Raw genomic sequence first — 57,671 nt, 5'->3', positions numbered from 1 at the left:
CTGCCAATGTGGCAGCCTCCTCTCTGCACGGGCAAGCCTCCGCAGAAGCGTACCCTGAAAAAATGTTCTTCTGCCCTGCGAATTCTCAGACTTCGTCAGGGCCGGAAGAGGATGATGGTTCCGGCACGGCGGGGCCACCGTATCCGGCCCCACGGCAGAAGCGTCGGCTACCTCTCCTGCCACCCATGCCCCTGCCACCCTGCAGCGTTCCCGTCTGCGCCAGTCCCTCACGCATTTCATCCTTACGTTTTCCCAAACCGCAGGGTCCCAGACCTCTGCCGGGCCGGGATCCCATGCCCGCAGGGCCCTGTCCGTTCATACCTGGCATATGACCTCCTTTTCTGCCCGAAGATTTCTCCTGTCGCTGACACAGAGACAGTCTTTTCGAGCTTGTTATGAGTATATGCCCACAACCCTGCCTTTGCAAGACCTTACGTAAAATTACTGATAACTGTGGTCGGGCCCAGGAAAGCTCCCTTCTCGGACAGCGTCCCCATAAGCGCGGAAACCCTTCAGACTCTCCCCTTTCAGGTCGGCAAACATCCTGGTAAATTTCGGCATATACCCAAGGTTCAGTCCCAACAGATCATGCATGACAAGTATCTGCCCGTCACAATGCACCCCAGCTCCGATTCCGATTGTGGGAATCCCCACTTCTTCCGTAATCCTCCGGGCTATGGGTGCGGGAATTCCTTCCAGAACGATGGAAAAGGCACCGGCTTCAGCCACTTTATGCGCATCATCTACCAGCCGGTTCTCATCTCTCTGTATCCGGTATCCCCCCATGGCATGCACACTCTGGGGCGTGAGACCAATATGGGCCTGTACGGGAATACCCGCATCCACCATGGCCCGTATGGTTTCAGAAACACCAGCTCCTCCCTCAAGCTTCACAGCCGCTGCGCCCGCTTCCTTCAAAAAAAGCCCTGCGTTGCGCACGGCTTCACACACATCCGCCTGATAGGATAAAAAAGGCATGTCTCCCACCACAAGGGATCTTGTAACCCCTCGGGATACCATTTTGGTATGATACAACATTTCTTCCATGGTGACGGGAAGCGTATTTTTCTGCCCCTGAACCACCATACCCAGAGAGTCGCCCACAAGAATCACATCCACACCGGCTTCATCCGCCAACCGGGCAAAGGGGAAATCATAGGCTGTAACCGCAACAATTTTTGTACCCTCAGCCTTCATCTTCACAAGATGCGTGGTGCTTACAGATGCCATGCCCCACTTCCTCCATGGATTACGGTAATGGTCTTTACCTTTCATCAAGGTACCTGATATAGAAAAAACCTTGTCCCTTTGCCTATCTCCGCAGACTTCCCATGTCAAGCCCCGGTTGGAATCCTGCACAAAGCAGCCGTATTTCAAGGAATCCGGTTGACGCTTGAGGGGGCCTGCGATAAGAAAAATAGGTTATGCTTACTTTATGTGATACAAAAACATCCTTTTGGGGATACGGATTGTTCAGGATGGAGTCCCATGATTCAGCTGATTCGAGGTTTTAAAGATATTCTGCAACCGGAAGGCCGTCTGTGGCAACGCATAGAAACAGAAGCCCGCAGGCTTTTTGAAAGCCATGGCTACCATGAAATCCGTTTGCCCATTCTCGAAAAAACAGAACTTTTTGCCCGCAGCATCGGTGAAACCACCGATATTGTTGAAAAAGAAATGTACACTTTCACCGACCGCGGGGGAGAGAGCCTGACGCTGCGACCGGAAGCCACGGCTTCCGTTGTGCGTGCTTACATTCAGCACAAACTGTCGGGGACAGAACCCATCCGGAAACTCTATACCATCGGCCCCATGTTCCGCAGGGAAAGGCCCCAGAAAGGCCGCTACCGCCAGTTTTACCAGATTGACGTGGAGGCATTCGGCATCGCCTCCCCTTACGTGGATGCCCAAATGATACTGATGCTGGCAAGCCTCCTTGAACGACTGGGGGTTACGGGCATTTCTGCCCATGTCAACTCTCTGGGCTGCCCGGATTGCCGTCCTCCTTACAGGGAAAATCTGAAGGCCTTCATTGAAGAGAAAGCCTCCGAACTCTGCGATGACTGCCTGCGCCGCAGGGATAAAAACCCTCTTCGCGTACTGGACTGCAAAAACGAATCCTGCCGAAAGGCCATGGCCCAGGCTCCGGAACTGCTGGATAAACTCTGCAAGCCCTGTGCTGAACACTTTGCCACCGTACGGAAAGAACTGGACAAAAGGGATATTTCCTACAAAGTGGACAAAAGACTGGTCCGTGGCCTGGATTATTATACACGCACCGCCTTTGAACTGCAGACCGATATGCTGGGGGCCCAGAGTTCCGTAGCCGGAGGCGGTCGATATGACGGCCTGGTCAAAACTCTTGGAGGACCGGATATTCCAGCCATAGGCTTTGCCATAGGTTTTGACCGGCTGGTGGAAGTCATCGCCCAGACCCTTCCGCCCGAAGAATGCCCACCCCATGTCTTTTTCATTCCTCTGGGAGAAAAGGCCATGGAAAAAGCCTTTGACCTCTGCATGCAGCTTGCGGAACAGGGTATTCATTCTGAAACGGATTATTCCGGCAGAAGCCTCAAGGCCCTCATGAAGCGCGCCGACCGGCTGGCCGCTTCCCTTGTCGTCATCATGGGAGACAATGAGCTGTCCACAGGTAGCGTGACACTGAAATCCATGGCAACAGGAGAGCAGGAAACCGTTTCCATGGAAGGTCTTATCCAGACCCTGGTTCAGGGTTTCCGGAAAGCCTGATCCGGAAATCAATCTGCTCACGCCGGAGCATACTTCGGCAAAGACCTCTTACATCCCATCTTTTTACGGTTTATTGAAGGAGAACTTTCGTGCCTGATACACTTCAAGATATGCGACGCACCCATCACCTGGGAGCCCTTGGCAGTAAGGATATAGGTTCCTCCGTTGTTCTCATGGGTTGGGTTCAGCGCAGACGGGACCATGGCGGCGTGATTTTTGTGGACCTGCGGGACAGAGAAGGCATAACCCAGGTGGTCTTCAACCCTGAGCGGAACCCGGAAGTCCATGCCGCAGCCCACGGAATCCGATCTGAATTCGTCCTTGCCATCCGTGGCATTGTCATGGCCAGACCCGAAGGGATGGGAAACAACACCCTGAAAACCGGCTCCATTGAAGTTATGGCCGATGAGCTGCGCATTCTCAATACGGCAGTAACGCCACCCTTTCTCATTGAAGAAAATGCGGAAGTATCCGAAACCATCCGCCTGCAGTACCGCCACCTGGATCTCCGCAGACCCAACCTGCAACGGAACATCATCACACGCCACAAAACAGGACAGGCGATCCGCAACTTCCTTAACTCCCAAGGTTTTCTGGACATAGAGACCCCCTTCCTCACCCGCAGTACACCCGAAGGAGCCAGGGACTATCTCGTACCCAGCCGGGTGAACCGGGGATATTTTTATGCCCTGCCCCAAAGCCCCCAGCTCTTCAAGCAGCTGCTCATGATCGCGGGCTTTGACCGCTACTACCAGATTGTCAAGTGCTTCCGGGATGAAGACCTGAGGGCCGACCGCCAGCCTGAATTCAGCCAGATTGACCTGGAAATGAGCTTTGTGGGTGAAAACGATGTGATGGACATTGGCGAAGGCCTTGTATCCGCCGTATTCAAAGAAGTACTGGGCATGGACATTCAAACGCCCTTTGAACGTATGGATTATGAAACGGCTGTGGGCCGCTATGGCCTGGACAAACCGGACCTGCGCTTTGGACTGGAGCTTGTGGATCTCACGGAAATGATGAAAACAGTGGGATTCAAAGTTTTTGCCGATGTGGCATCCAAAGGAGGCATGATTAAAGCCATCAATGCCAAAGGATGCGGCGGCTTTACCCGTAAGGAAATTGATGATTTCACTAACTTTGTGTCCATCTACAAGGCAAAGGGTCTTGCATGGATCAAAGTGAAGGAAGACGGGGAGTGGCAGTCTCCCATTGCCAAGTTTTTTACAGAGGAAGAAAAGGCCGCAGTGGTAAGCCGCCTCGACATGGAAAGCGGAGACATTGTCTTTTTTGTGGCGGACAGATCTTCCGTTGTCAACGAAGCCCTGGGAAACCTCCGAAACCATCTGGGTGAAAAACTGGGGCTTGTGGATGATTCCGTTTTCCGCTTTGTCTGGGTGACCCGTTTTCCCATGTTTGAGTATGACGAAACGGAAAAACGACTGGTCGCCCTTCACCACCCCTTTACGGCACCCCAGGAGGAGGACTACCCAAAACTCGATTCTGCCCCCCTTGCCGCCAAATCCAGGGCCTACGATCTCGTACTCAACGGCAATGAAATCGGAGGCGGCTCCATCCGTATCCATCAACCGGAAATGCAGCAAAAGGTATTTGATGTGCTGGGCCTTTCCCGCGAAGATTATGAAGACAAATTCGGTTTCCTCGTGGATGCCCTGAAATCCGGAGCCCCTCCCCATGGAGGCATGGCCTTCGGCTTTGACCGCCTTGTCATGCTGCTCACCAGACAGGCATCCATACGGGATGTTATCGCCTTCCCCAAAACTCAGAAAGCCGCCTGCCTGCTTACCGGAGCACCCAGCGCAGCGGCACCGGCCCAGCTGCAGGAGCTGGGGGTTCGGGTTGAAACCGAACTGCAGGGATAAAAAATAAGCCCAAGGAGGATTGCATGTACATTGGCCGCATCATGCGCACGGATCTCGTCACTGTCCCGCCGGAAATGCCCCTTGCAGAGGCTCGGGAACTCATTGACCAGAAGGGCATCGAGCATCTGCTTGTAGTCAACAAAGACGGCAGACTGGTGGGAGTGGTCTCGGATCGGGATCTCCGCCAGCACTGGGCTTCATCGGCCACAAGCCTTTCCAGCCATGAGCTGAACTACCTGCTCAGCAAAGTGACCATGGCAATGATTATGCGCAAAAAAATCGTCACCATCACACCGGACACCACCATAGAACGCGCGGCCATGATCATACAGGAAAAACGAATCGGCTCGCTGCCCGTCATGGAAAATGACAGGCTGGTAGGGATTATCACCCGGACTGATGTACTCAAGGTACTGCTGGATGCCATCGGCATTGCCGAAGGCTCCGTTCGCTTTCAGGTTATCATCCGTGACCGTCTGGGAGCTCTGGCAGAGATTGCCCGAATTCTTTCCACCGAAGGGATCAATATCCAGAGTCTCATATCCTGGCCGGTGGAAGAACACCCCGGCGTATTCCAGCTGGTCATGCGCGTGGCAGCCAGGGATCTGGATACTGCCGTCAAAAGCCTTGAGACGGGTGGCTTCGTGGTCCTGACCCGCCATGTAAAAGACTTTACGCCGTACATTCCGGCCCCATGACCGCTTCCGCTTTCTCTGCCTCCCTCTTTTTTAAAGAAGGCGGCAGAGAATCACTCCCTTGTTTCCGGCCAGCACCGCGAACCCTTTACCCGGCAACCCGAACTCCGCAAAGTGTGCCCCAGCAATACCTGCATGCTTCTTTCAAGCCTCCTGAGGTCTATCATGGTATACCTGCAACTGGTCATTGGTCTCAGCCTCCTTATCAAAGGCGCCGACCTTCTTGTGAACGGTGCCGTCAGCATCGCCCGGCGCTTTCAGGTACCCAGCATTGTCATCGGCCTGACCATTGTTGCTCTGGGTACGTCCCTCCCCGAACTCTTTGTCAATATCTATGCAAGCCTTACGGATAATTCCGGTATCGCCGTAGGCAACGTACTGGGAAGCAATATCGCCAATACCCTTCTTGTACTGGGGCTTGCCGGAGCCATTGCCCCCCTTAAGGTTCAGGAAGGTACGGTATGGGCAGAAATCCCCTTAAGCCTTCTCGGCGGCATCATGCTTGCCGTTGCTGTCAATGATGTCTTTTTTGACGGTGCCCTTCACAACCAGCTGACCCGGACGGATGGCCTTGCCTTTCTGGGATTTTTCATGATTTTCTCCTACTACTCCTACAACCTTTCCCAGTCCAAGGGAAACGACCGGCGGCTGGACCCTCCTTCGGAAGCCAGCTTTGGTCCCATCAAGTCATGGGTTTATGTTGTGCTCGGCATGATAGGGCTGGCCCTTGGAGGAGACTGGATTGTGGCTTCTGCCGTAGTAATAGCCCGGGATTTTAACGTTGCCGATGATATCATCGGCCTCACCATTGTGGCCATCGGTACGTCCCTTCCCGAGCTGGCCACTTCTGCCATGGCAGCATGGAGGGGCAATGCAGCCATAGCCGTCGGCAACGTGGTAGGCTCTAATATCTTCAATATTTTCTTTGTTTTGGGCATCAGTGCCACCATCAAGGCCCTGCCCTTTTCCATGCACAACAATGTGGATATCGGACTGGTCATCCTGTCTAACATTCTGCTGTTTATCTTTATGTTCACAGGTAAACGCCGGTCCATTAACCGGGGAGAAGGTCTTTTTATGCTGTTTCTCTATGCCACCTACATTGCAAGTCTCTTCATACGAAACGGCATAGCATCCTGAGCCATAAAACCAAAAGAGAGCCATGCCAGCGAACATTCCGTGCCACCACAAAACCCAGGCTGAATGGCACCCCACTGCCATGACCAAATATTTTTTATCTAAAAATAAAAGACTTACGATCAACTATAAAAAATTTATTTTTTATAGTTGACAGCACGCCAGGAAACCCGTATAAGTTGCCTCGTTCTGCTGCAAGGCAGAAATTGCATGCTCCCCAGTAGCTCAGTCGGCAGAGCAAGTGGCTGTTAACCACTGGGTCCGCGGTTCAAATCCGTGCTGGGGAGCCACAAGATAATCCCTGCACACTTCGGTGTGCAGTTGGTTTTTATACGCCTCCCGTCGGTTCCCGGCGGGAGGTTTTTGTATGCACTTCCGTAAAAAAGCCCCACCAAAAAACCTTGCCCTTCCTCCATAAAAAATCTATTTTATAAATTATTTATTCCCTTTCAAAAACATCGGTATACCGTCGTGCTCTTTTGCAAGTAAACTCTTGCATTCATCCTTTCATGTATGGTCCCGGTCATTTCCATGACCCTTTTCCACATAATTGCGATGCCCCTGAGTCAGGGGTTTTCCCTCACAGACAAATCTCTCTGGGCCAATCGGGGAGAAAAGAGGTTCGTAATGAAACAAGCAAAGGGATTGCAAAACCGCATCATGACGCCCATGCTGGCAGCCCTCGTCCTTGCAGCCATTGTCGGGTATGGGAGCCTCTGGTTTCTTCTCCATACGCTTTCCCAACGCCATATGACCGATCTTATGGAAATACATGCGGAGTCCCTGGATCAATACATTCAAAGCAAAACAGCCCAGTACCAAGGACTTTTTTCCTCCCTTCAAGCACGGGCTCTGGAACAGGCGTCCCTTTTCAGCGCAACGCCAGAGGTCCTCAATGCTTACAAGCTTGCCCATAAGGGCAATCCTCTGGATGAACAGGATCCCTATTGCCGCGAGGCCCGCGCCATACTGAAAAACCATATCAGCGGCTTCCAGAAAGGGCACACCATTCATACAGATTTTGCCCCCCTCCAGATCCACTTCCACATTCCACCGGCCCAAAGTCTTGCCAGAACATGGCGGGAAGGCTGGCAGACTGTGCAAAACGGAATCAGGATGGATATTACCGATGACCTTTCTTCCTTCCGGCAGACGGTGGTTCAGGTTAACCGGGAGGGCAAACCCCTCACAGGTCTTGAGGTAGGCAGGGGAGGTTTTGTCATTCGAGGCGTTGTCCCCATAAAAGATCAAAAAGGCACTATCCTTGGAAGCGTTGAGTCCCTTTCTGCCTACAATCCGCTTCTGACCCTGCTGAAAGACAATGACAATGAAAATTTCAGCCTTTTCATGAATGCCGAGCTGCTGGGCACGGCTGAAAATCTTAGAAACGAAAGAGAGTACCCCCGTCTTCAAGAGGCCTATGTTCTTGCCGCATCCACTCAGGGCAACCAGCTGCCCTTCATGATTCGCAAAGAGGATCTTGACCGCTGCCGCAACACTTCCGTTTCGTTGAACAGGAGCGGATACCGGATTGCCCTCATGCCAGTACATGATTTCTCCGAAAAACAGGTCGGCGTCCTCGCATTCATACTCGACACCACTGCATTCCTTGACAAAATGGCCGAAACCGAAGCCGCATCCCTCCGGTTCACTCACAGGGCAGAAGCCTTCATGGGAGCAGGTATTCTTCTGTTTGCCATCTTTCTGTCTGTCATCATTCGCTTCACCGTCAGCCGCATTGTAACCCGCATCCGAAGCATCTCCAGAGATCTCCAGTCCATGGCCGGTACAGTTTCCGGGATCTCCAGCCACATGTCAGCATCCAGCATGGCCCTTGCTGAAAGGACCAGCGAGCAGGCAGCTTCTCTGGAAGAATCCTCTTCCGCTCTGGAAGAGCTGGCCGCTATGGCACAACGCAATATGGAAAACTCAAAAGAAACCAATACGTCCATGCAGGAGGTCCGCAACCACGTCCGAACCGGTGCCATATCGGCACAGCATATGTCTGCCACAATGATAGAGATCAATGCGTCCAGTGATGAAATACGAAATATCATTCAGACCATCGAAGAGATTGCCTTCCAGACCAATCTGCTGGCACTGAATGCGGCTGTGGAGGCCGCACGGGCCGGTGAGTCAGGCAAAGGGTTTGCCGTTGTGGCCGATGAAGTCCGCAGGCTTGCCCACCGCTCTGCACGGGCAGCCGGTGATACCACCCGGCTCATTGTAACAGCCATAGAAAAAATTGAAGCAGGGACGGAGGCAGCAGCAGAACTTACGAAAAATTTCGACAGTATGCGCAATAGGATGGAAAGCTCCGTTCCCCTTGTAGCACAAATTGCAGAAGCATCCGAAGAACAGGCCCAGGGAATCGGCCAGGTCAATACAGCCGTTGCCCAAATGGACATGATCACCCAGCAGAACGCCGCGGATTCGGAAGAAACCGCCTCCGCAGCCCAGGAACTTCAGGGACAGTCAACTTGCCTTTATCAAGCCATAGCCAGCCTGAATACGGTTATTCTCGGCAGCAGAAAAACAGCTCAACTGGAAAAAGAAGCCTTGCGGAACCCTTAGAAAACACCCCTTCCGAGTCCGCCAGCCAGAGCAGGCTCCGGGGCCGCCGGGGCTGATCGGGCGCAGAGTGCCAACTCTCTCTACCGGCGCTGGTAACAACCTCTTTTTCCGGTTTTTCACCGATCCCAAGTTCATGCTTGTATCTGTGGCGCGATCGGGGTAAGGCTGAGACCGTCATTCCAGACAATTTTCAGCAACCCATGCGGCTAGCCCCGCAGTAACTTTGAGAAAATGGACCTGTCCGATGAAACAGAGCGCAGGAATCATAGGATGCGGCAGAGCAGGCCATCATCTAGCCTTTCAACTCCAAAATAACGGATGGCCCGTTTGCGGCCTATGGGACCTCAGGGAAGAGACGGCAAGGGAGGCTTGCGACACAATGGGCATTCCCATGCTCTCCCCTGAAACAATGGCCGACAAAGCAGATATTCTTTTTCTCGCCTTACCGGACGACAGCATTGCCCATGCCTGCTCAGAACTGGCTTGCAAAGGTGTTTTCCGACCCGGGCAGATCATCTTTCATCTCAGCGGATCCCAGTCTTCAGACCTTCTTACTCCGGCAGCGAAACAAGGAGCTTTCATCGGCTCTTTCCACCCCCTGCAGAGTTTTGCAAAAACTCTCAACCAGACCGACAATCCCTTTCAGAGTATTCTTATAACGGTAGAGGGGATGCCGGAAGCCGTGGCAACAGGACTGACCATGGCAGAACGACTGGGGGCAAGGGGCATAACCATAGCAGCCGAAACAAAGGTTCTGTACCATGCCGCCGCCGTTGTGGCCTCCAATTATCTTGTCACCCTCATGGATACGGCCTTTGAACTTCTGGATGCCTCAGGGATTGATAGCAGCAGGGCCATGTCCTTCCTCAGCCCCCTCGTAAACGGCACTCTCTCCAATCTTCACAGAATGTCCCCGGCGGCGGCCCTCACCGGCCCCCTTGTCAGGGGTGACACCGAAACCCTCACCCGTCACCTGAAAGCCATGAAAGAAAAATGCCCGGAACACTGCCGCCTTTACAGAGAACTGGGCCATGCAACCCTTCACATTGCAGAAAAAGGATCTCATCTCAGCCAAGAAAGGGCAGATGCCATCAGGATGGTTTTAGCGAAAAGAGATGCATGAAGCATCGAAGAGAAGAGGAAAGCAAACATGTTACACACATAAAACCTATGCGGTATCATCACAGCCCCCCCTGCTCCATGTGGATGTGACCCTGAAAAAAAAATTTGCTTACAACTCCCTGCGCAAACATCTCCCTGCTTTGATCGTCATCAGTCTTTCCGATCCTTCACCGAAAAGTCCCAAACCCTATTTACTCAATTCATGAAAAAGCATCCTGGAAAAACGGCCCCTTGCTTTGCTCGCTCCACAACACCGGCGGTGCCCATCATATCCCTGCCCATCCCCCTATACAGCAGCCGACAAACCTCTATATTCATAAAGAGCTGACATGTCTTCGCCTTAAAAAAAGCAATACGAGGGCTTGACGAAGTCATCTTACGTGACCATGTTTCATGGAAGATACACTTATGTCATCCTAACCCTATACACCAAAAGGAGAATTTCATGGCTACCGTCACCCTGAAAGGTAACCCTGTTCAGACCCATGGCAATCTTCCGGAAACAGGCAGTCAGGCTCCGGATTTTACTCTCACAACAACGGATCTCGGTGAAACAGGACTTTCAGAATTCTCCGGGAAAAAACGGGTTCTGAATATTTTTCCAAGCATTGATACGGGGGTCTGCGCCTCATCCGTTCGCCGCTTCAATGAAGAAGCAGAAAAGAGACCGGAAACCGCCGTTCTCTGCATATCCGCAGACCTTCCCTTTGCCCACAGTCGCTTCTGCGGCAGCGAAGGCCTTGCAGCCGTCTCCTCACTTTCTTCCTTCCGGAACCCAGCCTTTGGCGAAGCCTACGGTGTTACTTTGAAAGATGGCCCTCTCAAGGGACTTCTTGCACGGGCTGTGGTGATTATCAATCAGGAGGGTAAGGTCGTTTACACGGAACTGGTACCGGAAATCGGTCAGGACCCGGATTTTGAAGCCGCACTCAAGGCGCTGGATGCCCTTTAATCTCCTGTCCTTAAACTGTTTATTAACTCCCCTCAGACAGACAAACCCGCTGACAGACAAACCCGCTGACAGACAAACCCGCTGACAGAAGCCTTCTTCCGTCAGCGGGTTTGTGTTCCAGGGTAAAAGACTGGACAAAACACGTTTTTTCCCTGAGAACAACACCATCAAACCGGTGCAGCAGGACACATCATAAATGGAAATCTCCCGCAGCCTCGGGCTGATACAGGATGGCTTCCACACGAAGACGTTTTTCTCCGTCCTGTGTGGGCCAGGTCACCACATCCCCTACCCTGAGGCCGATCATGGCAATACCCGCAGGAGCAAGAATGGAAATCCGGTTCTGCGTAATATCTGCCTTACCGGGAAAAACCAGTGTCCATTCCGCCTCTTTTCCCGTAGCCAGGTCTTTAAGGAGCACCTTGGAATTCATTGTGATGGCATCGGCGGGTACCTCTTCAGGACCCACGACCTGACAACGGTCCAGTTCATCCATCAGACGATCGAGATGCTCGCCCAGCTTGCCCCGTTTATCCGTTGCCTCAACCAGACGTTCCACACGTTCAAGATCCACTTCTGTAATATAAATCGTTCTTTCCTGCATGGCGTAAGCCCTCCTCTTCCCCCGGGGGGGGTGAAGACCCCGAAAAAACAAGCGGTGGCTTTCAGCAAAAACAATTCTGAAAAACCACCGCAAAGCGGAGCACACCAACCCCTGGAAATACTCCATTCTCTTTATGTCTTAGGCTTAAGACCCTTTTCTGTCAATGGATTTTACCCCAACCATACGGGGAGAGATCCTTTTTCATCATATAGTCTGAGAAATCAGCGGTGGCACAATATCTTCCCTTGCCAGTATATCCGTACCCGTAATCACCGCCACACCCTGATGCATCCGTTCTTTTACGAAAAGGCGGGAAGCCACATCACACACAGCATCCCGGTTGACCATCAGAAGTCTTTCCTTGAAACGCTTTCTTGCCTCATCCGAAAGGCCCGCAAGATCCCGCATAAAGGCTTTTCTGGCCGCGGCAGATGGGGTATCAGGTTTGTCTATTTCTGAACAGACCTGCAGCAGGGATTCCTTTATATCGGTTTCATCAAAGTTCCCGGAAGCCAGAAAACCGGCTGCTCCCTCAAACACATCCAGCGTTCTCCGGATATGAGGATCCCTGTAAGATGCCATGGAAAAAATACCTTCTTCTGCATTGAAAAGGGCAAACCCACCATAAGCCCCCCCCTTTTCCCGAATCTCCCTGTGCAGATAAGCCGACCGCAGAAGCTTGGCTATTACGGAAAGAACCGGAGCATCCGGATGGTCCAACCGGGGGGTAGACAGGGAGGACGCCACAAAGTTGACAGCGGTTGCCGTTGTCCAGGCCTCACGGATAAATCCCGGCTGATCGGGAAGAGACGATGTCATGACAAAGGCCGCCTCGGCATCTTCACTGCCCAGCTTCTGCTCCAACGCCACCAGGCCGTCCATGGCCGCATTCCGGATTTCCTTCTCCGTAACCAATGCGGAAAGCAGATTTTTCCGGACAAAAATCTGCCCGGCCATGGCCGTAAACTTTTCCTGCAGCTCTTTCAGAACGCCATCGCCCTCCTTCCGGATTCTATCCGTCAGTGTTTTAATACGCCTTAGCTGATGGACACCGCTCCAGTTTTCTGAAAGGGCGGAGCCGGGACTCAGGTTTCGGGACGAAAGGGAGATGGCCAGGCGATGACCGCTCTGCACAACGGCCGATTCCATGGCAGCCCTGTACTCAAAAAGAAGCTTGCGAAGCCGTTCCGTATCCGAAAAATCATATCGGGATGTAAAGGCTTCCAGGAGTTCCAGCATAGGAACAAGATTCCGCTCCAGTGCTTTACCCGAAAGGCTCAGGAAAGGTGAAAGACAGCCATTGTCCAGCCGTGTACGCGCATGGCTGACGGACCCGATACCACCTGTGGTTGCATCCATTTTCCGGGCTGCGGCCACATAATCCATATCTTTTGTGCCCATCCGGGTCAGAATATGGGAGAACACCGGCACAAGGGAAAGCTCCTCCTCCCGAAGCCCGCCCAGACCGAAGGCCAGAGTTGTATACACAATACCGGATGTGGCCGCGTCATAGACAGCCAGACGGCCCTCCTGCCTGAGAGAACGCACCACCTTCACATCAGGATCCATATCCTTCCGCTCGAGGGTGGGCAAAACGGAAAGATCTTCTTCCTTTTCCTGCAGTTTTTTCAGCGTCACCGCCTCTTCACGGATTCTATCCTTTTCTTCTTCGCTTAGGGAAACGGCCAGCTCATCCAGCTCCCTGCGCTCCTGTTCTTCCATGATTCGCTGCTTATCCGTGTCCGGCGCCAGCATGAAGCGCACCCTGTGAGGATTATCCAGAAGATAGTGCCGGATCAGGTTTTCAAAATAGCCATGTTCCAACTCCCTGCGGATGGATTCCAGGTCCTCTTCAAATTGAATTACCTTAAGAGGGTCTCCTCCATGGAACCATGTACCAGCCACAGCCATGATCATTTTCAGGCCGTAGGGATAAGGGGTATTGGAAATTTCTTTTTTCTGAAACTCCAGCAGATGAATGGCCGCCTCTGCCAGCTCTTTTTCAATACCCTTGTCCGCAAGATTTTCAAGGGTTCCAAGAATCAGCTCTTCCAACGGCAGAGCATCGGATTCGGCCATTCCTTTCATGCCACAGCAAAAAGCGGTATCCCTGTTATCACCATCAAAACCCGCGCCATCACAAAGGGCCGTGCCCAGGCCTGAATCCATAAGAGCCTTCCGAAGGGGAGCACCCGCATTCCCCAGAAGAATCTGCTCCAGAAGAACAAAACCCAGCACAGAACGGGTATCCAGAATGTCCGGGGTAAGCCAGGCCAAAGCGACCTGACAATCTTTGCCGGAAATGTCCCCTTCCACCGCCGGGTAAGTTTCACGTACTTCAACCGGTTTCTCCCAGCGGGGTTGGGAAGGAACATCCGTTTCAGGGTCGATACGGCTAAAACGGGACAGCACCTCCCTCTCTATGACGGCAAGATGCTCCTCAAGGGGCAGATCCCCATAGGTAAAAAACCAGGCATTACTGGGGTGGTAATGTCTCCGGTGAAAAGCAAGCAGATCGTCATGGCTTAAATCCGGTATGAAAGCCGGATCCCCACCGGAATTATGTCCATAGGTCACATCGGGGTACAAGGCCTTCAGAAGACCGCGCCCCATGATCTGACTGGGCGAACTCATGGCTCCCTTCATTTCATTGTACACAACCCCCATACGCTGCAACACGCCGTCCTCGTCAAACTCCAGCCTGTGGCCTTCCTGCCGGAAACTCATAAGATCCAGCTTCGGAAAAAAAGCGGCGTCCAGATACACACCCAGAAGGTTATAAAAATCCTTGGGATTCTGGGTAGCAAAGGGATACATGGTCCAGTCTGAAGCCGTAAAGGCATTCATGAAAGTATTCAGACTGCGTTTGATCATAGAAAAAAAAGGATCCCTCACAGGGTAACGTTCCGAACCGCACAGGGCCGTATGTTCCAGAATATGGGCAACCCCCGTCCCATCTGCAGGAACGGTTTTAAACCCAACGGCAAAGGTATTCTCACTATCATCACAGGCGATGTGCACGTGACGGGCACCCGTAATCTCATGTTTCAGTACATGATACGTTCCCCGGATCTCGGGAAGAGAGGCTGTACCAACAACCACATAACCGCCAATACGACTACCTTCAGACAGAATGGACAAACCGTTAACTTTCATTGTATCCATGAAAAAAGGGAATCCTTTCATCATCCATTAAAAACAGACGGCTTACAAACAAAGCCTTACGATTAAACATAACAATGCTTTTTTAAACGAAATACCATCAGAAGCTCCGACTGTCCAGCGAGCTCTTTTTGCAATCCGTTGACAAAGGAAAACATCAGACCCACCCATCCTTCATCCACGGGTGGTGCCAATATATTGTGGAAACCGGACAGGTCAGATTTATCAAACATAAACAGGCGCTGTTTCACCCCCGACCGGGCACCGTATTTTCCGGCGATGATACCGCAATCTGATACGTTCCCCTTCTTTCACGGAGAATTTTACCTGTTTTATACAGACGAAAAACAATGTTTCGCAATTTTTTATCATCATAGCCGGTTTTTTCACGAACATCCTTGAAGTCAATCAGGCCACCGTGCTCACGCATGACAGACAGAACAACATCCGAAGCACTGAGGCCGATCCGTTTGCCCTTCCTGCTGCTGGCCTTTCTGGGTCCGCCAACATGCATACCGGCCGTGAGGTTAATCTGTTTAAGCAGATTTTCCAACTGCGCCATCCTGTCCATTAAAGCCATAATATCTTTACGGGTAGGGATATCATGCTGATCCAGCACCTGTTCAATAAGATCACTTACAGCAGGACGTGCGGCTTTCTTTTTGGCCATGGGAGCACTCCTCGTACCATACGGGTTAACAGTAAAAATAAACAATCAAAAACGGATATAAAAACAAAATACTTTTTCCTGCAAAAAATTCAAGAAAAGAATTCTTGTTCCTGAAAAAATATCTTCAAAAAGAATACCATAAAAAGAAAAAAGTAAAAAATTCTTCCCATCACCTTCTATCAGACAGCCCCTCCCCGTAACTTTTCCACAGATCCTGATCCTGCATGAAACTATCAGGGATCAGGCCTGGCCATAATAATCAAAAAAAACAGGCATGCCTTTCTTTTTTTGAACTGATTCATTTGCCCACCGTACATTTTCATGATAACAATATCCGTTCCTTTCAAAGCGCCGGAACATTTGCTATGTAAATATTTAATTTTATAACAATTTATCCCAACGTCCAATCGGCTTGCCAACACCGGATTACAAAACAACATGCCTGACACCACCGAGCATTCCATGCCCAGACTAAACGGACGGACATCATACAGCCATGATGCACCGACCTTCCGGGTACCATGACGCCAAAACAACGCCTTCTCCATATCTATCGGCAGCTTGAACAGCTCGGAGGCACCAAACCCTTTGTGGCAAGGGGGTTTGCCATCGGTGTCTTTATCTCCATGACACCCACCATCCCCCTGAACACCATCCTCGCGGTAATTCTGGGTTTTCTTCTCAGGGGAAGCATACCCGCCGCCTTCATCGGTACACTGGTTTCCAATCCCGTAACCATTCCCTTTCTTTACTACGCTGCCTACTGGACTGGCGTAACCATTACGGGAGTCCAGGGTGTCAGTTTTAACGAAATACTCACCCTTGCCTATCATTTTAACAGCCCGGGAACTCTGCAGGAAAAAGTCCATGAAGCAGGCCACCTTATTCACGGGAAAGTTCCGGTTCTGTGGGCCACCCTCCTGGGCGGCGTGATCATGGGAATTCCTGTGGCCATTGGAGCCTACTACCTGACCTTGCGCCTGCTCCGGGCATCCACATCCGACAGACTCTTACCCAGCGAGGAAGATCATCATAATGACAGCACCCCAGACCCTTCTTAAAGCCTGGAACATGAAGCCCAAAAAAGATATGGGCCAGAACTTTCTCACAGACCCATCCACTCCGATAATGATTCTGGAACGGGCCGGTATCCATGATGGCTGCGGTCAGACAATCATAGAAGTTGGCCCCGGCCTTGGAGCCATGACCATTCCGGCAGCCCAAAGGGCAGATCATGTTCATGCGGTGGAGCTGGACAGGGAAATCATTCCCCTGCTTGAAACAGAAATACATGTTGCAGGCTTACGCAACATCACCATACATTCCGGCAGTATTCTCAAGGTAGACCTGGAGCCCATGCTGGCAGAAGGCCGGAACACCCTTGTCATCGGCAATCTGCCCTACAATATCTCTTCCCAGATTCTCATCCGGCTGCTGAGCTTCCGCCACCGCATCACGCGGGGAGTTTTCATGTTGCAGACAGAAATGGCTGAACGCATAGTGGCGCCCCCGGGCGGCCGTGATTACGGAAGGCTCTCTGTTATCATGCAATATTGCGGTGCTATTCATCTTCTGGCAACGGTCAAGGCCCACCTGTTTTACCCCAGGCCCAAAGTCGACTCTGCCATTATAGAGGTTCTTTTTCCAGAAAAGCCTTCTTTGCAGGCAAAGAACGAAAAAATATTGTTTGACGTAGTCCGTGCGGCCTTCGGCCAGAGACGTAAAACACTCAGGAACAGTCTTTCTTCAGGGCTCAGAGAACTAAACACAAAAGAGGCGGAAACATTACTGCTGAATGCGGATATCGATCCCATCCGCAGGGCAGAAACCCTCAGCGTAGCCGAGTTCGTCCGCCTGGCCGACCTTTTTTACGACAGTATTCAATAACAACGGGGCCAAAAGGCCCCGTTGTTCCTATCATGCTTCCTGCTAAGCATTTTTACTGCATGGACGCGCCACCCTTTCTGCTATGGCGCATGCCTGTACATGGACAACCTTCTCCCATTCCGGTCAGTCCCCTTTCCCTGGCCTTCAGTGCCATGGCAGCCTTATGACGGGCCATTTCCTGGAACAACGCCTCCACCCTTGCCTGATTCGGATGTTCTTCCGCCATCACGGCAGCCAGTTCTGCACGATTGGTTTCCATGGCCACCCGCAGCTCCGTTGTTTCCTTCATGAAGGAGGCACGATCTTCAGGAGACATATCCATACAGGTTCCCATCCCCTTACCCCGCATGGAGCCACCACCATGCCAGGCAAAAGACTGAACAGCCACTAAACCTATCAGGCCAGCTCCAAGAATTCCAACGATCAACTTTTTCATTTTTTTCTCCTTATGTAGGTGAACAGAGTATTTTCTTCATTATCAACGAACACTGGCGCCCTTCTGCTGCCATAACAATGCAAACACGATGCCAAAAAAACAAAAGCATATAAAAACAAGCACATAAGAAAAAAAACTGCTTTTATTTTTTTATTGTTCCCAAAACAGTATAAAATTAATACAGTGACAGACAAGAAATCGTATAAACATAATACACATCGGAGTCGCCATGTTCCACCCATCCCATTTTTCCAATTTTTCCAACACGGGCTCCCGATGGCTCATTCCATCACTCATCTTCATTTTGGCCCTGGTCATACTCAGCATGGCTCTGACACACAACCAGCGAACCCAAAGAGATATGGTCAGAATTCTGATGGAAAAGGGCCATCTTCTCACCCGTTCTCTGGAAGCGGGTACCCGCACCGGAATGATGGGCAGGCTGGGTGAGGCCGCTCAGCTGAAAACCCTTTTCGAAGAAACCACTACCCTGCCAGATATCTTCTATATCCTGCTCACCGGCCCCAATGGCAGGGTCTATGTCAATGCCGATCCCGACGGCCTTGCCGGTCGGACCCTTTCTTCCGGACTCATCCAGAACCTTCCATCGGAACATCCGGAAGGGTGGACCATTTCCGGCAAAGGTCAAGACAGGCACTTTCTCTTCCACCATACGTTTACCCCCCTTCCCCGAACCATGGGCCACCACACCAGGGCAAGGAGAGCTGCAGAAAGCCCCTGCGGATCTCCCTTCTGCGGTGACCTTTTCCAACCATCCAGCCCACCCATGACCCTTGTGGTAGGAATGGATGTGGATGCTTTTGACGCAGCCCGCAGCAAAGACGTACGCCATACCTTCATCATGGCAGGCACACTCATGCTCCTTGCTGTCTTTGCCGTTCTCGCACTGTTCCGGGCCGAAGCCCTGCGTCAATCAAAACTGCGCCTTCGGGATACCCAGGCCATGTCAACGGAAATCATCCGGTCCTTTCCGGCAGGGCTTCTGGTTCTGGATGCTTCGGGTCGACTCCGTTTTGCCAACCAGACAGCAGAAGAACTACTGGAAAAACCCCTGCAGCGACTCACAGGCCATTCCATTTTTCCCCATCTGCCCCAGACTCTCAGTGACCTCTTCAGGGAAGAGCCGGATCAACTTCCGGAATCGGAAGTACTCCTTCCTTCGGCACGGGGCCTCCTGCCTGTTTCCGTAACCCTCTCCCCCATTCATGGGCAGGATCATCTCCTCGGCAGGGTTCTGGTGCTCCGGGATCTCAGCCAGATCCGGCGGCTGGAAGAGGAGGTCCGTCGTAAGGAAAAACTTGCCGCCGTGGGGCAGCTTGCAGCCGGAGTAGCCCATGAAATCCGCAACCCCTTAAGCTCCATCAAAGGCTTTGCCACTCACTTCCGCCAACTCTTTGCCCAAGACAGCCCCCATCACGAGGCAGCGGATATTTTGATCCGGGAAGTCAACCGAATGGACCGGGTTATCGGTGAATTGCTGGAATTTGCAAGGCCTTCGGATATCCAGCCCGTACCAACCCTGCCAACCCCCCTTATCCACCATGCCCTGCGCCTGATTGAACCGGACACCAGAGCAGCCGCCATCACCCTTCATGCCAAAATTCCGGAGCTTCCGGAAATCCTCATGGACCCGGACCGCATTACCCAGGTACTCCTGAATCTCTGCCTCAACGCCATACAGGCCATGAAAAAGGAAGGGAAACTTACCGTATCGGCCCATGAAGATGGGCAATGGCTTTATATTCAGCTGGAAGACACGGGCTGCGGCATCCCGGAAACGGATCTGACAAAGATTTTTGATCCCTTTTACACAACCAAAAGTAAAGGCACAGGCCTTGGCCTTGCTGTTGTGGAAAAAATTGTCACCGCACACAATGGACGCATAGAGGTAAACAATATGGAACAGGGAGGCACCACCTTCACCCTTTCTTTTCCCCTCTGAACAACCAAGGAAAATCCATATGACAGCTCCAAAGATTCTTGTGGTAGATGATGATGAGAGTCACAGAAAAATGCTCCGCACCCTTCTTTCGGGTTATGGCTATGGAGTGGATGAGGCCGCCAGCGGAGAAGAGGCCCTTGAAAGAGTCCAGAGAGAAGCTGTGGATACTATCCTCATGGATGTACGCATGACCGGTATTTCCGGCATTGAAGCCCTGGAACGGATGCTGGCATGGAATCCGGTACTCCCCATCATCATCATGACCGCCTACTCCTCCGTTGATTCCGCACGAAGAGCCCTCAAGGCCGGAGCCTATGACTATCTCACCAAGCCGCTGGATTTCGATGAACTCCGCATTCTCCTCTCCCGAACTCTGGAGCATAGCCGTCTCAAAGATGAAAACCGGCGTTTGAAAGAACATCTGGCAACCCGACCCGACATTCCCAGAATCATTGGAAAAAGCCATGCCATGAAAAAACTCATGGAAATGGCCTCAACCATGGCCGACAGTGAAGCCACGGTTCTGATCACTGGCCCGTCCGGAACGGGTAAAGAGCTCATTGCAAAGGCCATCCATGCCATGAGTCCGAGAAAAGACCAGCCCTTTGTTCCTTTGAACTGTGCGGCATTAGCGGACACCCTTCTGGAATCCGAACTTTTCGGCCATGAAAGGGGAGCCTTTACCGGAGCGGACCGGAGACGGGAAGGACGCTTTGTTCAGGCCGATGGAGGAACCCTTTTTCTGGATGAAATCGGTGAGACATCTTCGGCCATGCAGGCCAAACTGCTGAGGGCTCTTCAGGAAGGAGAAGTACAGAGGATAGGCAGCGATACAATTGTAAGGGTTGATGTACGCATTCTTGCCGCCACCAATCAGGATCTCTCCCGCTGTGTTGCGGAAAAAATCTTCCGGGAAGACCTTTATTACCGACTTAACGTACTGCGGCTGGAAATGCCCACCTTACGGGATCGAAACGGTGACATCCCCCTGCTGGCCCAGCACTTTCTTCGTCTGTATGCGGAAAAAAACCGCAAGCAGGTCCTTCGTTTTTCATCAAGGGCCATGGATGCCCTCCTTCACCACAGATGGCCCGGAAATGTGCGGGAACTGGAAAATGTCATTGAACGGGCCGTTATTCTCTGCCCTTCAGACACCATCAGAGAAGATCACCTTCCCACAGATCTTGCGAACAACCTGCCTTCCGGAGGAAGTCTCACCACACTGGCAGACCTGGAGCGCAAGGCCATTTTCAGCACACTGGAACAAACGGAGGGGAACAAATCAGAAGCCGCCAGAATTCTGGGGATTACAAGGGCAACCCTGCACAACAAACTGAAACTCTACGGAGGTGCTTAAAAAAACTCTTCGCCCGGGGTATCCCCACCATATCTATTCCATAAAACAGCGGATATGGGGAGAACATCAAAAACAGCCTCACTAACCATATCAATCAAGGTCTGTACCATCCCGGGTCTTTCCATAGTACCGAATATAAAGTGCGTCGATCTCCCCATTGTTACCCATCTCATCGATGGCTGTCATAAATTGTGCGGCAACACAGGATGGAAGCAGCCTCTCGGGCTGATTGGTTTCTGATTCGGGTAATGATGGATCAAAATCCAAATTGACCTCAAACTCTGCAAGGGGCGAGTTTTTCGAAAAACCCAGATACATGGACTCATGGCTCCATGGCCTGCTGTGAATTCGGAATAGCGGGGCTTCAGCAGGATTCCGTTTCAGATAATATGCAAGGGATGATTTTCTGTAAACAAACACATCGCCCCGTTTAGGAGTTGTCTGCAACATTTCCATGGCTTTTTCAACGGACAACCTGGGGAACTCATAGTATAAGGTAAACTCTTTTCCATATTCTCCCCCAAGGGGCACAAGGACAACATAGCCTCGCGCATTGATCTCTTCCCTGTCGGTAATTTCCGGTTCTGCGGCAAGGGTAACGGCTGCATTGGATTCCACAAGACCATTTTTAAAATAAAAAGCCCACTGCGCCCGTGCTGCCGTGTAAGAAAAACCAGGATAAAAATCCAGCTCTCCACTTTCCACCAGATTGAGAATTCTCCTTTTAGGCATTCTTGTTATTTCAAGCCCATAACCAATTTTTTCCGCTGCCGCCAAAAAAACATCCTGATACAGACCTGAATTATCCGGAGCCTCAGAAATAATAGGGATATGCCCTTCAGGCGCATAGCCCATACGAATAACGCTACGGGCGTTCCCGGTTCCGGCCGCCAGAGCAAGCATCAGGGCAACTACCCATATTTTTTGCATTGATCCTCCCTGATAACTGGCCCTAGGCTTTGCAATGGTACGATATCACGCACAGACTCAGGAACTGAGCATACATCTAAAAATACAGCTATTTTAAATTGATATAATGCAGCATAACATTTTTCCCAACCGTTTGCAAAAAAGTAAACCGGACCCGTTCAATCCACACCCTTTGCCCATACCTGCTCACGGAGTATTGGGTAAGTCACGGGGACGCTACCCGTTCATGCTAAAAAAGACCCGCAGATCGTCCGACACCTTCTTCTGCCCATTTCAGAATTCCAACATCAAAACGCCCCACCACTGATATATAGGTCAACTATCTATCCATGCCATCCTCAGGCGAGTTGATGTTGATAAAAGACTTCAGATCTTCATCCGCCTCCCTGAGTAAAATTTCCGGAACAAGGCCCTTCTGCTCCCCTGTAAAAATCCACTGCACCTTGCTTTTGCCTTCAAGGATGTGGCTTGCAAGGACAGGAATGCCGTCCCTGTGATAGACGGCACACAGGGGTTCCAGATGGTTCTTCCCATGGCAGGGGAAAAGGGCCAGGAGAGGAGAATGCATACGGGAAAGTACGAGGCGGATCAGCTCCGGCCGTATAAAGGGCATGTCACAGGCCACCACAAAAACGATATCCGTTTTCGCATGAAAAAGCCCTGCATGGATGCCCGTGGCAGCTCCGGGAACGGGAAGGACATCGGCAACCACAGGAAAGCCAAAATCCCTATAGGTGGCGGTTTCCCGGCTCACGATGAGGATTTTTTTGCCGAAAACTTCCTTCATGGGTCTAAGAACGGCATCCATGAGGCGGCCATCTCCAAAGGGTGACAGTGCCTTGTTCCGCCCTCCGTAGCGGGTGCTGCGCCCGCCCGCAAGAATAACCCCCGTGCAGTTGTTTATCATGATTTGTACCTGTTCAGCACAGATTTCCAAGTACCATATCTGCCAGACAGATGCACAGGCACCCAGGCTATTTCCCCGTGACGCAATCCGGCACCCAAGCCTGAAAAAGCTATATTATTTGCATCAAAGGCTTTGGGTTTATGGCTTGAGTGCCGGACAAAGCTCTGATCCGAAACGATTGCAATGTCGCTTGCCAATAGCCATGGTGCCTTGCTAAAGTACGAAGCGGCTACAGTGACAGCATTAGAATTTAAGAATAAACTGTGCTGAACAATTACCATGGTTTTTTGCCAGTCACTGTTTTCCCTCAAGCCTCCGCCGTCCAGCATCCAGAAAACCGCCTTCCCCGAGGCTTGCCATGTCGGCCCGCGTGATGGGGATATCCGCAAGGAGCCAGGGCAGAAGAAAGTCCATGGCCGTGGGCGCAGAATAGAGAGCCCCCGCGGGAACCCCGAGGACACGGGTGGAAGCGATGCGTCCGGTGAGGGTCATGGCTCCGGGCAGCACAGGAGCCCCATAGACCTCATCCACAAGACCCGCGTCCTGAAGGGCTTTTCGGGTCACATCATCGGGATCTACGGAAAGGCCTCCGGTTACCACCAGCACTTGAGCCCCTCCCTCCACCATCTCCGAGGCGGCTTTTGCGATCTTTTTTGCATCGTCCGGGCATATCCGGCTTTCCGTGACTTTCAGACCATACCCCGCCGCAAGGTCTTCCAGAATGGGCAGAAAACCGTCCCTAACCCGGCCTTCAAACACCTCCGTTCCCGTCACAAGAACTCCCAGCCGTGAAAAAACATAGGGCGCAAGGCAAAAGAGCGGGCCTTCGGCCAAAACCTCCATGGCCCTGTCAAAGGCCCTTTTTTCAAGGAAAAGAGGGATGGCCCGTGTGCCGCCCACCACCATGCCAGAACTTACGGGGCTTACATTCCTGCGGGTGGCGCACATCACCCCCTCGCAGCGGTTAAAACGCATGAGGCGTTCCCGGTTCACACGGAAAATCCCCCCCTGCTTTGCCGTGAAATCAATCTTTCCTTCCTTGGGAAAGGGCAGGTAGCCGATGCCGGAACCTGCCATTTTTTCCGCAAAGGCAAGGGCGGCCTCGTTTTCATGGAGAAGGGCATCGCAGATGTCCCCCACCCCGTTCTCTTCCACATAGACCCTTTCCCGGCCCATGGATTGTAAGAGCAGAACATCCGAATCCCCAAGACTCTGACCCTTCACAATGGCCGCCCCCTTGAAAATGCCCGGCTCAATGCGGGTCATGTCGTGCAGGGCTTTTCGGCCCACGGCCTCTTCCACGAGAATGGCCCCTATCCCGGAATTCTCATTCCGCAAAGGAGAAAAGACCACCCTGCCCATGCAGGCCTCACAAGACCCCGGCTCCGATCCCCTGAAACTTTCGCCGCAATCCGGGCAGGTGAAAATCCGGCCTTTTTTGGAAAAACGCTTCCGGTCTACAAAAATCCGTTCCACCTTGTAAAGCCCGAAACCCGCTTCGATGATTTCACTGAAAAGCCGTTTTTTATCCTGCTCCTTCTTGGGCTTCCGTTTCATGGCCCAGACATGCACTTCCGGCCACTTTTTGAGACGCTCCGGGTCCAGAGCCACCCGCACCCCCTGCCCCGTGTGCTTATCATAAAGGAGAATGGCAAAGCGGCCCGTATTCTCGATGCGCAGCCAGCCGTTTCCGATGGTGCAGGGGGTGAGCACCTGAATGGCATCGGGCAGACAGGCCCTGGTTTCTGCAATGGCATCGTAGAGCCCTCCTTCGGGAAGGCTCTGAAAGGCAAGCTCCACCATGAAGCCCCCGCAGACCATGCCCGGAGCCAGATGTCCATGAAAGGCCCTGATTTTTTCCAGATAGTCTTCGATGGATAATCCCCGAATCTCCATGATCACAGTCCCTTCCCTTCCCCACAGAGCTCAAGCCTGCAAGGTACCAAACGATGAAGGGGCGTTCCGATGGGGTCCCGGTGGGTGTGCATGGTAAGATCATTCACATTAAAGCCCCATTTCACACCGTCATAGATGAGACCAAAACCATGGGGAATCAGCACCATGCCCGGCCGCACGTCCTCTTTCACCTCAAGCTCGCCTACGGCACTGCCCCCTTCCGTGACCACCCGGACGGTGTCTTTATCCTGAAGCCCCAGTTTTGCAGCCTCTTCGGGATGAATGGCGATGGTGCAGCCGCGTTTGCCTTTAATCCATTCCGGGTTTCGCATTTGGGTGTTCATGTTGGTGGAGCGGTGCCGCCCGGCATTAAGAACCAGCGGAAAATCCTCCGGCAGGGTCAGGGCCTTGATCTCTTCTGCTGCAGTGAGGGATGCCGCCTTTTCCGCCAGCTCCTCAATGAAGAGATTAATTTTTCCAGAAATGGTTTTTACTTCATCAAGGTTTTTTTCCCTATCCACCTTCCCAACCCAGAGTCCCTGAGGATGATCCAACAGGGCCTGAAAGATCCGGTCGCCCATGTCAAAGCCCGTTTCAAATCCGGCACGGGCCGCATTTTTCCTGAAAGACTTCGGGGCTGTCATCATCATACCCCAGAGGGCCGCAAGGGCTGCACTGTCCCAGGCTTTGCCCAGGGTTTTTCCCAGAATGAAGAGCATTTTGGAAAGGTGCTCCGGATGGTTTGCAATCCAGCCCATGAGTTCGGCCCCAAAGGTCATGCGGTCTTTGGATGCGGCTTCCATCACCTTTTCCGGAATTTCCGGGATCAGGCCCAGCCTGTCCGCAAGCAGGGTGAAAATCTGCGAGGCTTCAAGGCTTTCCCCATGGGGTTTCACAAGGGGCCTTCGCAGCTGGAAATACACTTCAGGATACGTCCATGGAAAGAAGGTTCCGTCATAGGATTCATAGAAACTGCGGCAGGGCAGCACATAGTGGGCCAGGCGGGCGGTTTCGCTCATGACCATATCACAAACCACCATAAGATCGAGGCTGGAGAAGGCCCTTTCCAGAGCCTTGGTATCCGGCCAGGAGCGTAGGGGATTGCAGGTGCTCACGATGATGGAGCGGATGCGGTCTTTGTGATCGCTAAGGATTTCTTCGGGGAGGATGCTGCAGGGAAAAGATCCGGCTGCGGCGGGGGGCATTCCGGTAACGGCGGATTTCCAGACCTTTTCGCTGCGCTCATCCGCATGAAAGCCTAAGGGCATAACCATGCCGGGGATGATATTACCGCCCCTTTGTCCAAAAATACCGCAAACAGAGCCCAGAACATTGAGAAGATAGGAGTTGAGGGTACTGTGCCTGCCCATGTAGATGCCAAGATCCGGATGAAAGGACCATCGGCGGGTAGCCATAAGGCGGCAGAGTTCATGCACGGTTTCATGGGCAAGGCCGCAGACTTCAAGGGCGGCCCGGCTGTCAAAATTTTCAAACCAGAACCGGATGCGCTCCCAGCCCTCGCAATGGGCTTCAAGGTATTCTTTTTTCTCCCAGCCTTCCTGCACCAGAATGGCGATCATGGCCTTGATGAGGAGGGCATCCGTTCCAGGCCGGAGGGCAAGGTGGATATCCGCCATTTCAGCGGTTTCGCTTTTTCGGGGGTCGACGGCCACGAGAAGGCGTTCCGGGTTTTTACTGATTTCCTTCAGTACCATAGGGGTCTTGGGCATCTGATGGCTCTGCATCCCGTTCCAGCCCCAGGCCACCAGCATCTGGGTTTCATGCTCATCCGGGCCGGTGAGGATATACTGCTTTCCGAACATGCGGCCCTGCACCCACCAGGCTCCGCTAAACTCCTGGCCTGCGGAGGTGTAGAGGTTCTGGGAACCCAAAGCCCGCATGAGGCTTACCCCAAACCCGGCTTCCATGTGCCCCCCCTGGGCGGAAGCTCCCAGATAGGCAAAGGAACGGGGGCCGTGGGCGGCAAGGCCGGTTTTCAGTTTTTCCGCAATTTCCTCCATGGCCTGATCCCAGGAGATGGGAACAAAGGCACCGTCCACTCTTTTCAAAGGATGGGTGAGACGATCTGCCGGATACTGGTGGTAAATCACATTCAGGCCCTTGCGACAGGCATAGCCCTCGCTTCTGGGGTTGTCCTTATCCGGCCTTACTTTCACCATACGGCCTTCCTCCACCAGAATTTCCAACCCGCAGTTCTGGGCGCAGAGCACGCATCCTGTCGTATGCCAGTTTCCCATGAAAACCCCCTTCAGGAAGAATCAATTTTAATACGCATGCAAACTATATCCGCTTTTTATTCCTCGCGCGTATCCATGTCAAGAACTATCTCCCTGACCTTTTTCCGGCATGGCAGGTTCCGTTTTTTCCTGCCTTCCTGCACCCGCTTTCGTTACAGATCTGGACCAGAAGCTTTCTCAAAAACATCACTCACCTCTCCTTGCCGCCCTGAATACCAGAAGGAAGCATCCAGACATAAACAACGCAAACTGTCGTCCTCATACGGAAAAAAAGGCCGCAACAAACCCTTACACAGCGCAAAGCCATTCACCACAAAACAAGCCATGGGTCTGCTTTCCCATAGCAATCCTCTGACCGCCTGCATACAAAGCCCGACTCTTTTCACAACTAACAAAACGGTGCATCGTCTGCATGGAAACCTGCCGGAAGCTCTGAAACTCTCTCCAGAAAAAGATTCATAAAACGGAAAACCGTATCCAGCTCCTCATGGGAAAAGCCCTCATAAATAATGGTATTCAGATGACTGATCATGGGAACGGCCCGGACAGCAATGCCTTCCCCCTCAGGTGTAATGCACAGTCGAAAACCACGGCCATCCTGTTCACAAGGACTTTTAACAATCAGACCATTTTTTTCCATACGACGCACAAGACCGGTAATACCAGAGCTTTTCAGCTGAATTCCCTCCCCCAGATCCTTGAGCAGGCAGCCGCCATGATCCCGGATATAAAAAAGTGCCATCAGCTGGGCACTGGTAATCTGGAGCTTTTCCCAAAGGTACTGATCCACCGCATGGATCAACCTGCCATGTACCCTGTGAATCAGATAAAAAAGTCGCTTATCATCCATTACTGATCTATCTTCCGGCCCAAAGACCTGTAAAAAGCTTCCTGTTCCCTCTTATCCTGCCTTGATACCCATAAGAATACCCGATTCAGTCGGGCCTTTATAAGCAAGCCGCCGGATGGAACCTGCTCCGGCGGCTTGCAACATCATCCTGACTTCTTTTTCTGAATAGGACTGTCCACGATCCGTTGCCACCAGCATATTGATGCTAAAAAGGGCTGCAAAAAGGGGAGAGGTACGATCATCCGTCAAAATAAAATCATGAATAAAAATTCTGCCCCCCGGCTTCAGGGCTTCCAGTGCCTTTACCACCACATTCTGTGCATCCTCCGGACCTTCCCCGTGAAGAATATGAGAAATCCATACGGCATCAAAGCTTTCCGGCTCCGGCAGACTGTCCTCGTGGAAATTAAAATCCCTGAAGCCAATGCGCCCTTCAAGGCCATAGCGGGCAATGGTTTTTTCCGCAAAGGGCCTTGTGGTGGGCAGATCGTACACCTCCGCCTGAAGGTGAAGATGTTCCATGCACAGATGGATAGCAAAGGTGCCGGGACCTCCGCCAAAATCCAGAAGACGGTCACATCCGGAAAGATCCAGGGCCTTGGCAACACCCGGCGCAACGGCCGAAGCAATGTTGAACATACCCATGAGAAAACTTTCCCGTTCCGCTTCTTCCGTAGCACCGCTGAGACTGCTATCCACGGATCTTCCCGTAAGAACGGCCTCTGACATACGATTCCAGGGATCCATGAGAAAATGGTGGTGCAGAATCATATAGCCCACATAACCGGGAGCATCTTTCACAAGAAAATCTTCCGCGCCCCGGGTATTCCCGTAAAGCCCCTCCTTTTTTACAAGAAGGCCCATGGCAGAAAGGGCATCCAGCAGAGCCACCACTCCCCGCAGATCCCCCTTCAGGGCATGACAGAGAGCTTCCGCCCCTTGAGGGCCAGAAGAAAGAAGGGTGAAAACTTCCAGCTTCACCCCCGTATGCAGAGTGCAGACCTCCCAGTAAGAACCGGAAAGACGAAGAAGACGACCGGGATTCCAAGTATTATCCATCCTGCAGACTCCTTTTTCTGTATCCTAATCTGAACCCGGACAACACCTATGGGTTCCAGATAACCAAACGTTTCCCCCAGCCTTAGGAAACGGAAATTACAATTCCTCCGGCAACACGGCCGTGGCATGATCAATATCCGGAGCGTTCGAAAAAAGCATGACCAGACGATCAAAACCCAAAGCATTCCCCGTTGCAGGCGGCATATGGCCCAGGGCCTCCAGAAAAGTGGCGGCCTCAGGATAAGCCCTCTTTCCAAGCCTTGCCCTTTCTGCCGCAGCCTCCCGGAAACGAACGGCCTGCTCCTTTGCATCCACAAGCTCGGTGTAGGCATTGCACAGCTCCACACCACAGATGTAAAGCTCAAATCGCTCTGCAAGGGCTGAATTTTCCGGTTTCATACGGGCAAGGGAGGCTTCGGATGCGGGATAGTCATGGAGAAACACGGGTTTTGTACGACCCAGCTCCGGCTCAATCTCAAGCCCCATGACATCGTTGAAGCAGCCCTTCTCAAGGGCTGCTTCCATGGACAGGCTACCGTGGCGTAAAAAAGCTTCTTCAACGGAAAGCCTTTCAAAGGGTGGTGTCAGATCTACATTTTTCCCTTGCCAGACAAGGATGCCGCCCATGCCTTCGCATTCTGCCATATAACAGATCAGTTTTTCCGTCTCCTCCATCATATAGCGATAATCCTCCTCTTTCACATACCATTCCAGCAAAGTCATTTCCGGAAGATGTTTTACCCCCCGCTCACCTGCACGGAAACAGCGAGCCAGCTGAAAGATTCTGTCAAAACCCGAGGCCAGCAACTCCTTCATGGCAAGCTCCGGAGATGCCTGCAAAAAAGCTCCGGAGGCAGACACACAGTCTATGTGTACCTCCGGTGCAGGGGCTGGAATTCTGATGGGAGTTTCCACCTCCAAAAAATCTCTTTCAGCAAAAAAGCTGCGGACAGCCGCTGCCATCCGCATCCTCATTTCCAGATGGGCCCGAATCCGCATTCTGCGAAAAGCCTTGGCTTCCATGCCCAATGCCACTCCTTACAGTGATTTTTTGTAACTGTTCAGCACAATTTTCCAAGTAGCATACCTGCCAGGCAGATGCACAGGCACCCAGGCTATTTGCCCGTGACGCAAGCTTATTCTTCGAGCTTCTTGCCCTGTGCGGAAGCGGCAAAAACTCCCCGCCACAGGCAGGACAAGCTTTTTGATTACCATAGCAGACTTAAGCACGCTGCCTTTGTGGCGGCTCAGACAGTTTGCCGCTTCTTTCGCACAGGCCTTCGAATCTCTGATCCGAAACGATTGCAACGTCACTTGCAAACAGCCAAGGTGCCTTGCAACAGCACGACGCTGCTGCAATTACTGTATTCGAATTTGAGAATAAACTGTGCTGATCCATTACTATTTTTTCAGGTAAAGATCCCGACTGCGATCCTGCAGATAGGCCTTGTCCGCACCGGACGCATTTTCGTACCATTCTTCTCCCTGAGCCTTGCAGGCAGGGCAGGCATTCAAAGGTATATGCACGCCTATGATGCGCCAGTCCCGGTCCGACTTGCTTTCAATGCGAAAAGACCCGGCGCAGTCCGAGCAGGACCGGAGAATTTCCTTTTGCCCCTCATAGATGCCGTCCGTATCATACATAATGGAGCGGGATCTTTCATGGAATTCCTTTTTCCCGAATACCTTCTGCGAAAGTTCCGGACCTCTGCGGCTCCACTGATCCATCACCCGGTCACAGAGCTTATGGATATACTGCAGGGTATCCTTCGATTCCTTCAGAACAGCGGGATTATAATCCGGCTCCAGCACATGGCTGTAATCAAGGCCCGCCATGGCAAGGATAATGCCAGCATTCACATAGGGAAGGGCCGCCTCAATGGAATACCCCCCTTCCAGCACGGCAATGTGGGGATTTAAAATCTCCGTCAGTTTTGCATAGCCCTGGGCTGTGAAATTCATGTTGGTGATGGGGTCTGTATAATGATTATCCTGACCTGCTGAGTTAATGATGAGGTCCGGCTTGAAATCATCGAGTATGGGCATCACCGCATTTTCAACTGTGTAAAGATAGCCCTCCTCCGAGGTGTGGGGCGGCAGGGGAATATTCACCGTATAGCCTGCGGCATTGGGTCCACCCAGCTCCTCCATGAACCCCGAACCCGGATACAGGGTACGGCCATCCTGATGCAGGGAAATGAAGAGCACATCCGGATCATGCCAGTAAATATCCTGAGTGCCGTCTCCGTGGTGACAGTCCGTATCCACAATGGCAATGCGCTTAACACCCCACTGGCTGCGCAGATATTCCACCATGATGGCTTCGATGTTGATGTTGCAGAATCCCCTACCCCCGTGCACCACCCGCATGGCATGATGACCCGGCGGACGAACGAGGGCAAAACCCTTTTCTATATGGCCTTCCATCAGCTCCCTTGCCATGGTTTTGGCCCCGCCTGCGGATACATAGTGACTGCTGGTGGTGACCGTTGACTCATCGGGCACGCAGAAATGGGCTCTCTGTATATCCTGATCCGTCACCAGATCCGGCTTGAATTCCTGAATACCCTCAATGTCCATGAGGCCTTCTTCAAAAATCTGATCCTGGGTATAAAGAAGACGCTCTTCCCGCTCCGGATGGCTGGGATCGATGGCCCAGTCAAAGGCCGGAAAAAAGACCAGTCCTATCCTGCTTTTTGCCTTCAGCATCATATTACCCCCCCATTTCGGATCAGCCCCGGCTTCACCTGAGCCCGAACCCTTATGTTTCTACCAGCACGGCGGTAACCCCGCATCATGGAAAACTCCTGAGCCTCCAGCACTTCCACCTCAAGTCCTTTTGCATCCGCCCCCAGACGCAAGGCCTTTTCCCGGACCAGTTTTTTGGCAAGGGCGATGGCATCATCCATATTAAAAGCAATGGGCGCTTCAGCAGAATACCCTTCTTCCGGTGCCCGCACAAAACCCCGCTGGGTATCCGCCAGCACAGTCACGGCACAGGTGGTACGGGCAAGGGCCGCACCAATGGCATTGGCCACCCCCCAGTCCGGAACGGCACGGGATTCAAGACCGCAGGCCTCACCCAGACCGGGAGCCAGCACCGCAGCCGGACCACCCATAACAAGCAGGGCTTCGGGCTTTACAACATAACCTTCCAGCATTTCATGGAGGGTGTAAACGGGTCTCGCATTGATACCCTCGACCATGGCAAAGGCCGCATCCCGGATTTTCTCACAAAGGCTTTTCAGCACAAAGCGGGAAACCGCCTCCGTTTCCATGCCAAGGTCCCTGCCAAGGGTTTCCATGCCCTTAAAAGCCGCTGCCCTGTCACCACCTTCAAAAAGACCGAGAACGGCCATGGCATCCGTGGGTGTGGGAACGGGTCCGCCAAGGCAGAGGGCAGGACCTTTTCTGTCCGGCCCGATGAGAAGCTCTTTTCCTTTACGCGTAAGCTCTGAGTCTCCGCCCAGGCCGATGCTCACACTTTTTAAAGCCCTGAAAAGGGTTTTCACGCCGCCCACTTCCGCACCCAGGGGCTCCAGCACAGGAACCTTATCTATAAGAACGGCCATATCCGTGGTGGTGCCACCAATGTCCAGCACCAGTACATCTTTAGCGGAAGGGGAGTGGGGAATGGCTCCCATCACACTGGCCGAAGGCCCGGAAAGTACCGTTTCTCCGGGACATTCCAATGCCGCATCCAGAGAAAAGGTGCCACCATCCGCCTTAAGCACATGCACAGGCGCTATGATCCCCCTTGCCCGAAAAGCCTCCTTCACAGCCTGGCTAAAGGAAAAAAAAGCATCATGAACCCCTGCATTCAGCCAGCAGGAAGCAATACGGCGGGGGAAATTCAGCACCCCGGAAAGCCTGTGACCGCAGAAAACCGTATCAAAAAGCCCCTTGGCCGCCTTTTCCATGGCCTCTTCATGGGAAGGATTGCGAACGGAAAACTTGGTTACAAGACCAATAGCCCTGATACCCTTTTCCCTGATAAGGGCAAAAGCCTTTTTGACGGCTTCCTTATCCAGTGCGGCGATCTCGGCCCCCCTGTGATCCAGTGCACCTTTCACCACATGAAAGGAAGAACCGATGGCGTGGAGTTTTGGGTCCATTCCCGGTCCTGCGGCCACCACCATGCCCACGGGGGTAAGGGTGTTGCGGATCACACTGTTGGTGGTGAGGGTGGTGGAGAGAACCACACGGGTAATTTTACCTGGGTCAATGTCACCCAGCACCCCGTCCACACCCCTGAGAACCGTATCCACAAGATTCTCCTGATCCGTAACCTCCTTGGTCCTTGCCAGAACCCCTTCCGGGCCCAGCAGTACCACATCCGTATGGGTACCGCCCACATCCAGTCCGATGATCATGGAACCTCCTTTTTCATGGGAAACAGGCAAATAATGCAAGCCTCCCCCTCTTTGTTTACCCGGTATCCGTGCAACCCGAAAAGCTGCCATTTCAGAGACTTTTCTTCAGGCTACCCAATGGAGCCCTTACGTGTCAATGCGCCCTTCCCATTCCCGTCACGGAACCGGCGTCCTGATTCAAACCGTTCTTTTGCACACAAAAAAACAGGTGTAAGAAGAAAAGGCTGCGTTCCGCTCTTGTCAAGCAGGATCTTTTGCTCTATCCCTGACAGATAATAACTTTTGAGAAACCGGCCTGACAGTCCGGAACAACCCGAAACGACGGGCTCAGCCCCGCAAGCATCAGGGAGAAACCATGGCTATTGTTGAATGGGAAAAAGACGAATCCGTTGCCATTATCCGCATGAACAGCGGGGAAAACCGCCACAATCTCGAATTCGGCAAAGCAATGTGCACGGCCATTGATGAAGCACTTGCCGATCCAGAAATCAAAGCCATTGTTCTTACGGGCAATGACGGGAAAAATTTCAGCCAGGGTGTGGATCTTGAGTGGTTGGGCGGAAGACTGAACGCCCAGGATTATCAGGCCATGAAAGATTTCATGTACAAAATGAATGAGGTCTTTGCCAAACTGCTCACCGTTCCCGTACCCACCATTGCGGCCATCAGCGGTCACGCCTTTGGTAATGGAGCCATTTTAAGCTGCGCCTGTGATTTCCGCTTCATGCGCGCCGACCGGGGATATTTCTGTTTCCCTGAAGTGGACCTTGGCATTCCCTTCCTGCCCGGCATGATCGCCTTCTGCAAAAAATCCATTCCCTATTACAAATTCAATGAAATGAAGCTTACAGGTAAACGGGCAGGAGCGGCGGAGATGGAAGCCGATCATGTGATCACCAGGGCCTGCGACAATCTGGAAAGCCTGATGGCGGAATCCGTGGCCTTTGCCAAAACCTTCCACAAAAAACGCGGTATCTTTGGCGAACACAAAAAACGCCTGCACAAAGAAATTATTGAGATCATGAACGTTGAAGATAAACCGGTGATTGAGTCTCTGGCCCTCTTCATTGCAGACTGATCAGACAAACTTTACAAAAAAACGGACATCGCCTGAAATGCTTGCGGTGTCCGTTTTGCTTTACCCCATTCTGCCAAAACTTTTTTCCAGAAAACGTTTTTCCCATTGAATCCAGATGGGCCTGCCGTGGGGACACCGGGAAGGATGAGCACAGGCATCCAGCTCAAGAAAAAGATGACGGATCTCTTCGGGCTTCAACGCCTGATTGGCCCGGATAGCCGAGTGGCAAGCCATGAGAATCAGACACTCATCCAGTGCTTCCGCAAGCCCTCCGGCCAGACCCACAGCCGCCATTTCGGCCACCATATCCGTAAACACCCGTCCGATATCTCCGTGGGAGAGAAGATCGGGAACAGCTTTAATCACAAAACTGTTTCCCCCAAAGGGCTCCACATAAAGCCCGAGGCTTTCCAGATAGGGCAGCAGCTCCTGCGCCACGACAGCTTCCCGGAAACCCAGCTCCACCACATAGGGCACAAGGAGCTGCTGAGCCAGTCCACGGCCTTCTGTATGCCGCTTCCGCAGGGCTTCATAGCGCACACGCTCATGAGCGGCATGCTGATCCACTACCACTAGGCCGGATTCAGACTCACAAAGAATATAGCTTTCATGCAGTTGACCAATGACCTTCAGTTCCGCGTAAAATCCGTTTTTATCAAAAAGACTTTCCCGCTGCATAGAACCGGAGAGCAGCCGGCTTTTCCTCTCTGCCCTGAAAGAAACGGGCGGCAGGGGTAAATCCCTGTCAGTCCTTCCTTCTTTTCCGCCGTCATGGGTCCTCTCCTCTACCCGAGCAGCATTCATTGACGGTTCCGACCCCTTCTGAACAGACATCATCCGGATCTCATCCCTGGAGACGGAACCTCCATCGGCCTGAGAAATCTTTTCCTCTGATGGCTCTTCTCCTGCAACTTCTTCTTTCTGCAATAAAAAAGGATTCCCATGGGAAGCGACAATACTGCGCATCTCTTCAAGGCTTTCCCTGCGGGAAAGCAAGGAGGGTGTCTGCCATTTGCGCCTGTCCTCCATGCTCAATGCGGAAGCCACCCCGTCCCGCACAGCGGCCCAGACCGATCGGCCATCGGAAAAACGAACCTCATGCTTGGTGGGATGCACATTCACATCCACCCTTGCCGGATCCACTTCCAGAAAAAGAACGGCCACAGGATAACGGCCCGTCATCATACGGCCTTTATAACCTTCAAAAAGGGCCTTATAAACAGACCTGTCCCGGACATACCGGCCATTCACATAAAGATAAATCCGCTGGGTACTGCTACGGGATATATCCGGGGATGCCACCCAGCCCCTTACCCGAATCCCGGCTCCTGCCTGCTCCACGGGGAAAAGCCTGGACTCGACCTCCTTTCCCAGCACATCCACTGCCCTGATAAAGGAGCCTCCTCCGGGAAGATGCCTGAGTACCCTGCCATTATGCAGAAGCCTGAACTGAACATCCGGAAAGCCAAGGGAAACGGAAAGAAGGGTATCGGCAATGTGCCCCATTTCCGTACTTTCCGTTTTAAGAAATTTTCTGCGCGCCGGCACGTTAAAAAAAAGTCTTTTTACGGAAACCACCGTTCCCGGCGCGGCTCCTGCCTCCGCCACATCCAGAATCCGTCCCCCCTCCACAAGGACACGTACTCCGGACACCGCACCCCTTTCCCTGCTGACAAGCTCAAAACGGGATACGGAGGCCATACTGGGGAGGGCTTCCCCCCGGAAACCAAGGGTACGGATGGAAAAAAGATCCGCGTCCGTCGTAAGCTTGCTTGTGGCATACCGTTCCAAAGACAGCAGGGCATCGTCGGAGGCCATGCCATGACCGTTATCCGAAACCCGGATACCTGCCAGTCCACCCTTTTCTATGGCTACCTCAATACTCGTGCTTCCCGCATCCAGGCTGTTTTCCACAAGCTCTTTGACCACGGAAGCCGGGCGTTCCACCACTTCCCCTGCAGCGATTTTATTGGAAAGAATGTCCGGCATCACACGAATTTTTGACATACCACACTCCGGGAAAAAACTTTTTTGATTAAAAACAATCCGGTTAAAAGAATTGAAAAGTATCCCGCCCAAGATATCTTCCAGCTACCAATACGGAAAGAGCCTGTCTGTATTCTTGCTTGTCAAAAAAAGAAAAAGAAGGCTATAACAGCCTTCCTTCCCTGCAGGTCACGAAGAAAAAATCCACCGTCTCCACTTTTTTTCATTTTGTACCAGGCTCAGCAGAAACGTCCTCTTTAGAAGCAATACATCAAAACACTGCCACACCATCATCGCAACCATTGCCACCGGTTTCCCGATTCCCGAAGGCCGGTCATCTCCCATTCGCCTGCATACCGCCGTTACCGCAGACGAGGACCCGACATCCGCTCTCACAGCCTTGCCTTCCGGGGATCCGCAAGTGCACGGCCCCAGGCCGCCTCCTTTTCATAGGCGTAGGCGGCCTTAAAAAGGGTCGACTCATCAAAAGGCTTACCCAGGAGCTGCAGCCCCATGGGAAGTCCATGGAAAGTTGATCCACAAGGCACCGACATTCCGGGGATACCGGCAAGATTGGCTGATATAGTAAAAATATCAGCTAGATACATTGTTAGCGGGTCATCCGAAACCTCTCCTATGTTAAAGGCAGGTGCCGGAGTAACGGGGGCTGCAATCAGATCACAGCATGCAAAGGCATCCGTAAAATCCTTTGCAATAAGAGCCCTTACCTTCAGTGCTTTATTGTAGTAGGCGTCATAGTAACCTGAAGACAGGGCATAGGTACCGATAAGAATACGACGTTTCACCTCTTCTCCAAAACCTTCAGACCGAGATTTTTCATACAAATCAAGGAGATCTTTCGCATCAGGTGTTCTGTATCCGTAGCGAATACCGTCAAAACGGGCAAGGTTGGTACTGGCCTCACTGGAAGCCACCACATAATAGGCCGCAACAGCATAGGGCATGTGAGGCAACCGGATATCCACGATTTTAGCACCACAGGTCTGAAGTACCTTGACCGCCTCCTGGATGGCTGACCTGATTTCTGGCTTCACTCCTTCCGCACTGTGGTATTCCACAGGTAACCCTATGGTCATTCCCTTCAGATCCCTTGCAAACGAAGCGCTGTAATCCGGGACCGGCACATTGACGGAAGTACTGTCTCTGGGATCATAACCGGCAATGGCCTGCAGCAGCATTGCACAGTCTTCCACACTTCGTGCCATGGGCCCGACCTGATCCAGCGAAGAGGCAAAGGCAACCACACCATACCGGGAAACGCGTCCATAACTTGGCTTCAGTCCCACAACACCGCAATGGGCTGCCGGTTGACGAATGGAACCTCCCGTATCCGTTCCAAGGGAGCCGAGGCAGAGGCCCGCCGCCACGGCAGCCGCGCTGCCACCCGATGATCCCCCGGGGACATGACCCGGGTTCCATGGGTTTTTTACGGGTCCGAAGAATGATGACTCACTGGAAGACCCCATGGCAAACTCATCCATATTCAGTTTTCCCGTAATTACAGCACCCTCAGCCATGAGTTTTTCTGCAACAGTACCGCTGTAGGGAGGGATGAAATTTTCCAGCATACGGGAGGCGCAGGTGGTTCGCAGCCCTTTTGTGAGAATCAGGTCCTTCAACCCTATGGGAATACCCGTCAGGCCGACCGCTTCACCCCTCTGGATTCTTTCATCCGCTACCCTGGCCTGCTCCATGGCTGACTCTTCATCCACCGTAATATAACTATTGATCAGTGGATCTTTATCTGAAATGGCATCCAGAGTCTGGCGAGTCAGCTCAACGGCAGTGAAATCTCCGGCATCCAGATGCTTACGTGCTTCATGTATATACAGGCCCTCGGTATGGCTCATGTTCACTCTCCTCATTGAGGCGGTACAGACCTCATTTTTGCCCTATGGGATCAGCCCACAATTTTAGGAACCAGAAAATGACCGTTTTCCCTTTCCAGCGTTCCGGAAAGGGCCGCTTCCACACCCAGGTGCTCTCCCACCCTATCCTCCCGCATGGCATTGACAAGGTGAACTGCATGGGACATGGGTGCCACGCCTTCCGTATCCACCTCTTTCAGGGTATCCACATAAGCAAGAATAGCACTCAAGTGTCCGGCCATGCGGTCCATATCTTCTTCATCCATATGCAAACGGGCAAGCCCTGCCACGTGCAAAATTTCTTCTGCAGAAATCCTCATCGGAATATCCCCCTTACAAATTCAATATGGTTCATACCCATCACAGATGTGGCCTACTCCGCCCGCAGCACAAAACCCCTTACCTGCTCGTTTTGCAGACGGTCCAGAACAGGCTGAGCAGCCTCACGGCCGGAAAAACGCCCCACCCGGACCCTGTACCAGACCCCGCCTTCATCATCACTTCCTGTCACGGCATAGGCGGCATACCCCAGATCACGGAATCTCTGCACCAGACGTGCGGCATCTTCCGGTCGTTTTACGGCAGCTATCTGAATGGTATAGGATCCATCTCCCAAAGCAGGAGATGGCTGTCTGGATTCCTGTGGCGACACTCTTTTTTCAGGCTTCGGCTCTGGAGATAATTCCCTTACGGTCCGGGGGGCAGGCTCTGCAGAAAACGCAGGCGCTGAAACCCTCTCCACCGGTTCTACAGGCAAAGAGTCCGTTGGCATAGGCACCTTTTCCCCGTCAAACCGAAGAGTTTTACGGGGTAAATCTTCCGTTGTCATGTCTTCGCCATGCTTCAGAGCCTCAAAAAATGCCAGCTCCGGTGTCTGAAGAGGTTCCTGCGCCCCTTTACCTGCAAAGAGTTCCTGAAGACGGGCATCTACCCGTGGAATATCAAACGTTACCGGAGCCGTTCCCCTACCCACCAGAAGACCCAGCACAAACATGAAAACACCCACCATAAGGACAAAAACATAACTGTCCCATATCTGGCCTGCCCCCCCGGTATTTCTGGGGTCTTTTTTCTCACTTCCCTCGGAAATCCGGGTCATGGTTCTTTTCCTCACCAACCCGGTCACATTTCTTCTGGAGCAGAAATCCCCAAAAGAACCAGCCCATTACGAATAACCTGCTGTACAGACCTAATCAGAGCCAGCCTTGCCGAAGACAGAATTTCATCCTCACCCAGAACTTTATGGCAGTTGTAATAGGTGTGGAAAGCAGAGGCCAGCTCCATCATATAAAAAGGGACCCTGTGGGGTTCCAGCCTGCTGCCGCTCAGAGCGATGGTTTCCGGGAAGCGGGCCAGGTGGCGTACCAGCTGGATCTCTTCAGGCTCCTTGAGAAGATCCAGCTTCTCAAGATTTTCCTGTATACCCATCTCTTCGGCTTTACGAAGGATGCTGGCGATGCGCGCATGCACGTACTGGACATAAAACACGGGGTTATCATTACTTTTTTTCTTGGCCAGCTCCAGGTCAAAATCAAGGGAGGTTTCATAACTGCGCATCAGAAAGAAAAAACGGGCTGCATCCTTGCCCACCTCATCCACAACGGCTTTTAATGTCTCGAACTCACCGGACCGGGTACTCATGGCCACAGGCTGTCCATTGCGGAGCAGAGCAACAAGCTGTACCAGAATGACCTCAAAACGATCCGGATCCGTACCCGTTGCGGCTACAGCCGCCTTGATCCGCTTGATATAACCGTGATGATCAGCCCCCCATACGTCAATAACCCGGTCAAAGCCCCTTTCATATTTATTCTTATGATAGGCGATGTCAGATGCAAAATATGTAGTCATGCCATTGTTGCGCACAACCACCCTGTCCTTCTCATCCTGCCAGTCAGTGGTCCGGAACCATTTGGCTCCGTCTTTTTCATACACAATGCCGGTAGCTTCCAGATCCTTCAGTACAGCATCCACAATTCCCTCATCGTAAAGACTCTGCTCACTGAACCACTTATCATGGACAACACCGAAAGCTTCAAGATCTTCTTTAATTCCATGGAGGATGCTGTCGGCGGCAAATCGGGCACAGGCAGCAATCCCTTTTTCATCATCCAGAGCAGACAGCTCCGGATAGCGCTCTTTCACTTCAAGGGCCAGATCTTTTATATAATCACCCTGATAACAGTCTTCGGGAAAGGCTGTGCCTTTCCCGGAAGCTTCCTTCAGGCGCAGCCACACAGAGGTACCAAGGGTAAGGATCTGACGACCGGAATCGTTTATGTAGTATTCCTTTTCCACATCATAGCCACAGGCGGATAAAATACTAGCCATGGCATCTCCCACCACAGCTCCCCGGCCATGTCCCACATGAAGAGGACCCGTTGGATTCGCACTGACAAACTCCACCTGAACCCGCCGTCCGCCGCCCTCATTCACACGGCCAAAAACGGCTCCTTCATCAAGCACCCTGCGGATAACGGGCAACCAGGCCGAAGGTTTCAGGTAAAAATTTATGAACCCGGGTCCTGCTATTTCTGTTTTTTCCAGAATGTCGGCGCTGTCTTCCAGATGATCCAGTAGAATTTCTGCAATCCTACGGGGGGGCAGTTTCTGGGTCTTCGCCCCAACCATTGCTATATTTGCTGAGAAATCCCCATGGGCTTCCGCTCTGGGGACCTCGATCTCAAACTCCGGAAACACTTCAGATACAAGGGCACCTGATCCATGGGCACGTTCCGCAGCCTTGAGCACAAGGCTCTTTAAATGCTCTTTCATAACAATGACTTTCCCGGATATTCAAAGGTCATTTATTCCGTTTATAAAGAGGGATGCCGGAAACCCGTAAATGGCCAGGGCCCCGGCACCGTCCGATGCACACCGAAATTTTTCAATCAGATATCGATATCCACACCGCCCTCATCATCGGCAAGCTTGATACTGCCTTTTTTGTCACTTTCATCCAGCTCATCCAGATCATCCTCATTGTAGGCATCAGCATCCAGATCATCTTCCAGGAGATCATCAATCAAATCTGATGAATCATCATCACTTTCATAGCTGGCAGCGATATTCTGTTCCTGTGAAATAAAATCCATGTCATCAAACAACAGTTCCTTACGCTCCTCACCCCCTGCAAAAAGGGCGATGACTGCATCAGAAATGGGTTCTGCAAAGCCTGCGGGCGGATACATATTATGGGTCCGCAAAGCTCCCATGAGGGCTTCTTTGCCATCCGCAATAGCCATTTCTATGGTTTCCGCTGTAAAATTTTCCTCGCAGAGCAGAGAGAAAATGCCCGTCTCCAGCTCGGCGTATTCTTTCACAGTCAGGCCATTCTCCGTATCTTTGGACAACAGGTACTTCTGCTTCATTGGAATCTCCTTCAGGCCCGACTATTCGGGTCCGGTGTGGGAAGCTAAATAAAACTTTTATATTATAGACGCTCACTCCCGTGTGTCAATAAAGGGCTGCATTCAGCTGAAAATTGACCCCATCGCAAAGAACCTCAGGGTAGCCAACTCAAAAAAACATTGACCGGAACACTGCCTTAGTGCTAATCATCCAAGTCGTTGTTGGAGGAGTGGCCGAGTGGCTGAAGGCGGCGGTCTTGAAAACCGTTGGGTGTCACAGCCCCGTGGGTTCGAATCCTACCTCCTCCGCCACAAAAAAATACGGAGAGATGGCCGAGTAGGTCGAAGGCGCACGCCTGCTAAGCGTGTATGCGTCAAAAGCGCATCGAGGGTTCGAATCCCTCTCTCTCCGCCATTTTTTAGATTTTTTTATATTTAATTTCAACACCTTAAGAGCAGGCCATAAAGATCGTCTATAGGGCCATCCATAGGCAAGCTGCATTATAGAAAAACTCAGACAAAAAAAGAAAAACGATAAAGAAGCCGGAAAATTTCGGCTTCTTTTTTTTATGGAAAAAACAAATGGGAAAGGTAAAAACCCTTCCCATTTGTTTTTAGGCGGAAACATTTTTGATGGATGCCTTAAAACCTTCAATGTCCTCAGCACACCACCCTATAAGCTTGCCGTCCTGACCAAATCTTCTCGGCTTCGGGAAAATCCCAATCTTACACCATCGCCAGATAGTGCTTATGGCTACACTCAATCCGGCCATCACATCCCTCACTCGATAGCTTTTTCTCTTCCTTTATAATCCCATCCTTTTTAATAAAAGGGACTGCCCCACCCTAAAGCTTAGCCTGCTTCTTTTATGTGACAGCAAGTGCATTCAAACATGCCCTTCTTATTCACTGGCCATTCCCAGCAGGATCTCCGCCAGCCTCTGGATCTTTTTTTTCAGGGATTCGTTTTGGCATCACCAATCCCCCCGCTGAACGGACCGCTATGGGCTTCCGCTCCCGCAAGCATCATCCATGACCATGAAGACCAGATTCTTCTGGCACGGCACCTTGTCCGGAAAGCGAATACCATACTGATCAGCCTCAACACCGTAAGCCAGCTTATTCAGCACAAGATGGTATCCGTTGCCAACCTGCTCCGGACGGTAAGAGGGCTCCGTCCGGAAGTGTACCACGAAGCCTTCCTTCAGTCCTTCCGGAGTCAGTGCGGCAGGAAGCAGCTATTGCGGATCCAGTAAACAAAGCCCCTGCATCGCTTCTGATGCGGGGCTTTGCCAGTTGTTCTTTCGCCCGGAAAAGGGACTGACTCCTTTCACTTTTGGCTAAAAAAAGCCCCCCGCTACTCTCCGCCACGCACAAGGCGGACAAACCAGCTAAAATCCTTAGTGTAGTCGTAGTAAACATAGCCGTGACCAAAATCAAGGCCCACGCATGATCATGGCTGTTTGCAACGGAGGAAGCAGACCAGAACCAACTCGCGGTGCCTGTGGAAAAACTACGGGCATACGGGAAGGCGAATCGCATCTGTACTCAGCAATGGATTTCAATTTCTCGATCCGGGAAGTCGTCAGTCCCTGTTGCCTCCGAAACCACCGGCTTCGTTCCAGTCCTGAGCCTTCCGTACTGCCTCATCCCAGACGTGGCATCAGGCCGGTCCTCATTCCAGAGCTGCCCCAGAGAGCAACGCATCCACATCAGGCCCGTGGGTAATGGGCCACGGTGCGGTTATTGTTAATTTCAAAATCTGAAGAAGGCGTTGTGGGGTTGATGTCCGTCTTTTCTGAGCCGTCACACAAAGTCTGGGCCATAGCAGAAAAAGAAAGTCTCAAGACCGTAAGAAATACAAGATGAAAAAAACAAGTGTTTCATCAATCAGGTTCCTTTTTATACAAGAAAAAGGGAACGGACACTTTTTTCCGGCAAACTACGATGCCATATTGCCAGCCGCTGGTGGCTGGCAATATGGCATGCACCCACAACCCCCCCTTTGACCGACACAAGGAAGCTTCTTGACCCTGAAAGATATGAAAGAATCTTTTCCCTCGAAAGATCGGCCGACAATAACAACTACGGAGCATCCGTTACCGGAACTTCCCGGATCAGCAGTGGCATATCTTCCTTTTATATAACAACGGACATAAAACACGGCGACTTTTGGACATGGCCCTTAATGCCCTCGTTGACCTTTCCACGGCAATGCTTTTCCTGTAACCCGTCTGACAAAATCGCCCTTTGCTTGCGTGTACGCCACGCGGTCGTTCTGATGAGTGGCAAAAAAGCTCAATATTACTATATTTAAAGACAACATCTGGATGCTCGTTCAGATAGTCCAGGAACAGGAGTCTGTTCCAATGCCAGAAATGGGCCTCGACCATAGGGATATGATGGGTTCTGTCCCCATCATTATCGCGTTTCATAAACCAGCAGCAGAACGACGGTGTGTCATTCCCCCAAGACGGTCTCCAAAAACAGTTACACCCTGAGCCTCCAGAATAGGGACCTTGCGCTGTTTGGTCTCATCAAGACCCACCACTTCTACCAGAATATCAACCATGGGTTTTGCCGGGAACCCAGCGACAGCAGTACGGCCAAAGTGCTCGATTCTTCCAGACAGGCCCTCGGGCAAACAAGAAATCAAATGTAACCTCTCCTGCCAACAAGGGCATGGTCAAGGGCCGCGTTCTCTTTCACCACACGGGCTATCTTTTCTTCGAGTGTTTCCATTGGTTCTTTCATGCGGCCAGCGCTTGGAGCACAGGCCCGACAACAGGAACACTCCTTGACTGAATTTGTTATATTTTACTGTCTTATCAAAGCTGACTTCACGATGGTAAAGCCAATAACTCCCAGTATGGCCCCCGTAACCTTATCCACATAATACACGACCTTAGTGAATTTACTTCTTATTTGGCGTTTTGAGAGGAAAAAGATAATGGCCACATCCCAGAAAAATACAACCGCCGTCATCCAAACGCCCAGGGCAAGCTTAAAAGTAAAACCAACTTCGCTTGTAAGCACTACAGTAAATAAGCTTAGGTAAAATAAAAGATTTTTAGGGTTCAGCATACCTGACATAAAACCAATAAAAAACTCTTTGAAAAATGTGGTTTTATCCGAAGCGGAAAAAGGTGAGATGCCTGATTCAAAACTACTGTATGAACTTTTCCGAGCCCTGATGGCCTGGATAGCCAGATACATCAGAAAAAGCCCGCCAACAATTTTCAGTACTATCATCACAGGAACGGAAGCCGCTAAAATTGCTCCTACTCCTATCAGACACAGGCCAATGTATATGGCATTCGCTGAAGCTATTCCCATTGCTATACCCACGGCATTTTTCCCATTATTCCTGACGGCACTTTTTACAACCAAGACAAAATCCGGCCCCGGGCTTAACAACGCAAGAAAATGGGCTAATGCCACCGTAGTGAAAATACCCAGTAAACTGACATCCATATATCATCTCCTATCTTATCGATTCCGTTAAAAGAGGCCGGACTTCTTTTCTTCTCCGGTCGGCTGTCCCCCCTGTTTCCGTGAGGTTCCGATGCCAAAGTGGGTACGAAGTACCTCGTCGCATTCCTCCTCCTTCACCAATTCTTGTTCCTGCCGTTCGCCATCTTGCGTAATAATCAACCGCATTCCACTTAAAGTCAAACGGCCTTCCTCTGTGGCTAAGGAGCAGATACGTTGCTGCGTAAAGTGTGACTCCGGTGAGGTCTGATGATGGTGACACATCTCCGCATAATCACTATAAACGCGCGACTCACAGCTAAAGCCATATTGCCGCTTCCACTCACCACTCTCCTTGCGTTCGGTCAGAATCAGACGGCCACCATTATCTTCCCCGATACGGTAAGCTCGCTGCCCCTGCTTCTGTTCCCGCCGGTCAGCCAGCCTCAGAGGCTCACGGAATGAATCGCCAAAGCCAACGTCTGCAATCCACCGTTCCGCGAGTGTGACCATCAAGGCCATGTGGTCGAACTCAGGCCCGAACTCTCCGCGATTATTCATGACACGAGCCGCAAGCATCACGACATCGAACCCTAAAGCACGCAGCAAAGAAGCGAATAACCCATTCAACTCGTAGCAGAAGCCGCCACGCCTTCTCATAACCACCTTTTCGAAAAGAGCTTCGTCATCAAGGACGATTGGTTCCCCCCAGTGAATACTCAGGTTTTCAAAGGGTACGGTGAGCAAATGCGCCACATGCAGCTTTCGTAGTGTATCTGCAGTTGGCAAAAGCGACCCGACATAATTAATACGTTCGAGATAAGCCGTTGTATCCACGCAACACACCTCTCGTGATTCACTACTTATAAAAAATACCAGGCGGCGGATCAGCCGCAAAGCCGGAGGATTTGTCTGCTGAATCCACGTGATGGCCTGTGCGAAGAGCGCGGATCACGCCGTATAATATGCAGAACAGGGAATTATGCAGCCCCTGCTGCACCAATAATATACGATCCTTTTCCTACCCCACCCATCCTACTCTGACAAGCCCCACAAGTATTTCCGATAATTCCCTCCCCATCCCCATCCGCAGCCGGGCTTCACATCCCGAGAAGACACAAGTTTCCAAGAAAATGCAGACGCATTTTTTGCGCCATCGCATACACTTATGACGGGGCTGTTCGTGGGCTTCTCCGGATGCGCCGGGATGTCAACCCGTACACCTCTGCCACCCTTGCTTGATATCAAGGCTGGCAGAATCCATTAAGCCGCCATTTCCTCCCTTGTTTTTAACCTTACCGCCTGCTCCACTATGCCACGGACATCATGGAAGGCCACCCCAAAGGCCTGTGGTTCCCACGGTGCTGTTCACCCTCAGGGAAAAATGGAGAAAAGACGTGACAGGGAAACTGGAAGGCCGTATGGGAGACCGGATTTTCCGGCATTTTGAACATCAGCTTGTCCGGCTTTTTGACTATCAGGCCCAGAATTATTATGCAGTTCTCAATCCTGTAATGAAAAATCTTCTACCCAAGATGCACTACAGGCCGGAGAAGGCAGCCGGCTTATCCGCGAGGCATGGGTGGGGCTGTATCAGCTGACTTCCCTTGCCACGTTTGAAAAATATGTGGCTTTTTCTTGAAACGTACACCGACATCAGCGATGATGGAAAGAATGCGCTCTTACAGGAAGTCACTGAACAGGAGGATGCGGTCATGCTGGTGCAGGATATAAAAGAAAAAAGAATTCAGGAAGGCTTGATCATGGGACGGAAATAAGGCAGCTACGCCACCCCTCGTACAATGGTGGGAGTACCAGCAGGCAGGGTCAACCGAAGACATGATCGCCCACAATGCAGGTCTGGACGTAGATTCCGTGAAAAATATCCTGAACACGGAATTAAAGGATTTGAATCAGAGAGGAAAGGCTGGCTGGCGGTGAATATTCAAGCATAAAAAAGCGGCCCCCATTCGGGGAACCGCTTTTTGTGCTTCATGTTCCGATTGTAACTCTTTTTGTCTTTGTGGGTCTGGGTCGGCGGGCTGATGGGTTTTCGGATCTTTGAATGATCCACTTCAATCACCAGCGTGATCTTCGGCTTTTTACGTCTGGCCATGGGGCCTCCTTTTATTTTTGTATCGGGTTTATCAAGATTCCCAAAACGGGGGAGGGATAGCATATTTCAGGTTATGGGGCAATGGAAAGTGATGAGGAGAAAAGCTGTATGGGCCTCTTCAGAAGGCCGGTCTGCCTTGTGTCCGGTAGTGCGACCATACAGCTCCGCCTCTCTTTTCGCACAAGGACGGCGGATACCTTAATTCTATATATAAGGAGGCATTCATGACACAGCATCTGCCCATCACTGATTTCACCTTTCAAAATCACACCGTAAAAGCCTTATCCAAAAATGAAGGGACTTGGTTTGTAACCAAGGCTGTTTGCGATGCAATGAAAATTATCTAAAAAAAGTCTGATTCTTTACAAAATATTCCGGACAAATGGAAAGGGGGCCGGGTAAACAAAAATTACCCGACCGTTCCTTCACCGCTCAAATCATCTGGCCCTCTTTCCAGAAGATCGGTCCTGGCCTAAGCATCCCGAACCTTATCGCCCGAAGTATGGGCAAGGCATGCCTCAGATACGTGGTCCGGAATCAATGGACATTCTTCCAGTACCGGGCTCAGGCCACCGGTAATCATTCTTCCTCCGTTGTGCCCTTCTCCCCCGTCTGCTTCAGGAAAACATACGGGAAAGGCCAGGCCCAGATCCCGCCGATACCCGGCACGTTCATACCGAAATATCCATGATCATCTACCGGATTCCTTGACGTTAAAATACAGATTCCCGCCATCGAAATGAAAACCTCTTTTAAGATATGCAACCTTGGCTGCTATAAGTTTGCCTCTTGCCTTCATGCTGTCCCCTTCAGTCCATAGACAGAAAAATATAAAAGCCTAAAAAAACACTAAGGAGCCATAAAAAAACAGAGATTGCCAGTCTCTGCCTACGCCACATAGTTAAAATTTTTTACCTCATTTTCAACGACACAGACCGAAGAAACCATATTCTTCCACAGGATAGTAACTTTCATATAAACCACTAAACAAAAGATCAAATAAGGAAACCAACTTAATCTGGTTTCCTTATTTGATTCCAGAAAAACACATGCAAGACATCTAAAAAACTGTCAGCCTGCAAAGGTATCCTAGGTACCCATAAGAGGCCCCTGTTTTTTCTGGTCTTTCGTTTGGCCTTAAGCCCTGTCGACCATGTTCCTGCATTCGGCACGGCATACCATCCGAAAAAAACTCGTGCCCCTTCCTCCTTTATAAAAATTGACCAACTACCTCGCCCTGCCCACACCGTTCAACGAAAACATAAACCCTGAAAAAAGCCTCCAGACAGCCCTGTCAATTCTTTTTGCAATTTAAAGATTGAATTCCTTGAAACCTGGGGCTAAAATTTCAGGTTCAAATTGTGCCTGTCCGTAACCGAGCAGGGGAGAAAAAATGATTCTGACGGAGAAAAACACATGAATGCCCCCCAAAGCCCTGAGCACAGAGGCATTGCCTCCCTTTTCAGTCAGGTGGAAATCAAACACTTCCTCAAGAACTACCTTATTTTCATCTGCATCGTGGAAGCCGTTATTTTTTTTGTTTCCTTTATTGGTCAGCTGGGACCCGAGACCCGGTCTTTTCCATGGAAATCCTATTTTTTTGCAGCCTTTATCATTCCTGTTGCCATTACCTTCCTCCTTGGCATATTTGTTGTCGGCTTCAACAAATATCTATACGGCCAAAATCCACTTTACGATGAAGAAACTTTTACCGGAGATCCTGATGCCGGAAAAACAACTCTGCGCATCCAGGCCTTCCTGAGAACCGCCCGCCAGCTCCCTTTCCTTTTTATCCTTGTCCTTCTCGGCCTCGGAGCTGGTATTGTCTATAAAATTGAAGATATATTTACTTTTATTGCCCGTTTTGGTGAAAAATCAGCCCAGTATCTCCTGATATCCATGGGAGTTTTTCTCTTTGTGGGCACTCTTTTTGCTGTGCTGTGGATGGTACTCAATTACAAACTGCAGAAAAAAGCCATTGATTTCCGCCATCACTACAAAAACGAAGTCGTCAAACGCCTGGGACTTGTCATTCTCGAAGACGACACCGTCATTAACAAAGAAGGAGAAGTAGTCAGTCCTCCCTCCCGAATACATCAGCGCCCGGAACTTCTTCCTCCTGCAATCAAAAAACTAAAGGTGTCAACAAAACCTTCCGTTCAACTTCCGCCCGGCCCCCACAATGAGCAGGACTTCAACCCCCAAAAAACTACAAATCCTTCTTCAGGGACGAAGAACCCAGAATCTTCAGGTCATAACGCTTAAGATTGGGGTTAAGACCTTTGCTGAAAGAAACTCCAAAATCCATATCTGCATCACGAACAACAATCCCGGTCATGCGGACATAGGTATGCTCACGGCCGGGAAGTGGAAAAGCCATACGGACTTCCGCTCCAGCAGGCGGAATATCGCAGGCAGCAATCCGCGCTCCCTCTTCGGAGATATCCAGAATCATCCCCCTGAAAGGCCTGTCATCCACCAGAAAATCTACCTCTGCGGAATAGAGTATGCGGGGAGATTTTCTCTGGTCTTTCAGCGGAACCCCTTCAACAGCCTCCAGGTGAGCCAAAAGCCTCCGACGCTCCTCAAAAGACAGCCCCAATATATGCCGTATCAGCCGCTGAGTTACACCTGCCAAGGTACTATCATTGCCCGCCTTACACCCTTTTTCACCTTCATCATTCATATCTGAAGCCCTCCTTTCAAAAAGAGGATCCCGACATACGTCAAACGCAGTTTTCTAAAAACAGCATAGGATGCCCCACCATATTCAGGCAGGGAAAATCTTGGCATTAAACTGGCATTCTGATAATAAGAGGGCCAGATTTACGATCTGTGCTGTCTTCACTGCTTCACACTGCCTAGCATAAGGAGAGACCCTTTGAAAAAAATTGCTATCCTTGCCGGAGACGGCATAGGACCCGAGGTGATGCACGAAACCATAAAAGTTCTGGACACTGTTCAGAAACGCTTTGGCTTCTCCCTGGAATACCGGCATGCCGATGTGGGAGGTGCCGCCATCGATAACCACGGCGAAGCCCTGCCCGCCTCCACCCTTGAAACCTGCCAATGGGCTGACGCCGTTCTTTTTGGTTCCGTTGGCGGACCCAAATGGGAACATCTGCCCCCAGCCCAGCAACCGGAAAGAGCAGCACTGCTACCCCTGCGCAAACATTTTGGTCTTTATTGTAACCTCAGGCCGGCCAAAATTTTTCCTTCCCTTGCTTCAGCCAGCCCACTTCACCCGGAGATTGTCAAAGACGGGTTTGATATTCTCTGCGTAAGGGAGCTGACCGGTGATATCTACTTTGGACAGCCCAAAGGAAGAGAAGGCTCTGGCCCTGAAGAAAAAGCCTATGACACTATGGTTTACACCCGCTATGAAATAGAGCGCATTGCCCGTATGGCCTTTGATTTTGCCCGTAAACGCAAAGGCCGTGTTGCCAGCGTGGATAAAGCCAACGTTCTCACCACCATGGTTCTCTGGCGTGAAGTCGTTACGGAAATCTCCAGAGAATATCCCGATGTGGCCCTCACCCACATTTATGTGGATAATGCTGCCATGCAGCTCGTAAAGGATCCTCACCAGTTTGACGTGCTGCTCTGTGGCAATATGTTCGGCGATATTCTTTCCGATGAGTGCGCCATGATCACCGGGTCCATGGGGCTTCTTGCTTCTGCCAGCCTGAACGAAGACAAATTCGGCCTTTATGAGCCTGCCGGCGGCTCCGCACCGGACATTGCGGGAAAAGGCATTGCCAACCCCATTGCCCAGATTCTTTCTGCTGCCATGATGCTCCGTTTCAGCCTGAATCTTGGCGAAGCCGCTGATGCCATTGAAAATGCCGTTACCCAAACCCTTGAAGACGGAATCTGCACCGCTGACATTGGAAAAGACCCTTCAAAAATCGTTACTACCGCCGACATGGGTAATGCCATCTGTGCCCGTATCTGCTGATTTATCCTGCGGCAGCACCCTTGGGGCAGCTGCCGCTTTTACGGAGTGCCCATGGCTCAGAACTATTGGATCCTGAAATCCGAACCTTCGGTTTTTTCCATTGAAGATCTGGCTTCCCGTCCTGACCAGACCGAGGGATGGGACGGCGTCCGTAATTATCAGGCCCGCAACTACCTCAAAGATGGCATGAACAAAGGGGACGCCATTCTCTATTATCACAGCAGTATCAAAGAACCTGCCATTGTAGGACTTTGCTCTGTTGTCCGTGAAGCCTATCCGGATACCAGTGCATGGAATCCGGACTCGGCTTATCACGACCCCAAAAGCATACCGGAAAAACCCATATGGTTCCAAGTGGATATTCAGCTAAAAGAGATCTTTACCTACCCAGTATATCTCAGAGACCTGAAAAAAAACCCCCTGTTTCAGGACATGATTCTCCTTAAAAGGGGAAACCGTCTTTCCGTATTACCGGCTTCAGCCACTCACTTCCATGCCATTCTGAAAATGGCCGGAATAAAAAATAAGCGCTGAAAACCAAGGAGCTTTTTAAAAAATGGCATTTCCATTGCCGCCATTACAGTATGTCGTGGAAAGGTCAGCTGCCCCGGCATGGGTTCCTTCAGGCCTGAGCTCGCAGTCGTTTCCGAAAGAGCACTTGGATCCTTATCTCCCGGACAGCGCCTCCCCTTCTCTACCGTCTGGTATTACCTCGGAATCCAGACTGCGGGGAAAAAAGGCTGGTTTTCGAAATGCCCCTATACTAGACTGTCTGAATCCTGTTCCTTCCCTAAACTGGGGTATGGGACGCTTTTTTCTTTTCAACATATTCTATACCTTAACCTACACAAGCGGTATTCCCATTGTCAATGCATAAGCAAGCTTCCGTTATGAGCCCATTCGAAAAAAAACTGCACCGCATCCACAAGGCCAGTACAGACACCCTCATTACAGACCGCATACTCATCCGGAAAAGAATCCGCAGATTCAGGAAAAGCCTTTTCAGTCTCCCGCCTGAAAAACAGGAGCAGCAAATTCATGCGCTTGAAAAAATTCTCCTTACTGCCAGAAAACGTTTTGAAGACAGATTACAGAGACTTCCGGTACCTCAGTTTGATGAGCATCTTCCTATTACAGCCCATAAAGAAGCCATCATCAAAGCCATTGAAAGTAATAACGTTATCATCATAGAAGGCGAGACAGGTTCAGGAAAAACCACACAGCTCCCCAAGCTCTGCCTTGCAGCAGGCAGGGGCCGCCATGGCCGTATTGGCTGCACACAACCGCGCCGAATTGCAGCCATAAGCGTGGCCGAACGTGTTGCCGAAGAACTGAACACAGCATTAGGAGAAAGCGTTGGCTACAAGGTCCGGTTCAAGGATCAGACCGGCGACCATACGGCAATCAAGTTAATGACCGATGGTATGCTTCTGTCTGAAACCCTTTCGGACCCATTCCTAAACCAGTACGACACTCTTATCATTGATGAAGCCCATGAACGCAGCCTCAACATCGATTTTCTTCTGGGCTTTCTCATCCGCTTAAAGGATAAGCGAAAAGACTTAAAAATCATCATCACCTCCGCCACCATTGATACACAAAAATTCTCTCAGGCCTTTGACAGCGCCCCTATCATTACCGTTTCCGGTCGTATGTATCCCGTTGAAGTCCGCTATCAGCCCCAGCCTGAGGAGGACGAAAAAGGCCCTTCATTGGCGGAACAGGCAGCAGAGGCGGTTAGTGACCTCGCATCCAAAGATCCTTTCGGTGATATTCTGGTTTTTTTACCCACAGAGCAGGATATCCGTGAGGCCTGCGATCTGCTGCAGAGCAAAAACAATAAGAAAAACGCTATTCTGCCCCTTTATGCCCGTTTGAGCGGAAGCGAACAGCGCCGTGTTTTTCAACCTGCTTCGGGACGAAAGATCGTTGTGGCAACCAATGTTGCGGAAACGTCACTCACCATTCCCGGTATCCGCTATGTTGTGGATACGGGGGTAGCCAGGGTACCCCGGTACATGCCGGGCACTCGCAGTACCAGCCTTCCCATTGTCCCCATATCCAGGTCCAGCGCAGACCAGAGAAAAGGTCGATGTGGCCGTGTGGCAAACGGTATCTGCGTACGCCTTTATTCCGAAGAATCCTACGAGGCCAGAGAGCGCTTTACCACTCCCGAAATTCTCAGGGCCAATCTTGCAGACGTTCTTCTGAAAATGACAGCTCTGCGTCTTGGTGACATCAGGGATTTTCCCTTTGTAGACAGACCGGCAGACCGTCTTATCAAGGATGGCTATGATGTCCTCATGGAACTGGGAGCCATACGCCCTGGCAGACCATCAGAGAAAGAAAGCGCGCCCTTTGTACTGACTCCTGTGGGAGAACGAATGGCCTCCATTCCTCTGGATCCAAGAATTGCCCGTATGCTGGTTGCTGCGGAACATCTTGGGTGCGTCGAGGATATAACCATTATAGCCGCAGGCATTACTGCAGTGGATCCCAGGGAAAGACCCGAAGATAAAAAACAGCAAGCCCTTCAGGCACAGAAACCTTTTGTGGATTCTCTGTCTGATTTTATTACCCTGCTCAACATCTGGAAACAGTTCATCAAAGAAAGCAAGGGTAGCTTTGGCATCGCAGGGCTGAAAAAATTCACCCAACGTTACTACCTTTCCTTCAAGCGCATGCGCGAATGGCGGGACCTGTGCTTTCAAATCCTTGAAATGCTAGACGAAACAGACATTTCGACCACCAGTATACCTTTCAATGACGAAAAAAGCAGCGGTACTTTCAGCCCCAGGTATGAGGCCATTCACAAGGCAATTCTGACAGGCCATCTGTCTACCATTGCCAGACATAAGGATAAAAATATCATGCTGGCTCCCAAAAATAAGGAAGTGATGATTTTCCCGGGATCCGGCCTTTTCAACCAGGTCTCGGGGTGGATTGTCGCCGCTGAGCTGGTAGAGACTTCCAGGTTATATGCCCGCTGCCTTGCCTCCATAGAGCCTTCATGGGTAGTGGACGTCGCAGGAGATCTTATCAATGAGACCGTTTATGAACCACACTGGGAAAAAAACAGAGGCGCTGTTATGGCTTTTCGAAGAAGAAGCCTGTACGGGCTGATACTCGGGGACAGGGAGTCGGTACCCTTTGGTCATCAGGACCCTGCAACAGCTACCCGGATTTTTATTCACAGCGCCCTTGTACAGGGAGAGCTCAAGCAGATCCCTCCTTTTCTCGCCCACAACCAAAAAGTGATTTCCGATGTGCTCGCAATGGAAGACCGCCTTCGGAGACGGGACCTTTTTGCAGGAGAGGATGCCCTATACGATTTCTACGCACACAGAATCCAAAACACCTTTGATATCCGAACCTTGCTCCACCAGATTCGTGAAAAAGGAGATGACCTGTTTCTTCGCATGCAGGAAAGTGACGTCCTTTTGCAGCATGAAGAAAAAAACAAACTCTCCCTTTTTCCCGAAAAACTACCCCTTGGCAAAAAAGACGGCTTCCCCTGCACCTATCGCTTTAATCCCGGAGAAGAAACCGATGGCATCAGTGTCCATATTCCCGTCAACCAAAGCCTTGAAGTTGATCCCCACTCACTGGAGTGGCTGGTGCCCGGCCTGTTTGCAGAAAAAATAGAAGCTATGCTTAAAAGTCTTCCTAAAATTATCCGTAAACGCCTTGTTCCTCTCCCAGAAACAGCCAAGGATATAGCTCATGTTTTGAAACCGGAGGGCAAACCCCTTGCCATGGCCTTAAGCCGGTTTCTTTACGAACGCCATAATGTGGACGTCGCTCCCTCCCGCTTCAGCGAAAAGGTACTACCACCCCATCTCCGTCTACGCCTCTGTCTCACAGACAGCAAAGGCGAAATCCTCACCATGTCAAGAGATCCAGGAGTTCTCAGGGAAAGCATCCATGAAATAAAAAAAGACAAAGCCTTTGCAGACCTTTGCAAGACATGGGAAAAGAAGAACGTAACCCTTTCAGACCTCACGAATATGCCGGAAAGCATTCCCGTACCGGCATCCGCATCTTCCGGAGAACTTGCCTTTTCAGCATTTACCTGCACAGAAAATGAATGCATCGAACGCAAACTCTATCTTTCCATGGCGGAAGCCCGCTCTCATCACGCTAAAGCAATGGCATTTTTCCTGACAAAGGAACTGAAAACGGATCTTGCCCAGCTCGGAAAAGTCCTTGAACCCCCACCGTTGTTTCAAAAAAAGCTCTTGCATTTCGGTGGGAAAGATATTTTTCACAGCCGATTGAAGGAAGCCGTTTGCTCCCCCCTGCTTGAACGGAATATCCGCTCCCCGGAAGCATTCCATAAAGCTCTTGACAAAGCCAAAAAAGAACTTGTTCCTTCCGGTATCAAACTCATGAAAGTGGTGAATCCTGTCTTGTCTGCTTTCCATGAAACAACCGATAGTTTTTCTTCCCTGAAAAACAAAGGGGGAGCTAAAACCGGGGAATTTATGGACATGATGGAAAAAGAGCTGAAACGTCTGGTACCGGAAAACTTTATCCTGCTCTATCCGCCGGACCGGCTTTTTCACTTTCCACGCTATCTGAAAGCCATGGAGGTCCGAGCCAGAAGAGCCACGGAGGACTTTATACGTGACGCCAGAAAAGCCAAAGAAATCCTTTTATGGGAAAAAACACTCCGAGATATCCTGTCTGAGTTAAGTCCCCATGTTTCAGAAGAAAAAAAGAGGGCGGTTGAAAACTTTTACTGGATGCTCGAAGAATTTAAGGTGTCCGTATTTGCCCAGGAAGTAGGAGCCTCAGGTCCCATATCTGCTAAACGCCTTAACGAGCAGGTTCGTCTCATCCGGAATCTGGTATAAAGCAGTTTTAAAGTACTGGATAGATTCTTCTATAAAAACAGTGCAAAAGCGAATACTTATACTCCCATGATGCATGTCCATGGTAAATGACTTACTAGCGGTCAATAGCCTTGACCAACCCTAAAGCACAGCGGAAGGTATTTTTTATTGCTCAAATTCTATAAGCTCTCAGGCTTTTAAACTAAGCCGGAGACGAAGGAGTGGGTTGTGATTCATAAGATAAAAATACTGCATGATAATGGTAACTGCTTATCCATCAGGCAAACAGGCAAACAGGCAAACAGGCAAACAGGCAAACAGGCAAAAAAACTGGTATTTCCCGTAATACGGCTCGTAAATATCTCCGAAGGGATGAAGCAGCCGTCAGCAGCCGCCTTAACAAGCCGTAAAGATTCAAAAAGCTTGATTAATACAAAGAATATATTGTCAGCCTTCTTAACTGATACCCAAATATAGCCGCCATTAAAATTGTTTTGCTTCAGCTGAAACTGGAGGGTTGCCCCTGTTGAGTTAGCGAGTAAAAAGTCCCCCTGTTTCCGGAATCTGATGGGCGGGGCGGCGTTTCTCTTCCAGGCATTTTTGCTTTCGGTCCTTCCTGGCCGCTTCGAGTTTCTTGTCTCGTTCTGTAAAAATCTGTTTTTACAAGCCTTCCAGTTTCGTCTTTGGGGCAGGGTAGTCGATACCGCTGTGCAACCTCTCGTCAGTACAGTAGCGTATGTAGTCGGCGATCTGGATTCTGGCCTCCTCGAGTGATAGTGCCACTTTGGTACGAATACACTCCATCTTAATCGTTTTGTGGTAACACTCCAGCTTGCCGATGCTTTCTGGATAAAAGGGCGAAGTCCGAACATGGCCATGCCAGCCACCCGGATGAACTCTTTAAAGTGAACTGCGGGCCGTTGGAAATGATCCTGGGGGTCGCTTCGGGGAGCTTCTCCCGACTCTTTGCAGGATGATTTCCACGTCCTTTTCGGTCATGGTTTCACGCAGCTCCCAATGAACGATATAGCGGCTGAAGCCGTCCAGAAGGCTGCACGATAGTAGAAGGTACCACACAGATGCTGTGAGAAACGTCAATATGCCAGTGCTCATGGGGCTGTAGTGGCTGCACGAACCCCGTCTCCTTTCCTGGACGCCTTGCCGTTCCAGCGGCGCAGTAACCCGGCTACGGAGCACACGCTCCTTTTTTAACTGAACGTGTTCTCCCATCAGCTTGGAGGGTACGTCGTTCTTAACCCGCAGCTTGGCTTCAAGCTCCTCAATGCGTTTTTGTTCAGCCTTTTTTGGCTGGCGCGGTCTTACTCGAAAGCGGCTGAGCCCTTTTCAAAAAATTCTTTCTGCCTCCGGTAAAAAACCGTAGGGTGAAGGTTGTACTCATCGCACAGGTCAGAAACTTCGACCCGATCAACCGGGAACCGTATAAGGATGAAAACCTTCTCTTGGGCTGTGTAGTTTTTCCGCTGTTTACGCATGATAAATACCTCATTCCTATACTGTCTGATCT

Annotated in this window: 47 protein-coding genes, 3 tRNA genes and 1 pseudogene; 23 read left to right on the top strand and 28 right to left on the bottom strand. The window is 51.2% G+C overall.

The annotated features are described in order from the left end of the window. Positions 1 to 85: 85 nt before the first annotated feature. Both OOT00_RS03955 and panB read right to left on the bottom strand, forming a co-directional pair. Positions 86 to 328 (bottom strand): DUF5320 family protein, encoded by a 243-nt coding sequence (locus OOT00_RS03955; RefSeq protein ID WP_265423993.1) that lies wholly within the window; start codon positions 326 to 328, stop codon positions 86 to 88. 113 nt (positions 329 to 441) lie between these two features. Continuing rightward, positions 442 to 1,230, bottom strand: coding sequence for a 3-methyl-2-oxobutanoate hydroxymethyltransferase (panB, locus tag OOT00_RS03950; RefSeq protein WP_265423992.1), 789 nt, complete (start codon positions 1,228 to 1,230; stop codon positions 442 to 444). Positions 1,231 to 1,488: 258 nt separating this feature from the next. Here panB and hisS point away from each other — a divergent pair, with 258 nt between their 5' ends. The 8 genes from hisS (at position 1,489) to tpx (ending at position 11,111) form a co-directional block, all read left to right on the top strand. Beyond that, positions 1,489 to 2,748, top strand: coding sequence for a histidine--tRNA ligase (gene hisS / locus OOT00_RS03945; protein WP_265423991.1), 1,260 nt, complete (start codon positions 1,489 to 1,491; stop codon positions 2,746 to 2,748). 89 nt (positions 2,749 to 2,837) lie between these two features. Further along, on the top strand, positions 2,838 to 4,631 hold the full coding sequence (aspS, locus tag OOT00_RS03940) for an aspartate--tRNA ligase (RefSeq protein ID WP_265423990.1): 1,794 nt from the start codon (positions 2,838 to 2,840) through the stop codon (positions 4,629 to 4,631). 23 nt (positions 4,632 to 4,654) lie between these two features. Then, positions 4,655 to 5,329 (top strand): CBS domain-containing protein, encoded by a 675-nt coding sequence (locus OOT00_RS03935; RefSeq protein WP_265423989.1) that lies wholly within the window; start codon positions 4,655 to 4,657, stop codon positions 5,327 to 5,329. Between the two features lie 162 nt (positions 5,330 to 5,491). After that, positions 5,492 to 6,466: a calcium/sodium antiporter gene (locus OOT00_RS03930; RefSeq protein WP_265423988.1), complete on the top strand. Its 975-nt coding sequence runs from the start codon at positions 5,492 to 5,494 to the stop codon at positions 6,464 to 6,466. Positions 6,467 to 6,677: 211 nt separating this feature from the next. Then, positions 6,678 to 6,753 (top strand) — tRNA-Asn (locus OOT00_RS03925). Between the two features lie 337 nt (positions 6,754 to 7,090). Beyond that, positions 7,091 to 9,037 carry a methyl-accepting chemotaxis protein gene (locus OOT00_RS03920; RefSeq protein ID WP_265423987.1) on the top strand — a complete coding sequence of 649 codons (1,947 nt, stop codon included), beginning with the start codon at positions 7,091 to 7,093 and terminating at the stop codon, positions 9,035 to 9,037. Between the two features lie 244 nt (positions 9,038 to 9,281). Beyond that, a complete protein-coding gene (locus OOT00_RS03915; protein WP_265423986.1) occupies positions 9,282 to 10,160 on the top strand; it encodes a Rossmann-like and DUF2520 domain-containing protein in 879 nt (292 codons plus the stop codon). 444 nt (positions 10,161 to 10,604) lie between these two features. Beyond that, positions 10,605 to 11,111, top strand: coding sequence for a thiol peroxidase (tpx, locus tag OOT00_RS03910; protein WP_265423985.1), 507 nt, complete (start codon positions 10,605 to 10,607; stop codon positions 11,109 to 11,111). A gap of 190 nt (positions 11,112 to 11,301) precedes the next feature. On the opposite strand, the gene rnk is transcribed toward tpx, so the two are convergent. The 3 genes from rnk to OOT00_RS03895 form a co-directional block, all read right to left on the bottom strand. Then, positions 11,302 to 11,715: a nucleoside diphosphate kinase regulator gene (gene rnk, locus OOT00_RS03905; protein WP_265423984.1), complete on the bottom strand. Its 414-nt coding sequence runs from the start codon at positions 11,713 to 11,715 to the stop codon at positions 11,302 to 11,304. A gap of 204 nt (positions 11,716 to 11,919) precedes the next feature. Next, the gene (locus tag OOT00_RS03900; protein ID WP_265423983.1) at positions 11,920 to 14,880 is read right to left on the bottom strand and encodes an insulinase family protein; all 2,961 of its coding nucleotides are present in this window, start codon (positions 14,878 to 14,880) and stop codon (positions 11,920 to 11,922) included. A 244-nt stretch (positions 14,881 to 15,124) separates the two neighbouring features. After that, positions 15,125 to 15,547 carry a hypothetical protein gene (locus OOT00_RS03895; protein ID WP_265423982.1) on the bottom strand — a complete coding sequence of 141 codons (423 nt, stop codon included), beginning with the start codon at positions 15,545 to 15,547 and terminating at the stop codon, positions 15,125 to 15,127. A 521-nt stretch (positions 15,548 to 16,068) separates the two neighbouring features. Here OOT00_RS03895 and OOT00_RS03890 point away from each other — a divergent pair. Then, a complete protein-coding gene (locus OOT00_RS03890) occupies positions 16,069 to 16,608 on the top strand; it encodes a DUF2062 domain-containing protein (RefSeq protein ID WP_265423981.1) in 540 nt (179 codons plus the stop codon). Continuing rightward, a complete protein-coding gene (rsmA, locus tag OOT00_RS03885; RefSeq protein WP_265423980.1) occupies positions 16,583 to 17,434 on the top strand; it encodes a 16S rRNA (adenine(1518)-N(6)/adenine(1519)-N(6))-dimethyltransferase RsmA in 852 nt (283 codons plus the stop codon). The genes OOT00_RS03890 and rsmA overlap by 26 nt, the downstream gene beginning before the upstream one ends. Before the next feature lie 52 nt (positions 17,435 to 17,486). Here the strand turns inward: rsmA and OOT00_RS03880 are convergent, their stop codons facing one another. Continuing rightward, entirely contained in the window at positions 17,487 to 17,870 is a 384-nt protein-coding gene (locus OOT00_RS03880; RefSeq protein WP_265423979.1) for a hypothetical protein, read from the bottom strand. 229 nt (positions 17,871 to 18,099) lie between these two features. Between OOT00_RS03880 and OOT00_RS03875 the strand changes: the two genes are divergently transcribed. Together OOT00_RS03875 and OOT00_RS03870 are read left to right on the top strand one after the other, a co-directional pair. Beyond that, the gene (locus OOT00_RS03875; protein ID WP_265423978.1) at positions 18,100 to 19,833 is read left to right on the top strand and encodes a two-component system sensor histidine kinase NtrB; all 1,734 of its coding nucleotides are present in this window, start codon (positions 18,100 to 18,102) and stop codon (positions 19,831 to 19,833) included. A 19-nt stretch (positions 19,834 to 19,852) separates the two neighbouring features. After that, a complete protein-coding gene (locus OOT00_RS03870; protein WP_265423977.1) occupies positions 19,853 to 21,190 on the top strand; it encodes a sigma-54-dependent transcriptional regulator in 1,338 nt (445 codons plus the stop codon). Positions 21,191 to 21,280: 90 nt separating this feature from the next. On the opposite strand, the gene OOT00_RS03865 is transcribed toward OOT00_RS03870, so the two are convergent. The 9 genes from OOT00_RS03865 to OOT00_RS03825 form a co-directional block, all read right to left on the bottom strand. Next, on the bottom strand, positions 21,281 to 22,120 hold the full coding sequence (locus OOT00_RS03865) for a substrate-binding periplasmic protein (protein WP_265423976.1): 840 nt from the start codon (positions 22,118 to 22,120) through the stop codon (positions 21,281 to 21,283). A 319-nt stretch (positions 22,121 to 22,439) separates the two neighbouring features. Beyond that, entirely contained in the window at positions 22,440 to 23,027 is a 588-nt protein-coding gene (gene mobA / locus OOT00_RS03860) for a molybdenum cofactor guanylyltransferase (protein WP_265423975.1), read from the bottom strand. Positions 23,028 to 23,321: 294 nt separating this feature from the next. Beyond that, positions 23,322 to 24,923, bottom strand: coding sequence for an FmdE family protein (locus tag OOT00_RS03855; protein WP_265423974.1), 1,602 nt, complete (start codon positions 24,921 to 24,923; stop codon positions 23,322 to 23,324). A gap of 2 nt (positions 24,924 to 24,925) precedes the next feature. Further along, the gene (locus tag OOT00_RS03850) at positions 24,926 to 27,181 is read right to left on the bottom strand and encodes a molybdopterin-containing oxidoreductase family protein (RefSeq protein ID WP_265423973.1); all 2,256 of its coding nucleotides are present in this window, start codon (positions 27,179 to 27,181) and stop codon (positions 24,926 to 24,928) included. A gap of 388 nt (positions 27,182 to 27,569) precedes the next feature. Beyond that, positions 27,570 to 28,031 carry a MarR family winged helix-turn-helix transcriptional regulator gene (locus tag OOT00_RS03845; protein WP_265423972.1) on the bottom strand — a complete coding sequence of 154 codons (462 nt, stop codon included), beginning with the start codon at positions 28,029 to 28,031 and terminating at the stop codon, positions 27,570 to 27,572. Positions 28,032 to 28,082: 51 nt separating this feature from the next. Next, positions 28,083 to 29,090, bottom strand: a complete 1,008-nt coding sequence (locus OOT00_RS03840) for a methyltransferase (protein ID WP_265423971.1) — start codon at positions 29,088 to 29,090, stop codon at positions 28,083 to 28,085. Between the two features lie 96 nt (positions 29,091 to 29,186). Beyond that, positions 29,187 to 30,113: an EF-P lysine aminoacylase EpmA gene (gene epmA, locus OOT00_RS03835; RefSeq protein WP_265423970.1), complete on the bottom strand. Its 927-nt coding sequence runs from the start codon at positions 30,111 to 30,113 to the stop codon at positions 29,187 to 29,189. A gap of 378 nt (positions 30,114 to 30,491) precedes the next feature. Then, positions 30,492 to 31,799, bottom strand: coding sequence for a histone deacetylase family protein (locus OOT00_RS03830; RefSeq protein WP_265424158.1), 1,308 nt, complete (start codon positions 31,797 to 31,799; stop codon positions 30,492 to 30,494). Continuing rightward, positions 31,799 to 33,463, bottom strand: coding sequence for a hydantoinase/oxoprolinase family protein (locus OOT00_RS03825; RefSeq protein WP_265423969.1), 1,665 nt, complete (start codon positions 33,461 to 33,463; stop codon positions 31,799 to 31,801). The genes OOT00_RS03830 and OOT00_RS03825 overlap by 1 nt, the downstream gene beginning before the upstream one ends. Positions 33,464 to 33,818: 355 nt before the next feature. Here OOT00_RS03825 and OOT00_RS03820 point away from each other — a divergent pair, with 355 nt between their 5' ends. Beyond that, positions 33,819 to 34,541, top strand: coding sequence for an enoyl-CoA hydratase/isomerase family protein (locus OOT00_RS03820; protein WP_265423968.1), 723 nt, complete (start codon positions 33,819 to 33,821; stop codon positions 34,539 to 34,541). A 60-nt stretch (positions 34,542 to 34,601) separates the two neighbouring features. On the opposite strand, the gene mutL is transcribed toward OOT00_RS03820, so the two are convergent. The 6 genes from mutL to OOT00_RS03790 all read right to left on the bottom strand — a co-directional run bounded on the left by mutL (position 34,602) and on the right by OOT00_RS03790 (position 41,787). Further along, positions 34,602 to 36,548: a DNA mismatch repair endonuclease MutL gene (mutL, locus tag OOT00_RS03815; RefSeq protein WP_265423967.1), complete on the bottom strand. Its 1,947-nt coding sequence runs from the start codon at positions 36,546 to 36,548 to the stop codon at positions 34,602 to 34,604. Between the two features lie 371 nt (positions 36,549 to 36,919). Next, positions 36,920 to 38,398 (bottom strand): Asp-tRNA(Asn)/Glu-tRNA(Gln) amidotransferase subunit GatA, encoded by a 1,479-nt coding sequence (gatA, locus tag OOT00_RS03810; RefSeq protein ID WP_265423966.1) that lies wholly within the window; start codon positions 38,396 to 38,398, stop codon positions 36,920 to 36,922. A gap of 50 nt (positions 38,399 to 38,448) precedes the next feature. Beyond that, positions 38,449 to 38,736, bottom strand: coding sequence for an Asp-tRNA(Asn)/Glu-tRNA(Gln) amidotransferase subunit GatC (gene gatC, locus OOT00_RS03805; RefSeq protein WP_265423965.1), 288 nt, complete (start codon positions 38,734 to 38,736; stop codon positions 38,449 to 38,451). 53 nt (positions 38,737 to 38,789) lie between these two features. Next, entirely contained in the window at positions 38,790 to 39,515 is a 726-nt protein-coding gene (locus OOT00_RS03800) for an SPOR domain-containing protein (RefSeq protein ID WP_265423964.1), read from the bottom strand. A 23-nt stretch (positions 39,516 to 39,538) separates the two neighbouring features. Further along, positions 39,539 to 41,191: an arginine--tRNA ligase gene (gene argS, locus OOT00_RS03795; RefSeq protein ID WP_265423963.1), complete on the bottom strand. Its 1,653-nt coding sequence runs from the start codon at positions 41,189 to 41,191 to the stop codon at positions 39,539 to 39,541. A gap of 116 nt (positions 41,192 to 41,307) precedes the next feature. Next, positions 41,308 to 41,787: a hypothetical protein gene (locus OOT00_RS03790; protein WP_265423962.1), complete on the bottom strand. Its 480-nt coding sequence runs from the start codon at positions 41,785 to 41,787 to the stop codon at positions 41,308 to 41,310. 203 nt (positions 41,788 to 41,990) lie between these two features. Between OOT00_RS03790 and OOT00_RS03785 the strand changes: the two genes are divergently transcribed. Both OOT00_RS03785 and OOT00_RS03780 read left to right on the top strand, forming a co-directional pair. Then, positions 41,991 to 42,078 (top strand) — tRNA-Ser (locus tag OOT00_RS03785). Between the two features lie 11 nt (positions 42,079 to 42,089). Continuing rightward, positions 42,090 to 42,181: transfer RNA gene (locus tag OOT00_RS03780), tRNA-Ser, on the top strand. A 199-nt stretch (positions 42,182 to 42,380) separates the two neighbouring features. Here OOT00_RS03780 and OOT00_RS16360 read toward each other — a convergent pair. Beyond that, a complete protein-coding gene (locus OOT00_RS16360; RefSeq protein WP_368407576.1) occupies positions 42,381 to 42,542 on the bottom strand; it encodes a helix-turn-helix transcriptional regulator in 162 nt (53 codons plus the stop codon). Positions 42,543 to 42,734: 192 nt separating this feature from the next. Here OOT00_RS16360 and OOT00_RS03775 point away from each other — a divergent pair, with 192 nt between their 5' ends. After that, positions 42,735 to 43,022: a hypothetical protein gene (locus OOT00_RS03775; protein ID WP_265423961.1), complete on the top strand. Its 288-nt coding sequence runs from the start codon at positions 42,735 to 42,737 to the stop codon at positions 43,020 to 43,022. Between the two features lie 1,175 nt (positions 43,023 to 44,197). Here the strand turns inward: OOT00_RS03775 and OOT00_RS03770 are convergent. The 3 genes from OOT00_RS03770 to OOT00_RS03760 all read right to left on the bottom strand — a co-directional run bounded on the left by OOT00_RS03770 (position 44,198) and on the right by OOT00_RS03760 (position 46,074). Then, on the bottom strand, positions 44,198 to 44,410 hold the full coding sequence (locus OOT00_RS03770) for a GrpB family protein (RefSeq protein ID WP_265424157.1): 213 nt from the start codon (positions 44,408 to 44,410) through the stop codon (positions 44,198 to 44,200). A gap of 173 nt (positions 44,411 to 44,583) precedes the next feature. Further along, entirely contained in the window at positions 44,584 to 45,240 is a 657-nt protein-coding gene (locus OOT00_RS03765; RefSeq protein ID WP_265423960.1) for a LysE family translocator, read from the bottom strand. Positions 45,241 to 45,267: 27 nt separating this feature from the next. Next, positions 45,268 to 46,074 carry an arylamine N-acetyltransferase family protein gene (locus OOT00_RS03760; RefSeq protein ID WP_265423959.1) on the bottom strand — a complete coding sequence of 269 codons (807 nt, stop codon included), beginning with the start codon at positions 46,072 to 46,074 and terminating at the stop codon, positions 45,268 to 45,270. 560 nt (positions 46,075 to 46,634) lie between these two features. Between OOT00_RS03760 and OOT00_RS03755 the strand changes: the two genes are divergently transcribed. Then, positions 46,635 to 46,838, top strand: a complete 204-nt coding sequence (locus OOT00_RS03755; protein ID WP_265423958.1) for a hypothetical protein — start codon at positions 46,635 to 46,637, stop codon at positions 46,836 to 46,838. Positions 46,839 to 47,182: 344 nt separating this feature from the next. Here OOT00_RS03755 and OOT00_RS03750 read toward each other — a convergent pair whose 3' ends face one another. Further along, positions 47,183 to 47,353, bottom strand: coding sequence for a hypothetical protein (locus tag OOT00_RS03750; RefSeq protein WP_265423957.1), 171 nt, complete (start codon positions 47,351 to 47,353; stop codon positions 47,183 to 47,185). A 224-nt stretch (positions 47,354 to 47,577) separates the two neighbouring features. Between OOT00_RS03750 and OOT00_RS03745 the strand changes: the two genes are divergently transcribed. Both OOT00_RS03745 and OOT00_RS03740 read left to right on the top strand, forming a co-directional pair. Further along, positions 47,578 to 47,700, top strand: a complete 123-nt coding sequence (locus OOT00_RS03745; protein WP_265423956.1) for a BRO-N domain-containing protein — start codon at positions 47,578 to 47,580, stop codon at positions 47,698 to 47,700. 1,069 nt (positions 47,701 to 48,769) lie between these two features. Beyond that, the gene (locus tag OOT00_RS03740; RefSeq protein WP_265423955.1) at positions 48,770 to 49,618 is read left to right on the top strand and encodes a superantigen-like protein SSL4; all 849 of its coding nucleotides are present in this window, start codon (positions 48,770 to 48,772) and stop codon (positions 49,616 to 49,618) included. Here the strand turns inward: OOT00_RS03740 and OOT00_RS03735 are convergent. Next, positions 49,563 to 50,039, bottom strand: coding sequence for a PilZ domain-containing protein (locus tag OOT00_RS03735; protein ID WP_265423954.1), 477 nt, complete (start codon positions 50,037 to 50,039; stop codon positions 49,563 to 49,565). The two genes, OOT00_RS03740 and OOT00_RS03735, sit on opposite strands and share 56 nt — an antisense overlap. 195 nt (positions 50,040 to 50,234) lie before the next feature. Between OOT00_RS03735 and leuB the strand changes: the two genes are divergently transcribed. The 4 genes from leuB to OOT00_RS03715 all read left to right on the top strand — a co-directional run bounded on the left by leuB (position 50,235) and on the right by OOT00_RS03715 (position 56,623). Beyond that, on the top strand, positions 50,235 to 51,311 hold the full coding sequence (gene leuB / locus OOT00_RS03730; protein WP_265423953.1) for a 3-isopropylmalate dehydrogenase: 1,077 nt from the start codon (positions 50,235 to 50,237) through the stop codon (positions 51,309 to 51,311). 51 nt (positions 51,312 to 51,362) lie between these two features. Then, a complete protein-coding gene (locus tag OOT00_RS03725; protein WP_265423952.1) occupies positions 51,363 to 51,845 on the top strand; it encodes an EVE domain-containing protein in 483 nt (160 codons plus the stop codon). Between the two features lie 356 nt (positions 51,846 to 52,201). Further along, on the top strand, positions 52,202 to 56,167 hold the full coding sequence (gene hrpA, locus OOT00_RS03720) for an ATP-dependent RNA helicase HrpA (protein ID WP_265423951.1): 3,966 nt from the start codon (positions 52,202 to 52,204) through the stop codon (positions 56,165 to 56,167). A gap of 207 nt (positions 56,168 to 56,374) precedes the next feature. Then, positions 56,375 to 56,623 carry a hypothetical protein gene (locus OOT00_RS03715; RefSeq protein ID WP_265423950.1) on the top strand — a complete coding sequence of 83 codons (249 nt, stop codon included), beginning with the start codon at positions 56,375 to 56,377 and terminating at the stop codon, positions 56,621 to 56,623. 183 nt (positions 56,624 to 56,806) lie between these two features. Here OOT00_RS03715 and OOT00_RS16350 read toward each other — a convergent pair. Next, positions 56,807 to 57,004: pseudogene (locus OOT00_RS16350) on the bottom strand (integrase core domain-containing protein); the annotation flags it as partial. Between the last annotated feature and the right edge of the window lie 667 nt (positions 57,005 to 57,671).

Origin of the sequence: Desulfobotulus pelophilus (assembly GCF_026155325.1) — a bacterium.
Lineage (GTDB): Bacteria > Desulfobacterota > Desulfobacteria > Desulfobacterales > ASO4-4 > Desulfobotulus > Desulfobotulus pelophilus.
This window is presented reverse-complemented; position numbering and strand designations above follow the sequence as displayed.

What these genes read in the sequence shown, in the direction of transcription:
- OOT00_RS03955 (WP_265423993.1), bottom strand. Translation starts at nt 328, where the DNA reads ATGCCAGGTATGAACGGACAGGGCCCTGCGGGCATGGGATCCCGGCCC.
- panB (WP_265423992.1), bottom strand. Translation starts at nt 1,230, where the DNA reads ATGGCATCTGTAAGCACCACGCATCTTGTGAAGATGAAGGCTGAGGGT.
- hisS (WP_265423991.1), top strand. Translation starts at nt 1,489, where the DNA reads ATGATTCAGCTGATTCGAGGTTTTAAAGATATTCTGCAACCGGAAGGC.
- OOT00_RS03935 (WP_265423989.1), top strand. Translation starts at nt 4,655, where the DNA reads ATGTACATTGGCCGCATCATGCGCACGGATCTCGTCACTGTCCCGCCG.
- OOT00_RS03930 (WP_265423988.1), top strand. Translation starts at nt 5,492, where the DNA reads ATGGTATACCTGCAACTGGTCATTGGTCTCAGCCTCCTTATCAAAGGC.
- OOT00_RS03920 (WP_265423987.1), top strand. Translation starts at nt 7,091, where the DNA reads ATGAAACAAGCAAAGGGATTGCAAAACCGCATCATGACGCCCATGCTG.
- OOT00_RS03915 (WP_265423986.1), top strand. Translation starts at nt 9,282, where the DNA reads ATGAAACAGAGCGCAGGAATCATAGGATGCGGCAGAGCAGGCCATCAT.
- tpx (WP_265423985.1), top strand. Translation starts at nt 10,605, where the DNA reads ATGGCTACCGTCACCCTGAAAGGTAACCCTGTTCAGACCCATGGCAAT.
- rnk (WP_265423984.1), bottom strand. Translation starts at nt 11,715, where the DNA reads ATGCAGGAAAGAACGATTTATATTACAGAAGTGGATCTTGAACGTGTG.
- OOT00_RS03900 (WP_265423983.1), bottom strand. Translation starts at nt 14,880, where the DNA reads ATGGATACAATGAAAGTTAACGGTTTGTCCATTCTGTCTGAAGGTAGT.
- OOT00_RS03895 (WP_265423982.1), bottom strand. Translation starts at nt 15,547, where the DNA reads ATGGCCAAAAAGAAAGCCGCACGTCCTGCTGTAAGTGATCTTATTGAA.
- OOT00_RS03890 (WP_265423981.1), top strand. Translation starts at nt 16,069, where the DNA reads ATGACGCCAAAACAACGCCTTCTCCATATCTATCGGCAGCTTGAACAG.
- rsmA (WP_265423980.1), top strand. Translation starts at nt 16,583, where the DNA reads ATGACAGCACCCCAGACCCTTCTTAAAGCCTGGAACATGAAGCCCAAA.
- OOT00_RS03880 (WP_265423979.1), bottom strand. Translation starts at nt 17,870, where the DNA reads ATGAAAAAGTTGATCGTTGGAATTCTTGGAGCTGGCCTGATAGGTTTA.
- OOT00_RS03875 (WP_265423978.1), top strand. Translation starts at nt 18,100, where the DNA reads ATGTTCCACCCATCCCATTTTTCCAATTTTTCCAACACGGGCTCCCGA.
- OOT00_RS03870 (WP_265423977.1), top strand. Translation starts at nt 19,853, where the DNA reads ATGACAGCTCCAAAGATTCTTGTGGTAGATGATGATGAGAGTCACAGA.
- OOT00_RS03865 (WP_265423976.1), bottom strand. Translation starts at nt 22,120, where the DNA reads ATGCAAAAAATATGGGTAGTTGCCCTGATGCTTGCTCTGGCGGCCGGA.
- mobA (WP_265423975.1), bottom strand. Translation starts at nt 23,027, where the DNA reads ATGATAAACAACTGCACGGGGGTTATTCTTGCGGGCGGGCGCAGCACC.
- OOT00_RS03855 (WP_265423974.1), bottom strand. Translation starts at nt 24,923, where the DNA reads ATGGAGATTCGGGGATTATCCATCGAAGACTATCTGGAAAAAATCAGG.
- OOT00_RS03850 (WP_265423973.1), bottom strand. Translation starts at nt 27,181, where the DNA reads ATGGGAAACTGGCATACGACAGGATGCGTGCTCTGCGCCCAGAACTGC.
- OOT00_RS03845 (WP_265423972.1), bottom strand. Translation starts at nt 28,031, where the DNA reads ATGGATGATAAGCGACTTTTTTATCTGATTCACAGGGTACATGGCAGG.
- OOT00_RS03840 (WP_265423971.1), bottom strand. Translation starts at nt 29,090, where the DNA reads ATGGATAATACTTGGAATCCCGGTCGTCTTCTTCGTCTTTCCGGTTCT.
- epmA (WP_265423970.1), bottom strand. Translation starts at nt 30,113, where the DNA reads ATGGAAGCCAAGGCTTTTCGCAGAATGCGGATTCGGGCCCATCTGGAA.
- OOT00_RS03830 (WP_265424158.1), bottom strand. Translation starts at nt 31,799, where the DNA reads ATGCTGAAGGCAAAAAGCAGGATAGGACTGGTCTTTTTTCCGGCCTTT.
- OOT00_RS03825 (WP_265423969.1), bottom strand. Translation starts at nt 33,463, where the DNA reads ATGATCATCGGACTGGATGTGGGCGGTACCCATACGGATGTGGTACTG.
- OOT00_RS03820 (WP_265423968.1), top strand. Translation starts at nt 33,819, where the DNA reads ATGGCTATTGTTGAATGGGAAAAAGACGAATCCGTTGCCATTATCCGC.
- mutL (WP_265423967.1), bottom strand. Translation starts at nt 36,548, where the DNA reads ATGTCAAAAATTCGTGTGATGCCGGACATTCTTTCCAATAAAATCGCT.
- gatA (WP_265423966.1), bottom strand. Translation starts at nt 38,398, where the DNA reads ATGAGCCATACCGAGGGCCTGTATATACATGAAGCACGTAAGCATCTG.
- gatC (WP_265423965.1), bottom strand. Translation starts at nt 38,736, where the DNA reads ATGAGGATTTCTGCAGAAGAAATTTTGCACGTGGCAGGGCTTGCCCGT.
- OOT00_RS03800 (WP_265423964.1), bottom strand. Translation starts at nt 39,515, where the DNA reads ATGACCCGGATTTCCGAGGGAAGTGAGAAAAAAGACCCCAGAAATACC.
- argS (WP_265423963.1), bottom strand. Translation starts at nt 41,191, where the DNA reads ATGAAAGAGCATTTAAAGAGCCTTGTGCTCAAGGCTGCGGAACGTGCC.
- OOT00_RS03790 (WP_265423962.1), bottom strand. Translation starts at nt 41,787, where the DNA reads ATGAAGCAGAAGTACCTGTTGTCCAAAGATACGGAGAATGGCCTGACT.
- OOT00_RS03765 (WP_265423960.1), bottom strand. Translation starts at nt 45,240, where the DNA reads ATGGATGTCAGTTTACTGGGTATTTTCACTACGGTGGCATTAGCCCAT.
- OOT00_RS03750 (WP_265423957.1), bottom strand. Translation starts at nt 47,353, where the DNA reads ATGGCCAGACGTAAAAAGCCGAAGATCACGCTGGTGATTGAAGTGGAT.
- OOT00_RS03745 (WP_265423956.1), top strand. Translation starts at nt 47,578, where the DNA reads ATGACACAGCATCTGCCCATCACTGATTTCACCTTTCAAAATCACACC.
- OOT00_RS03740 (WP_265423955.1), top strand. Translation starts at nt 48,770, where the DNA reads ATGAATGCCCCCCAAAGCCCTGAGCACAGAGGCATTGCCTCCCTTTTC.
- OOT00_RS03735 (WP_265423954.1), bottom strand. Translation starts at nt 50,039, where the DNA reads ATGAATGATGAAGGTGAAAAAGGGTGTAAGGCGGGCAATGATAGTACC.
- OOT00_RS03725 (WP_265423952.1), top strand. Translation starts at nt 51,363, where the DNA reads ATGGCTCAGAACTATTGGATCCTGAAATCCGAACCTTCGGTTTTTTCC.
- hrpA (WP_265423951.1), top strand. Translation starts at nt 52,202, where the DNA reads ATGAGCCCATTCGAAAAAAAACTGCACCGCATCCACAAGGCCAGTACA.